The sequence below is a fragment of the Limosilactobacillus agrestimuris genome, assembly GCF_943193105.1.
GTDB lineage: Bacteria > Bacillota > Bacilli > Lactobacillales > Lactobacillaceae > Limosilactobacillus > Limosilactobacillus agrestimuris.
This window is the reverse complement of record NZ_CALPCW010000002.1, coordinates 1-57,671: the sequence shown is the minus strand read 5'-3', so window position 1 is coordinate 57,671 and position 57,671 is coordinate 1. Positions and strand designations below refer to the sequence as shown.

At 41.7% G+C, this 57,671-nt stretch carries 51 protein-coding genes, 1 rRNA gene, 1 pseudogene, 1 riboswitch and 1 other annotated feature (1 of these 55 running past the window's edge); of the genes and pseudogenes, 46 read left to right on the top strand and 7 right to left on the bottom strand.

What is annotated here, in order from left to right:
- From NFR46_RS01970 to NFR46_RS01920, 11 genes are all read left to right on the top strand, one after another.
- On the top strand, positions 1-2,099 hold the 3' portion of the coding sequence (locus NFR46_RS01970) for a mucin-binding protein (RefSeq protein ID WP_251574263.1). It extends 481 nt beyond the left edge of the window; the window shows 2,099 of its 2,580 coding nt (coding positions 482-2,580); the start codon falls outside the window, past its left edge; the stop codon is at positions 2,097-2,099.
- Positions 2,100-2,526: 427 nt separating this feature from the next.
- The gene (locus tag NFR46_RS01965; RefSeq protein ID WP_251574495.1) at positions 2,527-3,225 is read left to right on the top strand and encodes a hypothetical protein; all 699 of its coding nucleotides are present in this window, start codon (positions 2,527-2,529) and stop codon (positions 3,223-3,225) included.
- On the top strand, positions 3,111-4,547 hold the full coding sequence (locus NFR46_RS01960) for a Rib/alpha-like domain-containing protein (RefSeq protein WP_251574261.1): 1,437 nt from the start codon (positions 3,111-3,113) through the stop codon (positions 4,545-4,547). Before NFR46_RS01965 ends, NFR46_RS01960 begins: the two co-directional genes overlap by 115 nt.
- Positions 4,523-5,077 carry an LPXTG cell wall anchor domain-containing protein gene (locus NFR46_RS01955; protein ID WP_338146919.1) on the top strand — a complete coding sequence of 185 codons (555 nt, stop codon included), beginning with the start codon at positions 4,523-4,525 and terminating at the stop codon, positions 5,075-5,077. The genes NFR46_RS01960 and NFR46_RS01955 overlap by 25 nt, the downstream gene beginning before the upstream one ends.
- A 458-nt stretch (positions 5,078-5,535) precedes the next feature.
- Positions 5,536-6,006, top strand: a complete 471-nt coding sequence (locus NFR46_RS01950; protein ID WP_251574257.1) for a mucin-binding protein — start codon at positions 5,536-5,538, stop codon at positions 6,004-6,006.
- Between the two features lie 298 nt (positions 6,007-6,304).
- Positions 6,305-7,612, top strand: a complete 1,308-nt coding sequence (gene serS / locus NFR46_RS01945) for a serine--tRNA ligase (protein WP_251574255.1) — start codon at positions 6,305-6,307, stop codon at positions 7,610-7,612.
- Positions 7,613-7,890: 278 nt separating this feature from the next.
- On the top strand, positions 7,891-9,354 hold the full coding sequence (locus NFR46_RS01940; RefSeq protein ID WP_251574252.1) for an ABC transporter substrate-binding protein/permease: 1,464 nt from the start codon (positions 7,891-7,893) through the stop codon (positions 9,352-9,354).
- 1 nt (position 9,355) lies between these two features.
- A complete protein-coding gene (locus tag NFR46_RS01935) occupies positions 9,356-10,099 on the top strand; it encodes an amino acid ABC transporter ATP-binding protein (protein WP_251574250.1) in 744 nt (247 codons plus the stop codon).
- 363 nt (positions 10,100-10,462) lie between these two features.
- Entirely contained in the window at positions 10,463-11,812 is a 1,350-nt protein-coding gene (locus tag NFR46_RS01930; protein ID WP_251574248.1) for an amino acid permease, read from the top strand.
- A 659-nt stretch (positions 11,813-12,471) separates the two neighbouring features.
- On the top strand, positions 12,472-13,584 hold the full coding sequence (locus NFR46_RS01925) for a PTS sugar transporter subunit IIC (protein ID WP_251574246.1): 1,113 nt from the start codon (positions 12,472-12,474) through the stop codon (positions 13,582-13,584).
- 114 nt (positions 13,585-13,698) lie between these two features.
- Positions 13,699-14,706 carry a hypothetical protein gene (locus NFR46_RS01920; protein ID WP_251574244.1) on the top strand — a complete coding sequence of 336 codons (1,008 nt, stop codon included), beginning with the start codon at positions 13,699-13,701 and terminating at the stop codon, positions 14,704-14,706.
- A gap of 47 nt (positions 14,707-14,753) precedes the next feature.
- Here NFR46_RS01920 and NFR46_RS01915 read toward each other — a convergent pair whose 3' ends face one another.
- On the bottom strand, positions 14,754-15,737 hold the full coding sequence (locus tag NFR46_RS01915; RefSeq protein ID WP_251574243.1) for an aldo/keto reductase: 984 nt from the start codon (positions 15,735-15,737) through the stop codon (positions 14,754-14,756).
- Positions 15,738-16,150: 413 nt separating this feature from the next.
- On the opposite strand from NFR46_RS01915, the gene rsmG reads away from it, so the two are divergent.
- The 13 genes from rsmG to NFR46_RS01850 all read left to right on the top strand — a co-directional run bounded on the left by rsmG (position 16,151) and on the right by NFR46_RS01850 (position 28,447).
- A complete protein-coding gene (rsmG, locus tag NFR46_RS01910) occupies positions 16,151-16,876 on the top strand; it encodes a 16S rRNA (guanine(527)-N(7))-methyltransferase RsmG (RefSeq protein ID WP_251574241.1) in 726 nt (241 codons plus the stop codon).
- A gap of 16 nt (positions 16,877-16,892) precedes the next feature.
- Positions 16,893-17,879, top strand: a complete 987-nt coding sequence (locus tag NFR46_RS01905; protein ID WP_251574240.1) for a nucleoid occlusion protein — start codon at positions 16,893-16,895, stop codon at positions 17,877-17,879.
- 11 nt (positions 17,880-17,890) lie between these two features.
- Positions 17,891-18,661, top strand: coding sequence for a ParA family protein (locus NFR46_RS01900; RefSeq protein ID WP_251574239.1), 771 nt, complete (start codon positions 17,891-17,893; stop codon positions 18,659-18,661).
- The gene (locus NFR46_RS01895) at positions 18,648-19,535 is read left to right on the top strand and encodes a ParB/RepB/Spo0J family partition protein (RefSeq protein WP_251574238.1); all 888 of its coding nucleotides are present in this window, start codon (positions 18,648-18,650) and stop codon (positions 19,533-19,535) included. Before NFR46_RS01900 ends, NFR46_RS01895 begins: the two co-directional genes overlap by 14 nt.
- Positions 19,536-19,550: 15 nt before the next feature.
- On the top strand, positions 19,551-19,751 hold the full coding sequence (locus tag NFR46_RS01890) for a DUF951 domain-containing protein (protein ID WP_251574237.1): 201 nt from the start codon (positions 19,551-19,553) through the stop codon (positions 19,749-19,751).
- Positions 19,752-19,791: 40 nt separating this feature from the next.
- A complete protein-coding gene (gene ychF, locus NFR46_RS01885) occupies positions 19,792-20,889 on the top strand; it encodes a redox-regulated ATPase YchF (RefSeq protein WP_251574236.1) in 1,098 nt (365 codons plus the stop codon).
- Positions 20,890-21,213: 324 nt separating this feature from the next.
- Positions 21,214-21,981 (top strand): DUF1129 domain-containing protein, encoded by a 768-nt coding sequence (locus NFR46_RS01880; protein ID WP_251574235.1) that lies wholly within the window; start codon positions 21,214-21,216, stop codon positions 21,979-21,981.
- Between the two features lie 259 nt (positions 21,982-22,240).
- Positions 22,241-23,383 (top strand): IMP dehydrogenase, encoded by a 1,143-nt coding sequence (gene guaB, locus NFR46_RS01875; protein WP_191684828.1) that lies wholly within the window; start codon positions 22,241-22,243, stop codon positions 23,381-23,383.
- Positions 23,384-23,872: 489 nt separating this feature from the next.
- Entirely contained in the window at positions 23,873-24,895 is a 1,023-nt protein-coding gene (locus tag NFR46_RS01870) for an LCP family protein (protein WP_251574233.1), read from the top strand.
- A 301-nt stretch (positions 24,896-25,196) separates the two neighbouring features.
- Positions 25,197-25,886 carry a response regulator transcription factor CroR gene (gene croR, locus NFR46_RS01865; RefSeq protein WP_191684830.1) on the top strand — a complete coding sequence of 230 codons (690 nt, stop codon included), beginning with the start codon at positions 25,197-25,199 and terminating at the stop codon, positions 25,884-25,886.
- A 27-nt stretch (positions 25,887-25,913) separates the two neighbouring features.
- Positions 25,914-27,056, top strand: a complete 1,143-nt coding sequence (locus NFR46_RS01860) for a sensor histidine kinase (protein WP_251574232.1) — start codon at positions 25,914-25,916, stop codon at positions 27,054-27,056.
- 134 nt (positions 27,057-27,190) lie between these two features.
- Positions 27,191-28,072: an AzlC family ABC transporter permease gene (locus NFR46_RS01855; protein WP_251574230.1), complete on the top strand. Its 882-nt coding sequence runs from the start codon at positions 27,191-27,193 to the stop codon at positions 28,070-28,072.
- Positions 28,073-28,087: 15 nt separating this feature from the next.
- Positions 28,088-28,447, top strand: coding sequence for an AzlD domain-containing protein (locus NFR46_RS01850; protein WP_251574228.1), 360 nt, complete (start codon positions 28,088-28,090; stop codon positions 28,445-28,447).
- A 48-nt stretch (positions 28,448-28,495) separates the two neighbouring features.
- Here NFR46_RS01850 and pyrE read toward each other — a convergent pair whose 3' ends face one another.
- Together pyrE and NFR46_RS01840 are read right to left on the bottom strand one after the other, a co-directional pair.
- Positions 28,496-29,146, bottom strand: a complete 651-nt coding sequence (gene pyrE / locus NFR46_RS01845) for an orotate phosphoribosyltransferase (protein WP_251574226.1) — start codon at positions 29,144-29,146, stop codon at positions 28,496-28,498.
- Positions 29,147-29,381: 235 nt separating this feature from the next.
- Positions 29,382-30,437, bottom strand: a complete 1,056-nt coding sequence (locus tag NFR46_RS01840) for an AI-2E family transporter (protein ID WP_251574225.1) — start codon at positions 30,435-30,437, stop codon at positions 29,382-29,384.
- 137 nt (positions 30,438-30,574) lie between these two features.
- Between NFR46_RS01840 and NFR46_RS01835 the strand changes: the two genes are divergently transcribed.
- From NFR46_RS01835 to purB, 4 genes are all read left to right on the top strand, one after another.
- Positions 30,575-31,753: an SAM-dependent methyltransferase gene (locus NFR46_RS01835; RefSeq protein WP_251574223.1), complete on the top strand. Its 1,179-nt coding sequence runs from the start codon at positions 30,575-30,577 to the stop codon at positions 31,751-31,753.
- A 288-nt stretch (positions 31,754-32,041) separates the two neighbouring features.
- Positions 32,042-32,527: a 5-(carboxyamino)imidazole ribonucleotide mutase gene (gene purE / locus NFR46_RS01830; RefSeq protein WP_251574221.1), complete on the top strand. Its 486-nt coding sequence runs from the start codon at positions 32,042-32,044 to the stop codon at positions 32,525-32,527.
- A 1-nt stretch (position 32,528) separates the two neighbouring features.
- A complete protein-coding gene (gene purK / locus NFR46_RS01825) occupies positions 32,529-33,644 on the top strand; it encodes a 5-(carboxyamino)imidazole ribonucleotide synthase (RefSeq protein ID WP_251574472.1) in 1,116 nt (371 codons plus the stop codon).
- A gap of 57 nt (positions 33,645-33,701) precedes the next feature.
- The gene (gene purB / locus NFR46_RS01820; RefSeq protein ID WP_251574219.1) at positions 33,702-34,997 is read left to right on the top strand and encodes an adenylosuccinate lyase; all 1,296 of its coding nucleotides are present in this window, start codon (positions 33,702-33,704) and stop codon (positions 34,995-34,997) included.
- A gap of 51 nt (positions 34,998-35,048) precedes the next feature.
- Here purB and NFR46_RS01815 read toward each other — a convergent pair whose 3' ends face one another.
- Positions 35,049-35,801 (bottom strand): NADPH-dependent oxidoreductase, encoded by a 753-nt coding sequence (locus tag NFR46_RS01815; protein WP_251574218.1) that lies wholly within the window; start codon positions 35,799-35,801, stop codon positions 35,049-35,051.
- A gap of 69 nt (positions 35,802-35,870) precedes the next feature.
- Between NFR46_RS01815 and NFR46_RS01810 the strand changes: the two genes are divergently transcribed.
- Positions 35,871-36,617, top strand: coding sequence for an alpha/beta hydrolase (locus NFR46_RS01810; protein WP_251574217.1), 747 nt, complete (start codon positions 35,871-35,873; stop codon positions 36,615-36,617).
- A gap of 35 nt (positions 36,618-36,652) precedes the next feature.
- On the opposite strand, the gene NFR46_RS01805 is transcribed toward NFR46_RS01810, so the two are convergent.
- Genes NFR46_RS01805 through NFR46_RS01795 form a run of 3 tightly spaced genes read right to left on the bottom strand, consistent with a single transcriptional unit; the run spans position 36,653 to position 40,065 of the window.
- Positions 36,653-37,894 (bottom strand): homoserine dehydrogenase, encoded by a 1,242-nt coding sequence (locus tag NFR46_RS01805; RefSeq protein WP_251574216.1) that lies wholly within the window; start codon positions 37,892-37,894, stop codon positions 36,653-36,655.
- 18 nt (positions 37,895-37,912) lie between these two features.
- Positions 37,913-39,202, bottom strand: a complete 1,290-nt coding sequence (locus NFR46_RS01800; RefSeq protein WP_251574215.1) for an O-acetylhomoserine aminocarboxypropyltransferase/cysteine synthase family protein — start codon at positions 39,200-39,202, stop codon at positions 37,913-37,915.
- Complete coding sequence (locus NFR46_RS01795; RefSeq protein ID WP_251574214.1) at positions 39,199-40,065, bottom strand: homoserine O-acetyltransferase/O-succinyltransferase family protein; 867 nt, start codon at positions 40,063-40,065, stop codon at positions 39,199-39,201. The genes NFR46_RS01800 and NFR46_RS01795 overlap by 4 nt, the downstream gene beginning before the upstream one ends.
- 749 nt (positions 40,066-40,814) lie before the next feature.
- Between NFR46_RS01795 and purC the strand changes: the two genes are divergently transcribed.
- The 17 genes and pseudogenes from purC to NFR46_RS01710 all read left to right on the top strand — a co-directional run.
- Positions 40,815-41,534 (top strand): phosphoribosylaminoimidazolesuccinocarboxamide synthase, encoded by a 720-nt coding sequence (gene purC / locus NFR46_RS01790; protein ID WP_251574213.1) that lies wholly within the window; start codon positions 40,815-40,817, stop codon positions 41,532-41,534.
- Entirely contained in the window at positions 41,535-41,783 is a 249-nt protein-coding gene (purS, locus tag NFR46_RS01785; RefSeq protein WP_251574211.1) for a phosphoribosylformylglycinamidine synthase subunit PurS, read from the top strand.
- Positions 41,784-42,464: a phosphoribosylformylglycinamidine synthase subunit PurQ gene (purQ, locus tag NFR46_RS01780; RefSeq protein WP_251574209.1), complete on the top strand. Its 681-nt coding sequence runs from the start codon at positions 41,784-41,786 to the stop codon at positions 42,462-42,464.
- Positions 42,465-42,467: 3 nt separating this feature from the next.
- Positions 42,468-44,696 carry a phosphoribosylformylglycinamidine synthase subunit PurL gene (gene purL / locus NFR46_RS01775; RefSeq protein WP_251574207.1) on the top strand — a complete coding sequence of 743 codons (2,229 nt, stop codon included), beginning with the start codon at positions 42,468-42,470 and terminating at the stop codon, positions 44,694-44,696.
- Positions 44,672-46,135 (top strand): amidophosphoribosyltransferase, encoded by a 1,464-nt coding sequence (gene purF, locus NFR46_RS01770; RefSeq protein ID WP_251574206.1) that lies wholly within the window; start codon positions 44,672-44,674, stop codon positions 46,133-46,135. Before purL ends, purF begins: the two co-directional genes overlap by 25 nt.
- A complete protein-coding gene (gene purM / locus NFR46_RS01765) occupies positions 46,132-47,169 on the top strand; it encodes a phosphoribosylformylglycinamidine cyclo-ligase (RefSeq protein ID WP_251574204.1) in 1,038 nt (345 codons plus the stop codon). The genes purF and purM overlap by 4 nt, the downstream gene beginning before the upstream one ends.
- A gap of 8 nt (positions 47,170-47,177) precedes the next feature.
- Positions 47,178-47,756 (top strand): phosphoribosylglycinamide formyltransferase, encoded by a 579-nt coding sequence (gene purN / locus NFR46_RS01760; RefSeq protein ID WP_251574203.1) that lies wholly within the window; start codon positions 47,178-47,180, stop codon positions 47,754-47,756.
- Positions 47,757-47,759: 3 nt separating this feature from the next.
- Positions 47,760-49,298, top strand: coding sequence for a bifunctional phosphoribosylaminoimidazolecarboxamide formyltransferase/IMP cyclohydrolase (gene purH / locus NFR46_RS01755; RefSeq protein WP_251574202.1), 1,539 nt, complete (start codon positions 47,760-47,762; stop codon positions 49,296-49,298).
- Positions 49,299-49,450: 152 nt separating this feature from the next.
- The gene (purD, locus tag NFR46_RS01750) at positions 49,451-50,707 is read left to right on the top strand and encodes a phosphoribosylamine--glycine ligase (RefSeq protein ID WP_251574201.1); all 1,257 of its coding nucleotides are present in this window, start codon (positions 49,451-49,453) and stop codon (positions 50,705-50,707) included.
- Positions 50,708-50,838: 131 nt separating this feature from the next.
- A pseudogene (locus tag NFR46_RS01745) lies at positions 50,839-51,506 on the top strand (DUF554 domain-containing protein).
- 125 nt (positions 51,507-51,631) lie between these two features.
- Complete coding sequence (locus tag NFR46_RS01740) at positions 51,632-52,318, top strand: 2,3-diphosphoglycerate-dependent phosphoglycerate mutase (RefSeq protein WP_251574200.1); 687 nt, start codon at positions 51,632-51,634, stop codon at positions 52,316-52,318.
- Positions 52,319-52,688: 370 nt separating this feature from the next.
- Complete coding sequence (locus NFR46_RS01735) at positions 52,689-53,114, top strand: hypothetical protein (RefSeq protein ID WP_251574199.1); 426 nt, start codon at positions 52,689-52,691, stop codon at positions 53,112-53,114.
- 180 nt (positions 53,115-53,294) lie between these two features.
- Positions 53,295-53,388, top strand: a riboswitch (THF riboswitch).
- A gap of 58 nt (positions 53,389-53,446) precedes the next feature.
- A complete protein-coding gene (locus tag NFR46_RS01730) occupies positions 53,447-54,004 on the top strand; it encodes a folate family ECF transporter S component (RefSeq protein WP_251574198.1) in 558 nt (185 codons plus the stop codon).
- Positions 54,005-54,150: 146 nt separating this feature from the next.
- Positions 54,151-55,152 (top strand): hypothetical protein, encoded by a 1,002-nt coding sequence (locus NFR46_RS01725; RefSeq protein WP_251574197.1) that lies wholly within the window; start codon positions 54,151-54,153, stop codon positions 55,150-55,152.
- A gap of 97 nt (positions 55,153-55,249) precedes the next feature.
- Positions 55,250-55,450 (top strand) — a binding site (T-box leader).
- Between the two features lie 54 nt (positions 55,451-55,504).
- On the top strand, positions 55,505-56,758 hold the full coding sequence (gene tyrS / locus NFR46_RS01720; protein ID WP_251574196.1) for a tyrosine--tRNA ligase: 1,254 nt from the start codon (positions 55,505-55,507) through the stop codon (positions 56,756-56,758).
- A 125-nt stretch (positions 56,759-56,883) separates the two neighbouring features.
- Positions 56,884-57,042 carry a hypothetical protein gene (locus NFR46_RS01715; protein WP_251574195.1) on the top strand — a complete coding sequence of 53 codons (159 nt, stop codon included), beginning with the start codon at positions 56,884-56,886 and terminating at the stop codon, positions 57,040-57,042.
- Positions 57,043-57,297: 255 nt separating this feature from the next.
- Positions 57,298-57,671: ribosomal RNA gene (locus NFR46_RS01710) — 16S ribosomal RNA — on the top strand; the annotation flags it as partial.

Genomic DNA, 57,671 nt, shown 5'->3' with positions numbered 1-57,671 from the left:
CGATTGAAACTCCAGATGGGCAAACGATTACTCCACAGCGTCAGCAATTCGCAGTAAAAACTAATGGGACGGTACCAACTGAAGCAGATGTAGCCAATCTTTCTTTTAACAGCATTTCATTACCATCGTTTGAGGGATACACACCTGAAGTTTCAACTTTAACCGTTGGACTACCATTAGCTACCATTTCAGATGAAAATGGTCAACTGGTTTTGAACTTCCCAAAGATTCAAGCAGATTACCAAGATTACTCCTATACAGTTACTTATAAGAAAAATGCAGCTGCTCCAATTACTGATCAGGCGGAACAAGAATTCGATATTCAGTTCCCAATTAATGCTGGTAATATTCAAATTAACGACCAAAATGCCTATTATTACAAGGATGCATACCAGAATACTGAATCAAGTGATAACGGACGAACTTGGACTCCTGTTTCCTATGAAGCTACTTCGTTAAGTGATGCTTTACAAGGTAACGATTACACAAATGCACAAACAGGGTTGCGTAATCAAACCTTGCCAAAATTTAATGGGTATATTCCATTCCTTTCTGCCGTTATGGTGACTGGTAGTAACAATGATGAAGCTACTGCTTTACTTAATCAGCTAACAGCAGCCATTAAGCGGAATCCATATGAAGTTCCGGCTTATACGCTTAACAGTCCTTTACTAGTTACTTTTCGTGTTTCGTACATGACTGAGACTTGGCAGCAACTCGATGTTCGTTTTTCTGGTCAACCAGGAGACAATAATTACTATTACAAGACAAACAATAAACAAGAGATTATTCAAGATGTTAACGGAAACAGCTGGAAGAAAGTATCTTATGGCGCAACGTCGCTAGCTGATGCCCTTCAAGGTACGTACACGAATGCAGAAACGGGCTATGGCAACCAAAACTTGCCAAACCATTCTGGATATACCCCATATCTTTCATTTGTGGTGGTAGCAAATGATCCTACTTATGAAGCTGAAGCGGCTGCTTTACTTAATGAATTAACAGCAGCCATTAAGCAGAATCCATATGAAATTCCTGCGTACACACTAACAGTACCATTGAATGTTACGTTTAATGTAGGCTATAAGAAAAACTCAACACCAGTAACACCTGTTCAAGATACAACTGTTAGTTATGTTTTTTATGATGAAACTGACAATAAGATCGTTGCAGGGGGTTCTTCTGTGACCGGCCAACCGGGAACAACTCAAAGCGTTGTATTAACTATTCCTACAGGCTACAAATTAGCTGCTGGACAGACGCTACCAACTAGGGTTGTAATGCCAAATGCTGATGAGACGATTACTATTTACCTTGTACATGAAATGAAGACGGTAACGCCAGGTGAACCAGGAATTACTCCTGAAAGCCCAGCTTACAAAGATTTGTTCCATACGGTAACACGAACGATTATTGTTAATAATCCAGTAAATGGTCAAGCGAAAACGACAACACAAACAGTTGTTTTTGGTCGAACTGGTACTTATGATGAAGTTGCAAAGAAGTTTACAAGCTTTGGTGACTGGAAGGTTTACATTAATAATGCGTTGACTAACGAAACTACTGGTGTGTGGGCCAAATATGATGCTCCTGAATTCAACGGTTATACTCCAAGTCAAGCTAAAGTTAATAGCGAGGATGTCACTGCTGAAACTCCTGATCAAACTGTAATAATTAATTACACCAAGACTAGTAATGGGGATAAGGGAAATACTCCAAATGGTGGTGATCAGGGTAAAACTAACCCAAGTGATCACAACAACAATACTAACCCAGGTAACAATGGTAACCATGATAACAATAACAACGGCAACGGTACTAATGGTGACAATAACCAACCTGCCGATAACGGTAACCACAATGGTAACCATGATAACAATAACAACGGTATCAACAATGGCAACCAAAACGGCAATGGTAACAATGGCTTGAACACTAATGCTACTAATAATGGCAAAGGTGAAAATGGTCAAAATAACAAGCAAGCATTACCACAAACTGGTAATAACACTGAGAATAATGCGGCAATTGCTGGATTAGGATTAGTTAGCTTGATGGCAATGCTTGGGTTGGGCGGCTTGAAAAAGAAGAATAATTAATAATCTTCCTCCCAATAATTAAGTAATGAATTGAAGACACCTAACAATAGGGCTGCTTGATGAGTAATCATCGAGCGGCTCTTTTTGTGTTTATAAAGGTGAATAAGGGGTGCATTAAGAAATAAAATAGGGTTCTCTTTATACAATTATTATCCATGATCAATTAGTCATATTAATTAATATTTTTATTAGCTCAAGCTGTACTATGTCAACACGATTTAGATATGCGAGTGATTATGAGGAGCTTGTTGACTGACAAAGCAGTATATTTAAACCAAAAAGGTAAGAGTAATTAGGGAAGTAAAATTATGTTATCGAGTAATAATTGGAAAGAACAAATTCGAAAACAAGAGCCGAAGAAACAACGGTTTACACTTAAAAAAAGTTAACGGTCGGCGTTGCTTCGGTCTTGATTGGGTTCACTTTTATGGGAATAGAAGCATCAGCGAACACGACAACGGGAACGGTCAGCAAAGCAGCTGAACAACCTACGGACACATCTCAAGCAGATTCCGCTTCGATCCAGACTGTGTCTAATCAGGCTGTTTCATTATCTTCATCTGCCAACTCTTCATCAGCTGTATCATTGACAAGTGACGCTGACGATCAGGCAGATGACGACGGTGAATATTTCTCCACCACGACCTTCAGTCCTACGGTTACCAACGTTCACAAAACGAGTGATAGTTATGTTCCAGATATTAATAAGAGTGGATTTACAACCATTGTTACCGGACTTTTTGATTTTAATACTGGTAATTATCGTAACAGTACCACTTATAAATTAAATGCTGATGGAACTGAGTTTGTAAATACGACTGATTCGTCTGATAGTTTTCCTGCCAGTACGATTAAGTACAGTTGGGTGGATGGTTATACACCCAATACTAATTTTGGCACGGATACGGCCACAACGCCGGCGTATTTAGCTGATGGTAGTATTAATCCAGCTGAAACGAGGGATGGTGAGCTATACGGGCAACGTGTAACATTCTCTAAGTACCGGATAAAATGGATGGTCACGGACTTGATTATTGCGCAAAAGTTTGGGGATGCCTATCCGGTGGGGTATATAGGACTAATGTTTACTTCAATTTTTATGGGGCCCAAGCGAACCAGCCGCTAAATTTTAAACAAAACAGTGATATTTCTAACTTAACACAGGCCCAATACCGTCAATTAGTGGATGTGACCGATCTTGGGGCGAATGGTTGGAACGGGCAAGATGTTGACGCCCAAACACCACAAGTGGCGGCATATACTCCCGGTAATGACGATCGAAAAACCTTCACGATGGTCTGGGCACCAAATGGTCAGCCTACCACTGCTACGATCGCCGATGGTGTAAAAGGGACTGTGCGAATTAACTTCAACGATGGGACTTACCTGGATGTTCCCGTAACGATTAATGTTACGAAGGCAATGGTAGAAGAGTACGTCCCCAATTATGCGAATACAATTGTCCTTGCTAATGATCCAGTTAACACGGGTGAGCCAAGTTTTACTGAAAATGGTAATAAGGTAACTGCTCTAGCTGGAACTAAATTTGCCTTCAGTAATGGTCAACCTTCGATTACTGATAAAAATGGCAAGAACCCAGTAACTGTAACTTACCCAGATGGTTCACATGACACCGCAACTGCTAAGGTCTTTGTAAACAAGACAGTTGATCCAATGAATCCTGAATACAAGGACATGTTTAAGACGGTTACCCGTGATATTGTTACTACACCTGTTTCTGGTCAACAAATAACTGATACTCAAAACTTAGACTTTGGTAGATCAATGACAATTTACGGTAACGGTCAAGCTTCTACTTATGGCAAGTGGAAAGCTGGTAAGTTAGGTGCTAACGGCAAGAGCTTTGCTACCGAAGGCAGTTTTACTGAATTTGCTTTAAAGGATATCCCTCAAGCTGACGGCTACACTTCTTACTACAAGATTGGTAATGATGGTCAAAAGGTAATTGCAACAGCTGTTTCATCTGCTTCTGCATTAGATCAGGATGGTAATCCAGTTAACGGTACGACCGTTTACGTTGGCTACGATGAAAATGACATACCAATTCCTACGCCAACTGAAGGTAAAGTAGTAATTAGCTATGCAGACAAGAACAACCCTAGTCACATTCTTGGAACCACTTCAGTAGGCGGAATTAATGGTAGTGAAGTAAATGTTTCATCAGTGATCAAGAACAATGTTCCTGCGAACTGGAAGATTGAGCCTGCTTATACTATTCCAACTAACTCAATCGTTCCTGACACAATTAACGTTCCGCTTATTCACGAAACCAAGACGATTACACCAACTGATCATGATGATGCAGATATGTTCAAGACGGTTACCCGGACGATTGAGGTAAATAATCCAGGTGGAACGGTTAACACGACAACCCAAAAGTTAACTTCAACCGGGCCAAGACGATTGATGAAGTTACTAATAAAGTAATTTCCTATGGCAACTGGACATTGGCAACCGGTTCTGCTAAGGATTGGGATCAATTCGTTATTCCCCAACTTGATGGCTTTACCTCATATGTTGATGGCAGCGCTGCTAAGGAAGTTGCCAAAGAGGACGTAACTGTTGAAGTAACTTACAAGAACTCGGGCAATCATGGCGATAATACAAAACCGGATAATGTTCCTAACCCAAGTGATCACAATAACCCTAACTTTGAGAATAATAATCACGGAAATAATCATCCTAATAAACGCAATAATGATAGTAACAGTGTCAGCAACGACATTGACCAAAATGGTAACAGGAGTCTAAATACTAATCCGACGGTTAAGAGTAATCGTAGTAATGGGGTGAGTGCTAAGATTACTTATAATGACCATGGTGAAAATGGCCAAAAGAACAAACGAGCGTTACCACAAACTGGTAATAATAAGGATGATGCAGCAATTGCCGGATTAGGCTTAGCAAGTTTATTAGCAATGCTTGGCCTGGGAGACTTGAAAAAGCGCCGCAATTAATGCTTTTCCTTTAAACAATAAAATGAAGAAGAATTAGACCATAAGTTGTTCTCTCAAATATACATAGACGCCAATCGTTTGTCGAGTTGGCGTTTATTGTTATTCCACATCGTGTTGTTAAATGTTGCCAACTTTGCTTATTGTGAGCTAAAGATTCATCGAATGATAAATTAAGTGATTTCAGGTGTAGAAGGGCTTTGAGGAGCATGACAAACCGAATGGAATCGCCAATTAACGGTTACTGAAAGAATGGTAAAAGAGGACATCTGATCCGGCTAGGAAGTTTGAAGTTAATGTTTCAAAAAAAGAAAAGGCAGGTATTGCTTATATTTCGATAATTGAATTTTGACATATACCATCTAAAGGAATAAAATTATCTTCTAGATAAGATGTTTATAGTAAAGGATATAAAAATCATTAACATCTGATAAATAATGATAAAGTGAGGCTAGGTGGCAATGGTTACTGCAGAAGAACAAACCCTATCTAATGATTTGGTTGCTGAAACAACGCGGACGATTATTTTGATAAATGTAGACGGCAGTCGTCAAATAATTAAACAAACCGTACGCTTTCAGCGAACTAAGGTACCGACCGAAAATGGTAAAGTAACCTATAGTGGTTGGGCTGTTCAGCCAGATTCACCTAAGGAATGGGCGGAATATGAAGTACCTGAAATTGAAGAATGTGCTCCGGACCGCACCTACTTACCAAATGAGGAAGTTAATGCATGGACGCCCGATTCTACAATTATGATTGTCTATCATAAGTTCGATAATGAACGTCTTGATGATCGGTATGTAAAAATTTCCTCGCGTCCGGTAACACCGGTATCAGAGCCGGAGTCAGCTGAAGGTAAAGTTATTCACGGCCTCGGCTTACGAATTGCTGGTTTGAAGTCATTATTTGGTTTACGCCGGGCAAATTAAACTAAAATTTATTAAAATATCGATTGCTAAATAAAGCCAAATGTAATATGATAATGGCGAATATAAAACACGATTGCATTTCAAGTAGATCATTTAGAGAAGCAGCGGTTGGTGAAAGTTGTTGATCGAAACTCCGGTGCAGATAAATGTGGGTGGGTAATGCCGCACGGCTGATGACCGTTATTCATCACGAGGGTGACATGTTATATGTCAAACTTGGGTGGTACCGCGGAACTAAGAGCCATTTCGTCCCAAAATATTTTGAGGATGGAATGGCTCTTTTTTTTAGGAGGATAACATGTTAGATATTAAGAAGATTCGTCAAGAACCTGATTTTTATAAGGAAAAGTTAGCTACTCGTGGCGTAAAACCCGAAGAAATTGATGAAGTGATTGCATTGGATAAGAAGCGTCGAGAATTACTTCAACAGACGGAAACTATGAAGGCGCAACGTAATGCAGCTTCCAAGAAGATTGGAGAAGCTAAGCGTAACGGTGAACCGGCTGATGCCGCTATTAAGGAAACGCGTGAACTCGGTGACAAGATTAAGGAATTGGATGCCGAAGTTGAGGCAAATGACGCAGATCTTCATAATAAGATGGCACATCTTCCGAACGTACCGCATGATGGGGTACCAGTTAGCTTAACTGAAGATGGTGCAGTTGAATTACGCAAAGTCGGCAAGATTCGTGACTTTGATTTTGCGCCTAAGCATCACTGGGATATTGGTGAACAACTCGGCATTTTGGACTTTGATCGAGCAGCTAAGGTTTCTGGTGCGCGTTTTGTCTACTACTTAGGTTTAGGTGCCCAACTCGAACGGGCCGTTTATAACTTCATGCTTGACGAACACATGAAGGAAGGATACACCGAAGTATTGCCACCATACATCGTTAATGCTGCGTCAATGTACGGTACTGGTCAATTCCCAAAGTTTAAAGAGGGTGTTTACCAAGTTAATGGAGAAGATATGACATTGATTCCAACGGCCGAAGTTCCATTGACCAACTATTATCGTGGCGAAGTAATTCCTGCCGAAGAACTTCCAGTTTATGTTACAGCATTGACGCCATCCTTCCGTTCAGAAGCCGGTGCCGCTGGTCGTGACACTCGTGGATTGATTCGGATGCACCAATTTAACAAGGTGGAAATGGTTAAGTACACGAAGCCAGAAGATTCATGGGATGAATTGGAAAAGATGACTGCCAATGCTGAAAACATCTTGAAGAAGATTGGTTTGCCATACCATGTCATCACTTTGACTACTAGTGACATGAGTTTCACTGCTTCTGAAACCCATGACCTTGAACTTTGGATGCCTGCTCAAAACAAGTATCGTGAAGTATCAAGTTGTTCAAACTGTTTGGATTTCCAAGCACGACGGATGCACACTCAATACCGTGACGAAAACGGCAAGTTGCAATACGTTCACACCTTAAACGGTTCTGGTCTTGCAGTTGGACGGACCGTTGCCGCAATTTTGGAAAACTACCAAAACGAAGACGGCTCCGTAACGATTCCAGAAGTCCTTGTTCCTTACATGCACGGGGTAACAAAGATTACCAAGGAAAATGCGGTACCTTTCCGGAATAAAGTAAATAAGTAATATTAGTTCGTTAGTCGACTAACCTTGCAAAAGTGAGGTTAGCCGACTTTTTTGTTGTCAAAATAAAAATGATGATTTGATGATAAGAAGAATAATGACCATAATGAGCGCTTAATTTAAATAATTAAATACATTGACTCACCTTCTTTTTAATCTGTTTAAACCGCTAACATCTTGGATAAATACGGAACTAACTTAATTCTATTCACTTATTAATTTGCTAATGATAAGGTATTGGCAACGTTAAAATTTGATTAGAAAAAAGGGAGTCGGTATAGATGCAAAGTAAGCATTGGAGAAAAATAATTACTGCCTGTATTACAGTTCTGGGAATTGTAATTGGATGGCAACTTCTGGAACCTAAGCAGGTCTCTGCCAATGAGCCTACTTACACCTTTGCGACGAATAACACCTTTGAACCTTTCGAAATCCAAGACAGTAAGGGTGGTTATTCTGGTAAGAATCCTGGGATTGAAATTGAAATTTTGAAGAAGATTGCTAAGCATGAACACTTCAAATACGAACTGAAGCCGATGACTTTTAACGGGGATTTACAAGCGCTTGAATCTGGTCAGGTCGATGCTGTGATGGCCGGAATGAGTGTGACTGATGAACGGAAAGCTAAGTATGACTTCTCAACGCCATACTATACTGATGGGGTTGTCATGGCGGTTGCTAAGGACAGTAACATCAAGTCAATGAAGCAGTTACGCGGGAAGACAGTTTCTGCTAAGTCAGGAACTAGTGCGGCATTGTACCTGAAGAAGAACCAAAAGAAGTATGGTTATAAGATCCGTTACTTTGATTCTTCCAATACCATGTGGAACGATGTAAAGAATGGTGGGACGGCTGCCACCTTTGATGATGGCCCAGTTTTGGAATATGGGATCAAGACTGGTGTGCCACTTAAGATTGTTACTAAGAAGCCAATTGATGCCCAACCGGTCGCTGTTGGTTTCCAAAAGGGCAAGAACCTTGCTTTACAAAAGAAAGTTAATGATGGGATTAAGTGGTTAAAGGATACCGGTCAACTGGATAAGATTATTGCAAAGTACACCAAGGGTAACGGTGCAACAAAGACTACCGCAGCCGATCACACAATTTTAGGGTTATTAAAGACAAACCGGGACGCATTGCTCCGTGGTTTATGGATGACGATTGAACTAACGGTTGTCGGGATTATCTTTGCGATGATCTTTGGGGTAATCCTTGGTGTCCTAGGAATTGTTGAAAATAAGTTTGCAAACGCAATCTCAAGTACCTTGATTTATATTTTCCGGGGAATCCCAATGATTGTTTTGGCCTTCTTTATTTACATGGGTGTTCCTAACGTCATTGGTCATAAGGTCCCGCTTTTCCTTGCTGGAATTTTAACTTTAACTCTCGATGAAGGAGCCTACATCGGTGCCATCGTTAAGGGGGGCTTTGAATCTGTAAGTCAGGGGCAATGGGAAGCAGCTCGTAGTTTAGGTCTTCCTTACAGTAAAGCCTTGATTAAGGTGATTGCTCCACAAGGATTTAAATTGATGGTTCCGTCACTAGTTAACCAATTCATCATCACCTTGAAGGATACTTCAATTCTTTCCGCAATTGGGGTGATGGAATTGACCCAGACCGGGACAGTGATCATTTCGCAAAACATGGAAGGGTTCAGGATGTGGACAATCATTGCGGTAATCTACATTATCATTATTACCCTGTTGACATGGTTATCGAACTACGTACAGAAGAGGATGGCTTAAGATGGATAAAAATTATAAAGTTCAAGTTAAGGACCTGCACAAGAGTTATGGCAATAACGAAGTGTTAAAGGGAATTAACCTCAATGTTAAACCAAGTGAAGTGGTCTGCATGATTGGGCCATCTGGTTCAGGAAAGAGTACCTTTTTACGGTGCATTAATAAGTTAGAAGAACCGAATAGTGGGCATGTCTACGTTGATGGTTATGATATTGCCGATCCAAAGGTGGATATTAATAGGGTTCGCCAAAACATTGGAATGGTTTTTCAACACTTTAACCTTTTTCCAAACATGAACGTTTTACAAAATATTACATTGGCTCCAGTAGAACTAGGGATGATGAGTAAGGAGGAGGCTGAAAAAGCGGCGATGCACTACCTTGAACTTGTCGGTCTCGAGGATAAGGCAGATGCTAACCCAACGAAGCTCTCTGGTGGGCAACAGCAGCGGGTGGCGATTGCCCGGGCACTAGCGATGAAGCCGGACGTGATGTTATTTGATGAACCAACAAGTGCCCTGGATCCGGAAATGGTTGGGGATGTACTGGAAGTTATGAAACGGTTGGCTCAGGAGGGGATGACGATGATTGTCGTTACCCACGAAATGGGCTTTGCTAAACAGGTTGCTGATCGGATCGTCTTCTTCCATGATGGCGATATCCGTGAGCAAGGAACACCGGACCAAATATTTGAACATCCGCAACATCCGGATACACAGAACTTCCTGCAAAAAGTGCTAAATGTTTAGTGTTACTTTGAAATAGTAAGTTGTTTCCCGGTGCGAAGGGGATGGCGAGACTTTCAAAAACCGAAAGATTGAATAAAAATTCAGAAAAAGGTTTGACATTAGCGCTAAAATCATTATAATTATGAGTAATCTTTAATGTTAGTAGACAGAGATCCCGATAGTAGCTGAAATTTGGGACTAGCATAATGGCATGTACGTTTGAAATGGGTGGTTCCTTTATCAACTGAGAGGTAGTTCATTAAGTTGGACTATAAAGATGGGTGGAACCGCGTTAAAAGGACGTCCCTGGTGTAATGACCAGGAACGCCCTTTCTTTTTTGAAAGCGATATATGCAAAAGATCTTTAATTTAAGGAGGCAGATTATGGACGAACAGCAACAACAAAAGCTCAAACGCTCGTTAAAGAGCCGACATGTAACGATGATTGCCATCGGGGGTGCGATCGGGACCGGACTTTTTCTTGGTTCGGGGAAAGCGATCCAGCAAGCCGGCCCAGCGATTATTCTTTCGTACCTAATCGTCGGTATCTTTTGCTTCTTTATGATGCGTGCGTTAGGGGAATTAATTCTTGCTGATACTTCTAAACACTCATTCATTGATTCTGTTAAGGAATACCTTGGTGGTCGGATGGAATTTGTGGCTGGCTGGATGTACTGGGCCTGCTGGCTGACGTTAGCAATGGCTGACTTGACTGCTACCGGGATTTACTTAAAGTACTGGTTCCCAAGCCTACCACAGTGGGTTGGACCACTGGTGATTGTGGTGCTCCTGATGCTGGTCAACATGGTTAACGTTGGACTATTCGGTGAACTGGAAAGTTGGTTTTCGATGATTAAGGTGATTGCGATCTTGGTATTGATCGCAGTCGGTGCGGTAATGCTCTTAATGCATAGCCATATTGAAAACCGAACTGTTGAGTTAAGTAACTTGATTAATCATGGTGGCTTCTTCCCAACCGGTCCCATGGGATTCTTAATGTCCTTCCAAATGGTTGTCTTTGCCTTTGTGGGGATTGAAATGGTTGGTTTGACTGCGGGTGAAACAAAGAACCCGCAAAAGGATATTCCGAAGGCAATCAATACCTTGCCAGTCCGGATTGGTTTGTTCTACATCGGTTCAATGATTGCGATGATGGTAATTTACCCATGGACCCAGATTAAAACAACTTCTAGTCCATTTGTTCAGGTATTTGCTGCAATTGGGATCCCTGGTGCTGCCGGGATTATCAACTTTGTGGTATTGACAGCGGCAATGTCCGCAACGAATAGTGCGATCTTTAGTACTAGTCGGTCACTCTATTCCCTTTCGCGGAGTGGAAACGCCCCAAAGCGGTTTGGTGAATTAAGTGCGAAGGCCGTTCCTAACAGGGCATTGACGTTCTCATCGGTTATCCTTTTTATTACCGTTATTTTGAACTACATTATGCCGGCCGGAATCTTCGATGTAATCGCCGGAATTTCCACGATTACCTTTATCTTCACGTGGATTATTATCTTATTTGCCCACATTAAGTACCGGCAAAAGAATCCAAAAGGGGTTAGCTACTTCAAGATGCCAGGATACCCAATCACTAGTTGGTTGACGATTATCTTCTTCTTAGCAGTTCTTGTTATCTTGCTCTTTATTGATTCTACCCGGATTCCACTAATCCTTTCCGTTATTATCTTCGCTGCTCTTGCGTGGGGATATGGATTGAAGAAGAATAGGGAATAAGCAAAAAATCTCAGGAATTTTTCCTGAGATTTTTTATGATCCTGAAAGGTGAAAAATGAATTTTTATTTAAGATTACTAAGACAAATAACGCGTAAATGTCCGGTTTGTGAAATCGCTTAGAAAGCTGATGTGGCGCGGTTAATTTGACCTTTCAAGTAGCCGATCATATACTAAAGGTGTGAAGGGATATTGAGTGATTTCCAATGAACATCTTCTCATAATAAACTACTTTGAAGTATGTTGATATTAATCTGTAATAAGTTAACAAAGATACACCCCACTCCACATGAAAACAATTTAGTTTCCTTGAAAAGCATGTTTTAAGCTAATTACTTAATTAGACCATGTCTACAGAGCCCTTACGATAATAATCTCAGTTTAGTTCTCCCATTGAAGAACTGCAGAATACAATCTAACGGATCTTGATACAAAATACATTACCCAATTATCCCTTCCGCGGAAGCACGGAGACTTGAAATAAGTCTCCGCCTTTTATTTTTAAAAAGTTTGGTGGCGCTTTCCGATATACTAATAAATGATTCAATATAATAATTAAAAACAAATTATAAAACGATTAGAAAAAGATTGATCTTTAGTGATGCCTTCCGTAAAATAACAATCAATCATTATGAATAAAAAATCATTTAAGGAGGCGTTAATGATGGAAAGTCGAGTTAATACGACCAGTGAAGCACAAGCGACTTATGCTAACTCATCACGAGTTAAAGAGGTGGCTTACCGAATTTTTGCGGCGGTGGCCAATGCTATTTTAGTTGTTCTTGGTGGCGGATTATTAGTACAAACCGTGGGTAACTTGACGGGAATTCACGTTCTGACATTAGTCGGAGCAGAAGCCCAGGTCCTCTTAGCGCCTACGATCGGGGTTGCAGTAGCGTCTCAGATGAATACTAATACCCTGGTTACCTTTGCCGCAATGATTTCTTCAACCGTGGGTGCTAATGCAGTTCACTTCACATCGACTACAGTTAATGGAGCAACTGCTACTGGGCAAGCAGCGGTATCTGCTGTTGGCTCCCCGGTCTTTACAACTGGACAACCAGTTTCTGCAGTCTTAGCGGCAGTAGTTGCGGTATTGGTTGGTAAGTATTTAACGGGGAAGACACCGTTAGACATGGTACTGGTACCATTTGGTGCATTAGCAGTTGGAATCGGCTTTGGCTTGATGGTAGCTGCAGTTGTTACTCCCGCTTTATTGGCAGTTTCAGCTTATATTACTAAAACAATGCAAGTTTCTCCAGTTCTTGGTTCGGTCGTAATTTCGGTTGTTTGGGCCTTGTTCCTGATGACACCAGCATCATCCGCGGCGTTAGCAGTTGCGTTAACACTTGATCCGGTTTCATCTGCGGCTGCTTTGATCGGAACAACGGCACAATTCGTGGCCTTTACTGCAATGTCTTGGCGACAAAATGATCTTGGTGCAAATATTGCCCAAGGCTTGGTCACACCCAAAGTGCAATTCCCTAACTTACTGATTAATCCCTACCTACTTGTACCATCGGTTGTTTCTGCGGCGGTCTGCGCGCCGCTTGCTACCGTGATCTTCGGTTTCCGCTCAACGTACACTCTTGGTGGCCTTGGCTTGAATTCACTAATCGCACCAATTGCGTACCTTTCACGAGGATGGGCACAGTTTGGTACCTATATGGCACTTGGTGTTGTTGCCCCAGCGGTTCTTTCAGTGATGGTTTACCTCTTTATGAAACGTGTCGGCTTGATCGGTGATCGGCAATTGCACCTTGAGCTTGTTTAAGCTAAAATTCTGCTTTTAATGAAATGCTCTATAAAAATGATCTCGTTTTAATGAGAGACCTAAAATAATGGTAGAATATACTGGAGTGTAGAAATCACCGGGAGGTTAATCGCTGTGAATAATAACGGTTCAGATAGTGGTAACAAGAACGTTAAGAAAAAGATTTCATTTGATATTAATAGTGCTAAGGCAGCGGGGGATGCCAGTACTGAAAGTTCTTCAGCAACTATGCCAGTCTTTTCAATTAAAAAGAAGCACGCTGATTCTGCAAAGACGGCTGAAAAATCAGGTGCTATTCGTCATGAACCAACAAGTGATCGACCAGTCTTTGAAATTCATGGCGATACTAAGTCGCAGGCATCTGCTCAATCTGAGGTACCAGTGTCAGATTCAACGAAGCCAAAAATTACGGTCCAAAGTATAATTCCGCCTACTTCTGAGAGTAATGCACCGGAATCGCAAGAAAGTGATGGGGAATCAGAAGTTGTTGGTGGAACTCCAAGCTTATCTGAAGAAAGTATCGAAGCTTCACTTGAGCCGTCAATTTCTGTTGCAACGGAAATGTCCGAGAGTTTGGATCCACAGGCGAATGCTGAGAGTGTGGAAGGTTCAGTAGACTACATGACGTCACTGAATATTGAGCTCGAGAAACTCCAACGAGAGCTAGATGCTAGTTCGATTTCTTTGACACCGGAAAGTGAATCTGCAACTGTAACTAATGAAGGGCAATCGTTGACTCGTGAAGCATACAGAGGTTCATTAGATGAAACAGTGAATGAACAATCCGAAACGAGTATTACGGAATCATTGGAACAATCACAACCAACTGCTCCACGACCACCGCGCCCACAAAAGGACGAAAAGGTTGAACCAATTTTTGCGGAACCCGAAAAGGATGAAACCGCGAAAAGGCAACCAAAAGTAGAGTGGAATGGCCCGCAGGTTCAGCGAGAGGAACAGCCTAAACCAAAAACTGAACCACATCGTTCTGTACATGCTCACACAGAGACGCGCCATTCTTCAAGGATAAGTAGTCGAGCCCACCGAAAACCGGAGAAACAATCCGGGGTCCTCGGAAAGAGCTTCCTAGCAATGCTTGGCTTGGGAAATAAGGATGAATAAATAAAAGCAGCAATGAAAAACTTTCGTTGCTGCTTTTTTGATTTAATTTAATCAGGATCCTTTAATGACTTACCACTCTTGGTGTTCTTAAAGTGGTTAAAGGCTAATTCGATCGTTTGGTATTCGTCATCAGTTAATATGATGTCCATTGCCTTAGCATTAGCAATTACTTGCTTTGCCTTCTTGGCACCAGGAATTACAACAGAAATTAATGGGTTCTTGAGGTACCAAGCGAGGATTGTTTGTGCAACAGTAGCGTGGTGGGCATCAGCAATTTCACGAACCCGATCAACGGCATCGAGGATTTTACCATACCGTGGTTCCTTGAAGTCAGCAATTTGACTCCGAATATCATCCTCTGTGAAACTAACATCCTTGACATACTTACCAGTTAATAATCCTGAAGCGAGTGGGAAATAAGGGACGAAGCTGATTTGGTTGTCATGAAGGTAATCTAACATTCCTTCTGTCAGGTGGTCCTGGTGAAGGAGACTAAATTCATCTTCAACAACATCGACATAACCATCCGCGTTAGCTTCTTTAATCTGTTCAAGGCTAAAGTTAGAAATCCCAATTGCCCGAATCTTTCCTTCTTCCCGGAGTTTTTGTAGGGCTCCAACTGCTTCAGCCTTCGGAGTATCGTGATCTGGGAAGTGGATATAGTAAATATCAATGTAATCAGTGCCCAACCGTTCCAAACTCTTGTTAACTTGGTCAGTTAAGAATTTTGGATTGTTATTAATGACTTCTTCTCCAGTGGAAAAATCATGGGCTCCTTTAGTGGCAATCACGATCTTATAACGATCGTAGTCTTTAATTGCTTGACCGACCAACTCTTCTGAATGACCCAGACCGTAAACATAGGCTGTATCAAGAAGGCTGATTCCGTTATCAAGAGCGGCCTTAACTAATTTAATTCCATCTTCGTCTTTGAGACCTGGGAAGAGGTTGTAACCACCAACCGCGTTTGTCCCTAGTCCGAGTGGGTTTACGACAACATCTGACCGACCAATTTTAACAGATTCTACCATTATATAAGCCCCTTTCGGTTTGCTTGAAAGCGAATACATACAACTGTAATTATTATATCGTGAAATGGTAGGAATGGCGACTCGGTAGGAAGTTGATTGCATCAATTTAATAAAAATTATAGAATGATGATCCTTGGCAGGGGCGAGGGACTAGCAGTGATTGGCTAGTCTCTTTCTTTAGTTTAAAGGAAAAGAGCTAGACAACGTAGCCGAAATGAGTTCGCCCTAACTTTCCTCGAGCTAACGACCTCCACCTCCGACGATAAACTCGTCGTTCAGTGGAGAAATCGTTAGCTACCGGAAAGTTTTAACGGGCTTACTCTCTCCTTTAAAACCTCTTGAAAAACGTTGAGGATTAAGTTACAGTAGTAAAAGACGTGAAACAAAATTGTTTCACGAAAGGAGAAGCTAAAATGAATCCAGAACAATTTCGGCAAGCGCTGGCGGATCACGAAATAAACCTTAGTGATTCACAAATGAAGCAGTTTGCTGATTATTACGACTTGTTAGTCGCAACCAACGAGCATGTTAACTTAACACGAATTACTGAAAAAAATGAAGTTTACCTTAAGCACTTCTTTGATTCCATTAGCGGGGCTTTTGCGGAACCAAAGTTGATGACTGACGAATTAACACTTTGCGATATTGGTGCCGGGGCAGGTTTTCCATCAATTCCTTTGAAGATTGCCTTTCCCAAATTAAAGATCACAATTGTTGATTCCCTAAATAAGCGGATTACTTTTTTACAAGAGCTAGTTGTTAAGCTAGGATTGACGGACGTTACCCTTGTTCATGACCGGGCGGAAACGTTTAGTGATAAGAAGAGTGACCATCGTGAACAATATGATGCTGTGACGGCGCGGGCTGTGGCACGATTATCGGTTCTCAGTGAGTTATGTTTGCCAGCAGTAAAGGTTGGCGGCGAATTTATTTCTTACAAAGCTAGTGCTGCCACTGAAGAAATTCAACAGGGTGGCGCTGCAATTAAGAAACTTGGCGGAAAAATCCGGAAAACGGTAAAACTTGAATTGCCAGGAACTGATGAGGAGCGAAATATTATTGTGATCGATAAGGTTGCGTCAACACCAAAGAAGTTCCCGCGGCGTCCAGGGTTACCAAACAAGAAACCAATTCAATAAAAGTGAGGGAGAGAAAATGGCTTTTTCATTATTCGGTATCGGTAAAGATCATTCTGGCGATACAAAGAATAAGGTTGTTGAAATAAAGGTTGATCAAATCATTCCCAACCGTTATCAGCCACGGAAGGTGTTTGATCAAGATGGTATCCGTGAACTAGCACAAACGATTGATGAACACGGCTTATTGCAACCAATCGTTGTCCGTGAATATGAGTCAGCAAAGTACGAAATTATTGCTGGTGAGCGTCGTTGCCGGGCTGTGAAATTATTGAACTGGGAAACGGTTCCGGCAATTATTGAGAAGATGAGCGATAAGGAAACTGCATCCTTAGCTTTGATTGAAAACCTTCAACGTTCCCAATTGAGTTCGATTGAAGAAGCCCAAGCTTATCGTCAATTAATGGACTTAAACCACTTGACCCAATCTGCCCTGGCGAAGGGAATGGGGAAGAGCCAATCATTTGTTGCAAATAAGTTGCGGTTACTAAAATTAATTAAACCAGTTCAAACTGCAATTCTTGATCACCGGATTTCAGAACGGCATGGTCGGGCAATGTTAGACTTGGACGAAAAACAACAACGCGAAATGTTAATGCGGGTTGTTAATGAACGGTTAACCGTTCGTCAAACTGAAGACGAGGTTGCTAAAGCTCTTGGACGTCCACTACCATCTGAATTAGCTAAGCAACGGGCTGAAAAGAAGCGTCAAGAACTTGCCGAACTTGAAGGATTACCGACTGAAAAACCGGAAATTGAGGAAGGCAAAGAGCAGGTAGAAAACTCAAATCAAGAGAAACCCAAGAAAAAAGCAAAGACGAGTAAACGGCGGAAAAAGGCAAGTGCAAGCAAGCCATCAACTAAGGTCAGTGATGCTCGCTTAGCTTTGAACACCATTAAGAAGTCAATCAAACTGGCTACTGATAACGGATTTACCATTACGACTCATGAAAAGGATAATGATGATACCTACCAATTAGTCATTGAAATTCCGAAGAAGCAGTAGGAGGGAGAAAAATGGGTTATGTTATTGCGTTAGCTAACCAAAAAGGTGGCGTTGGTAAGACCACGACAAGTGTGAACTTAGGAGCCTGTCTAGCGGATGCTGGTAAAAAAGTTCTCTTGATTGACTTGGACCCTCAGGGAAACGCAACAAGTGGTTTGGGAGTCGACAAAAAAGACATCGAAGAAAGCGTCTATGATGTTTTAATCAATGATGTTGACTTGAAAGATGTAATTATGAAGTCAAGTCATGAGGGCTTAGATATTGTTCCAACGACAATTGCTCTTTCTGGTGCAGAAGTTGAATTAACAAACTTAATGGCCCGGGAGACCCGGTTAAAGGATGCCTTTGGGGATGTTCGGGATGAATACGATTATATCCTGATTGACTGTCCCCCTTCGCTTGGCCTACTGACGATTAATGCCTTCACTGCTTGTGACTCAATCTTGATTCCAGTTCAGAGTGAATACTATGCCCTTGAAGGGTTAAGTCAGTTGTTGAATACCATTAAGCTGGTTCGGAAGCACTTCAACTCTGAACTGAAGATTGAAGGAGTCTTATTGACAATGTACGATAAGCGGACAAACTTGGGTCAACAAGTTAATGCGGAAGTGAAAAAGTACTTTGGTGATCAGGTTTATGAAACGATTATTCCACGCAACGTTCGTCTATCTGAAGCACCAAGTCATGGACAAGCAATTGTTGATTACGATAAGCGATCAACGGGGGCGAAAGTTTACCAACAATTAGCAAAGGAAGTGTTAGCACGCCATGGCGAAAAATAAGCAAAGCGGATTAGGACGTGGAATTGAAGCGCTCTTTGAAGAGAATGATTTAAACGAGATTAATGATAATGAAACCGTTCAAGATGTTAAGTTATCATTAATCCGGCCGAACCCATATCAACCACGGCGGACGTTTGACCAAAAAGCACTCCGGGAACTGGCCTCATCAATTCAGGAGTCAGGAGTGTTCCAACCGATTATCCTTCGCCAGCCGGATCCGAAGCTAAAGCGTTATGAACTGATCGCTGGTGAACGGCGGTTCCGAGCATCAAAACTAGCCAATCAAGCAACCATTCCAGCGATTATCCGGCAAATGAGCGACGAAAAGATGATGGAAGTCGCTGTCTTGGAAAACCTTCAGCGGGAAGATTTGACCCCGTTAGAAGAGGCCCAAGCATACCAAACACTAATGGATAAGCTTTCATTAACTCAGGCACAGGTTGCTGAGCGGCTTGGAAAGAGCCGGCCATACATCGCTAACTATTTACGGTTGTTAGGTTTGCCAAATGAAATTAAGGAATTAGTTTCTGCCGGGAAGCTTTCAATGGGGCAGGCACGGACATTATTAGGTTTGAAAGATCGTAAGCAATTAGTTAAACTTGCTAAGCAGGCGGTCAAAAAGAACATGACTGTCCGTCAACTTGAAGAATTAGTTGCGCAGATGAACGGAACTGCTGAAAAGAAGCGGACTAAGCGTCGCCAACGTAAGCCGGCTTATGTTCGTGATGCTGAGTCACAATTACAGAGTAAGTTTGGGACGAAGGTTGCGGTTGCGCCGAGTCGGAAGAAGAACGCGGGTAAAATTGAAATTCCGTATAGTTCTGCCGACGACTTTAACCGAATTTTAGAAATTTTGAATATTTCATTAGATTAAGGAGGATAATCACTGATGGCAGCATATGATAAGGGCGATATTGTAATGATGAAGAAGCAACATCCGTGTGGTACCAATCGGTGGTTAATCACACGTGTCGGTGCGGACATTAAGATCCAATGTACCGGTTGTGGTCACATCGTAATGATGACGCGGCAAAAGTTTGATAAGGGCTTTAAGAAGGTCCTCGAAAAAGCTACAGATTCTGAAGATTAATTACTAAAAATATTAAATTAAAAAGGAAAGTGAACAACTTATGTCATTAACTGCAGGGATTGTTGGGTTACCAAACGTTGGTAAGTCAACCTTATTTAACGCGATTACTAAAGCTGGGGCTGAAATGGCCAACTACCCATTCGCAACGATTGATCCGAATGTGGGGATGGTTGAAGTTCCTGACAGTCGTCTTCAACGAATTGATGAAATCATTCCAGCAAAGAAAATTGTCCCAACAACATTTGAATTTACTGATATTGCCGGAATCGTAAAGGGTGCCAGCAAGGGTGAAGGACTTGGAAACAAGTTCTTGGAAAACATTCGCCAAACTGATGCGATTGTTCACGTTGTGCGGGCCTTTGATGATAATGACATCACAAGTGTTACCGGGAAAGTTGATCCAATTGAAGATATTGACACCATTAACCTGGAATTAGTAATGGCCGACTTGGATGCTGTTAACAAGCGCCTAGCTAAGGTTCAACGTGCTGCTAAGGGTCACGATAAGGATGCGTTGGCTGAATTAGACGTTTTGAACAAGATTAAGCCAGTTCTGGAAGATGGTAAGAGTGTTCGGTCAATTGACTTTAACGATGACGAAAAGAAGATTGTTAAGGGGCTCTTCTTGCTTACCAGTAAGCCAGTTCTTTATGTTGCCAACATCTCTGAAGATGATATGGCTGATCCTGATGCTAACAAGTACATGGACCAAATTAAGGAACATGTTAAGGATGATGGTGAAGTAATCGGTGTTGCTGCAGCTGCCGAAGAACAAATCGCCGAAATGGATGAAGTAGATAAGGCTGACTTCCTTGAAATGGAAGGGGTTAAGGAACCAGGATTAAACCGTTTGATCCGTGCTGCTTACAAGCTCTTGGGTCTTGAAACCTTCTTTACTGCTGGTGGTCCTGAAACTCGTGCCTGGACATTTAAGAAGGGCACTAAGGCACCACAAGCAGCCGGAATTATTCACTCTGACTTTGAACGTGGTTTCATTCGTGCCGAAGTAATGAGCTTTGATGATCTTGACAAGTTAGGTTCCGAAGCTGCCGTTAAGGAAGCCGGTAAGCTCCGCCTTGAAGGTAAAGATTACGTCATGCAAGACGGCGACATTGTAGAATTTAGGTTTAATGTTTAATTAGAGTGCGAGCCAGCAGAGGACTTGCGGTTGGCGAACGATGGTTTCTGGCGAAGGCGTAACTTGTTTACGTCTAGCCAGAAATGCGTTAGCTCTAGCAAGTCCCTGGCGAGCAGATCTTGACTATGTTGCATTAGGAAATGATAAAGCGCAGTAGATGAGTGGTTTCTGTCGCCAACAAGTTGGTAGCCAGAAGCCTACTCATCCTTGCGTGGGTTCACAGAGGAAATTGATGAATCAATTTCTGGCTCACTCCAACGTTTCGACTGTGTTGCATTAATACTGCCTAATACCACATCACCACAATAAGAGAGGAGTTTCATCGTGAGCGAAAATCAACCACGAAATGCTCAAGCTGGTCAGCGACAAAAGGAGCATTTAAAAGAAGACCGGCGTGAAGCAGGAAATGAAATTAGTAAGCATAATTTAACGAGGAAAAATGAAGAATTCGTTTTCCAATTAAATAAGCAACTTGAACGTCAAGGAGTTGCTAAGGAAAAGCGTCCTGAAATTATTAAGGATACGATTACTCAACTTAAAGAAGGACAAAAGACTGGTAAAACTGCTAAAGCATTATTCGGGACACCAACTGAATATGTTAAGAATTTAAGGGATCCAAAGAAGAATAAGCAAGCTAACCACATGACAAAGCAATCAATTAAGTTACTTTCGATTGATAATATGCTGATCTTCTTTAGTATCTTTACCTTTATGTTTGGTATTATGTTCTGGATTTCTCCAGCCGCAATGAAGATGGCGCATTATGGGAGTAGTGGTCTCTTGGCAATTATCCTGGTTGCTGTTTCTGGTGGATTGCTGTTTGGCTATGTTGCTTCACAATTGCAGCCGGTCAAGAAAAACGGTAAGTGGGTTCAAGCTAAGCCACTCTGGTTCCGGATCTTAACCGTTGCCTTCGGGTTAGTGGTTTGGTTAGCTGTTTATATGGCATCTAGTTTACTGCCAAATGCCATCAACCCTCGTTTAAATGCTTGGGCATACATTATCCTTGGGGTAATTGCCTTTGTCGGTGATCTTGTCTTTCGACGGAAATACCACATTACTGGTTCATTTTATGGCAATCGGCGTAAGTAATTTGAAAGCTCGCGATTTAATCGCGAGCTTTTTTGTTTAGGGAGAAGCCGGATATTTTAAATAAAACAAATGATAACATTAAATAATCACCGAACTTTTTACAAAAAATCCGTTTATTTAGTGGTTAATGTTCGATAATGTTCCTAAATTGCGAAAAAAAGTCACTGAATTTAGGAATATTTTAAATATTTTATTGATTTTTCGAATGATAACTAGTAAAGTATACCTAATCTAAATTCGAAAAGGAGTGTCTAGTCACATGTCAAATTGGGATACTAAGTTTGTCAAGAAGGGTTTAACGTTCGATGATGTCCTTCTGATTCCTGCAGAAAGTCACGTTTTACCAAATGAGGTTGACCTTAGTACAAAGTTAGCAGATAACATTAAGTTAAATATTCCGATTATTAGTGCCGGAATGGATACTGTTACTGAAGGAGCAATGGCAATTGCGATGGCATTACAGGGTGGACTTGGGGTTGTTCATAAGAACATGTCTATCCAAGCTCAAGCAGGGGAAGTTGCTAACGTTAAGAGCGTGGTTGTTCCTGCAAGTGCAACTAAGGCTGCGGTCGATGACCAACACCGTTTACTTTGTGCCGCTGCTGTAGGTGTGACTAGTGATACATTTGAACGGGCCCAAGCATTATTGGACGCTGGTGCAGATGCAATCGTAATTGACACTGCCCACGGTCATTCTGCTGGTGTTTTACGGAAGATTAAGGAAATCCGCGATCACTTCCCAGATGTAACCTTAATTGCTGGAAACGTTGCTACAGCATCAGCTACAAAGGCTCTTTACGATGCTGGGGTTGATGTTGTTAAGGTTGGTATTGGGCCTGGTTCCATTTGTACTACTCGGGTTGTTGCTGGTGTCGGTGTTCCCCAAATTACTGCCATTTATGATGCCGCTCAAGTAGCCCGCGAATATGGTAAGCCAATCATTGCTGATGGGGGAATTAAGTACTCCGGTGATGTTGTTAAGGCTCTTGCAGCTGGTGGAAATGCCGTTATGCTTGGTGGAATGTTATCTGGTACTACTGAAGCACCTGGTGATGTTTACGAAGATAACGGAAAGAAGTACAAGGCTTACCGTGGAATGGGTTCTGTTGGTGCAATGGCTCAAGCTCATGGTTCTTCAGACCGTTATTTCCAAGGTGGCGTTAACGAAGCTAACAAGTTGGTTCCAGAAGGAATTGAAGCTCGTGTCCCATACAAGGGTGACGTTGCAGATGTCCTCTTCCAAATTGATGGTGGTCTTCGTTCAGGAATGGGCTATGTTGGTGCTCCTGATATCCCAACCATGATTGAAAATGCCCAATTTGTTCAAATTACCAACGCTGGTCTTCGTGAATCTCACCCACACGATGTTCAAATTACCAAGGCAGCTCCAAATTATAAGTAAAGTATGACATTGCTAGCTGGAAAGTGTAATGGAATATTTTCTCAGCTTAAATAATCGTTTAAACCAAAAAGAAGTGGTTAGTGCTTTTGTACTAACTACTTCTTTTTATTGGATTGGACTTTAGTGAAAAGGTGAGTCCTGGTATCCTTGACCTAAACCTGTGATACCAGAAAATACTGCTAAACAGATCATAATAATTCCTGCTATCAGTAAGAGGATAAAGCCAACTTTTTGATATCCTTTCAACACGTACCAGTAATTTTTTTTGGGGGGGTAATGAATAGTAAGATAAACCCAATAATTGCAACAATATCAAGTAGTAATTTCATTTGAAATTCCTCTCCTTTACTACTAGGTAGTTCTTATTATGCACAATTCTGAAACCGATTTCAACATTGCAATTTACGGATAATATATGCTTATGTATAAAGATCGTGTTAGAATCAATTTATAATTTAAAAAATTAATAATTAAGTTGGGGAGAAAAGTATGGATAGTCAATCAGATAATGAATTTCCGTTAACTCGTGCTGAGTATCAACGGCAAATCCATAATGGCAATAACCGAGGTAATGGTAATGGACCGCGGCGTCACTGGGGTAAAAAAGCTTTTTGGATCCTTATCCTTGTGCTCCTAGTTATCGCCATAATTTTTGGTAGCCTTGCCTGGTTTAATGCAAAACAGACGAGTGACCAGATGTTTACTTCATCAGGAGCAAATAAGGAGCGGAATGCCCAAAAGGTTCTTGCTCAAAAACGGCCGGTTTCGATCCTCTTATTAGGGACTGATACTGGTGATCTTGGGCGAACTTATAAGGGCCGGACGGATACGATCATGGTAATGACAATCAATCCACAGACCAAGAAAACCACTTTAATGAGTATTCCGCGAGATATGAAGGTAAACTTGCCGGATTACGCTGAAGAATCACCAGCAAAGATTAATGCAGCGTATGCGTATGGTGGTACTAAGGAAACGATCAACACTGTCCAGAAGTATTTCAATATCCCAATTGATTTTTATGCCTTAGTAAATATGGCGGGGATGAAACAAGCAATTAACCAAGTGGGCGGAGTAACAGTTACTTCACCGCTGACCTTTACCTATGAAGGGTATTCATTTACCAAGGGCGTTCCTGAACACATGAACGGGACAAAGGCATTGAAATTCTGCCGAATGCGGTACGATGATCCACAAGGGGATTATGGACGTCAACAACGGCAAAAGATGGTAATTATGGCGCTATTAAAGAAGTCCGCATCTTATAAGACGGTTCTTAACCAAAAATTCTTGAAGACAATTTCAAAGAATGCCCAAACTGATCTAACTTTTAACGATATGATGACCCTTGCAAAGTCTTACCGAAAAGCAACGAAAAATATTCAGCAGGGCCACGTTCAAGGGACCGATGATGATTCTGATGGTCAATCCTTCCAAGATGTTTCCTATAATGAACGTCAACGGGTATCAAATATATTGCGAAAGAATCTTGGCCTTGATTCCGGAGAATAGATTTTAATAATTAATGATGAAGAGGCTGGAAAAACGGTTTGTTTTTCAGCCTTTATTTATTATTAATAGCTTTCGAACTTATAGAGTCTAACGCAGCGGGGCAAGCCTATTTGGCTACGAACGATGAATGATGATTCCATTATCATTCATTGTTCTAGGTTAGCCAACCAGGCTCTCGAGAAGGCTAATTTCCAGCTTCTCATTATAAGTTTCTTTAAACTATTCTGGGAAATAGCACCGTTAAAATCGGGAAACGCTTATAATAGTAAGTTAGTAAGAAAAATTTCAAGGGGTGGATAAAATGAAGATATTGGTAGTCGATGACGATAAAGAAATCGTTCAATTGTTAGAAATTTATATTCGCAACGAAGGCTACGAGCCAATTACTGCATATGACGGTAAAGAAGCCTTGACAAAGTTGAATACTAACCCTGATATTGGGTTAATAATTCTTGATTTAATGATGCCCGAAATGGATGGAATGCAAGTAATCAAGCAGGTACGGAAGGATTCGGATATTCCAATCCTGGTTCTTTCTGCGAAGACTGCAGATATGGATAAGATCCAAGGGTTAATTAGTGGGGCCGATGATTACGTTACGAAGCCATTTAACCCACTTGAAGTGATGGCACGGGTGAAGTCACTTTTGCGGCGGAGTCAGGGTGAAGTAACGAATGATACTCCAGATATTTTAAATGTTGGTCCGCTGACAATTAATAAGGACTCCCACGAAGTAAAGACGATTAAGGGTGATACTATCCAATTGACCGCCCTAGAATTTGGGATCCTTTATCTCCTAGCCAGTCACCCTAACCGTGTGTTTTCTGCGGATGACATTTTTGAACGGGTATGGCAACAGGAAAGTGTCGTTTCCGCAAAGACGGTAATGGTTCACGTTAGTCACCTCCGGGATAAGATTGAAGAAGCAACTAATGGTGAGAAGGTTATCCAAACCGTTTGGGGTGTTGGTTACAAGGTTGAGAACCACTAGAACTTGTGAGGTCACGGAGGAGACACATTGAAGTTAACGGGACGGGAGAAAAGTTCATTAATTCTGGAAGGGGTTATTACGGTAATCCTACTGATTTTATTGAATATGGCGATTATCATAATTACTCAAGATATTATTCAGAGTAATCCAGGAATTAATAACGGAATCTTTATGATTAAGCAATCAATGCGGATTGGCCCAATGCAGACCCAAATCTGGAGCTACCAGCGGATTTTGATTGCAATTTTGATTGTAATTGATGTCTGGGTGGTTTGGTGGCGATTGCGCCGGCGGTATCATTTATACCAGATGAACCATATTATTCGGGAATTACATTATATTGCTCAAGGACACCTCGACCACCGAATTCCTTTTCGGTTAAAGGGAAGCGAACAACACGTGATCACTAGTGTTAATGCCTTAGTTGATAGCGCTGTTCAGTCGATGGACGACGAACGGAAGATTGAAAAGTCTAAGGACGAGCTCATTACAAATGTTAGTCATGATCTGCGAACGCCATTAACGAGTATTATTGGGTATTTGGGATTGATTGAGGACAAGCAATACCGAAGTGAAGAGGATATTCTTAAGTACACCCATATTGCTTACGAGAAAGCCAAGCAAATGAAGAACCTGGTCGAGGATCTCTTTGAATACACCAAGGTTCAACAGCACGGGAGCCCGGTTAATATTATGAAGATCGATCTTAACCAGCTCCTAGAACAACTAACAGCGAGTTTTGAGCTAGAAGCCCAACATAAGGGGATTGAGATCACATCATCTGTTGAACCTAATCCCCTGATGATCGAAGCTGATCCCGAGAAACTTGGTCGAGTATTTAGTAACCTGGTCGCAAATGCCTTGAAATATGGTAATGGTGCTAGCTACATTAGGATCGCTGCTCGTCAAGAAAGGGATCGGGTTGTGGTGAAAGTTAGTAACGATGGGACACCGATTCCGGCTAAGTCAATTGATCACCTGTTTGAGCGATTCTATCGTGCTGAGGGTTCACGCTCTCGGGCAACGGGTGGTACAGGATTAGGCTTGGCAATCGTGAAAAGTATTGTTGACCTTCACCATGGGGATGTTCGAGCAACGTCAAATGCTGATGAAACAAGCTTTATCGTTACTCTGCCACTAAAGCAGGAACAACCTGAAAAAAAGAATTAATAGCAAAAACATCAGGACTTATGAATTGAATCCTGATGTTTTTATATTCAGTTGATTTTGAATGTGTTAAACTGAAGAATGGTTATATTGGCTCACTATAGAGTTAATTAGCACATTTTATTGGAGGAAATTCTGTGGCTAAAGCGCAACAAATTAATCCCGAAAAAGCACGTTGGCTAGAAGTTTTAGGCATTGCAATGCCACTTTGTTTGAGTTATATCCCGATTGGATTGGCTTGTGGTATTTTATTGCATGCTGCGGGTTTTAACTTTATTATGACGTTAATCGTCTCGATCGTTGTTTTTTCTGGTGGTGCCCAGTTTATTCTGGCGTCCCTGTTAACGATTCACGCGCCGCTAACTTCGATCTTCGTAACCCTGTTCTTTCTAGAATTGCGGTATGCTTTACTCGGATCAAGTCTTTCAAAATATATCAAATCCGAATCGCAGCACTTCATTTGGTTGTTTGCTGTGTCAATGAATGACGAGAACTATGCCGTTAACTATTTAAAATTTGCAACTGATAAGAAATGGAAACCTAAGGATGCATTGCTAGTTGAACATTACTCATTGATTTCTTGGTCGGTTTCTAACATGGTTGGAGGACTAATTGGAAGTGCAATTTCAATTAATCTTGAAGTCGTTGATTTTGCTTTGACTGCGCTCTTTATTTACATGATTGTTATGCAGATGCGTAGTCACCTCACGCTTATTATTTGCTTACTTTCAGCGGTTCTAGCCGTCTTCTTCATGGTAATCACGCACAGCATTATTGGTGTTGTGATTGCTACGTTAATCGCTTCGTTTATTGGGTTCTTGATTGAAAATACGGTACGGAAGTATTCAAAGAAGCCAAGCGAGAATTGGTTTCTTTCAAAGCTTTTCCGTCCACGGGCAACCCGAATTACGGTTGAGGATCAGGAAGCAGAAGAGCAACACCTTCTTGAAGAAAAAGCAGAAGAAGCAAAGAAACGGTCGACTGATTCACAGTCACCTGAATCAAGTCAGCATGATTAATGGGAGACTAGTAGTATGGAGTTTATAGTATCTCAAATCGGTAGTAACCAAATTCTTTACCACATCGTTGTGGTTATTTTTGCGGCATTTGCGGCATTTATTCCACGGTACTTTCCAATTCACTTCTTCTCCTCGCGGAGGATTCCCGAATGGTTTAATGAGTGGATGAAATATGTGCCAATTAGCCTATTTACAGCTTTAGTAATAAAAAACATCTTTATCACCACTAAGGGTTATCATTTTGTTCCCTATGATCACCCAGACCAAATTATCGCTGCAGTGATTGTAATGGTAATTGCCTACTTTACCCGTTCAATGTCAATTTCAGTTATTGGAGGCTTGATCGGTGTTTGGCTCTTAAATATGGTGCTTTAAAATAGTAAAGAGGACTGACGATATTATCGTCAGTCCTCTTTACTATTTTTACATTGCTAACAGTTCGTGTTGGTTACTCCATTTCATCGGATCTTCCCGCCATTCTTGAAGTGACTTCAGGTGGTCGTTACTAATAAGGCCGTTTACCTTTGCAAGATTTACCAAGGTACTGTAGTTCGTTACCGAGTAGTATTGGAGACCGTTAGCCATGAAGTTTTGTTCAGCGGCTTGGAGCTGGTAAGTAAAGATGGAAACTACCCCAATGACCTCTGCACCTTCGTTTTCGATCGCGTGAACAGCATTCAAAACGCTACCGCCAGTTGAAATTAGGTCATCAATAACGACAACTTTTTCTCCTGGTTGAAGAATTCCTTCTACTTGTTTTCCTTCGCCATGATCCTTTGGCTTAGTCCGAACATAAACCATTGGAAGTCCCATTTGTTGGGCAACACCAGTGGCATGAGGAATCCCAGCCGTTGCTGTTCCAGCGATTACATCGACGTCACCAAAATGCAGCTTGATTTGTTCTTCCATCCCGTTAACGATTGCCTGGCGGACATCGGGGAAGGAGATTGTAAGACGGTTATCGGTATAAATTGGTGACTTCATCCCACTAGCCCAGGTAAATGGCTTTTCTGGGCTAAGGGTAACTGCATTAATGTCTAATAAGGCTTGAGCAACACGTTGTGAATATGTCATTAGTATTTCCTCCTAGGTGAATCAAAAACTATTCAAAAATACCTAGTTGAAATAATTGACGCCGGGTCCCCTGTTGCCCATTACATAAAAAGAAAACCTTTCTAGTAATGGACTAGAAAGGTAGATCGATACTTATTGCGTTCAATTAAATCCTTCCTAGCCTCTCTGGACTAAGTTAAAGGTATTTCGTTGCTCATAATGATAGACGACTAACTATGGAATGTCAAGACTGAAATTAATTTTTAACTTCTCCTTGGTGGTGATGTTTGAGAGAAATTGATTTTTTCTTGATTTGTTTAACACCGAGAATATCCAAGAGAAAGGTGAAAATTGGGACCCCAACAATTAATCCCCACGTGCCAAAGAAATGTTCCGCAACTAGTAACACGATAAAGGTGTAGAAGATTGGTAACTCGGTCTTACTGGACATAAACTTGGGGTTTAAGACATATGCTTCTAAAGCGTGAATTACACAAATCATAATGATGATGTAGATAACATCCCGAATTCCGCCAACGGAATAAGCAACCATTGAAAGGGGAATTAATGAAATAATTACCCCGGCGACTGGTACTAAACTAAAAATGAAGACCATTAAAGCGAGGGCGAAGATTTGGGGCATGTGCATGAACAAAAGACAGATCGTTGTAATTACTGTGTTGCAGAGGGCAATGAAGAATTGGGCCTCCAAGACCACCCCAAAAGTATTCACAAATTTCTTGCCGAAGTAATCAATGTCACTGAAAAACCAGCCGAAGTCGCTATCAAGAAATGTTCGGGTAAATTCATTCATCTGGTTTAGTTCAAGACTATAGAAGAAACTAAGGATAAATGACATTAAGAAGGTAACCGTCATTGAGCCGATACTAGTTAGAGTGCTTACGGCGATGGTAACTCCATGCTTTGCTTGCGACATGATTGTTTTCCAACTGACATAGTGATTAACGTAGTGCATGATTTCAGTTCCTTGACGTGAACTATAAAATTTGACCACGGAATTAACCATTTTAATAACCTGGTTAACTAAAACCGGGAGGTAGCGGGTGACGCCAATATAAATTGCCGCAATTAAAACAATATACGTAACGATTACGGTAAGGGTTGTCGATAACTTAGGGATATGGTGTTGGACCCACCGAACCCAGCTAACGACGATAAATGTTAGGATAAACGTAAAAAGAATTAAGTTCATCAGCGATCGAAGAAGCCATAGTACGAAAATGATTAGGGCTAGAACCACGAAGCGACGTAACTTAACGTTGGCAATGAAACGGTGCCAAGCATCAGTCATTATATTTCCTCCTCTGCTTTATGCTGTAGTTACCCCCATCTTAGCAAATAATCAATGGCCTGAACATTATTATCACTGTATTTTGCCTGGGAGTGTTATAATGATCACATACTTTTTTGAAAGAGGGATTCGTAGAAATGTTAGAAAAGACGTTCTATAAGTCACTGTTAAGCCACTCATTCAACATTCCGGTTAAGGTTGTTTACTGGGATGGCAAGAGTGCAGTTTATGGTGAAGGTGAACCAGAAGTAACAATTACCTTCAAGGAAAAGATTCCTATTCGTGATGTTACAAAGAACGCCTCCATTGCCCTTGGGGAAGCATATATGGACGGCAAGATTGAAATTGACGGTAGTATTCAAAAGCTAATTACTGCAGCCTATGAAAGTGCTGGTAGTTTCATGCGCAGTTCCAAGTTCCGAAAGTTCTTACCAAAGCAAGGGCATTCTGAAAAGGAAAGTGAAAGTGACGTTCAAAGTCACTATGATGTTGGAAACGACTTTTACAAGTTGTGGCTTGATGATACTTTGACCTATTCCTGTGCTTACTTTGATCACGGTAATCGTGATGATTTGACTAAGGCCCAGATCGATAAGGTCCACCATATTTTGAAGAAGCTTGATCCAAAGCCAGGTAAGACCTTATTAGATATTGGTTGTGGTTGGGGAACATTAATGCTCACTGCAGCTAAGGAATATGGCTTACGGGTCACCGGGGTAACCTTGAGTGAAGAGCAATTCAACCTTGTCCAAAAGCGGATTAAGGATGAAGGGTTAGAAAACGTTGCGGAAGTTCTTCTTGTTGACTATCGTGAACTTGGAGACCGCAAGTGGGACTACATTACTTCAGTAGGGATGTTCGAACACGTTGGTAAGGAAAACCTTGGTCTTTACTTTAAGGATGTTTACAAGTACCTTGCTAGTGATGGTGTTGCCTTGATTCACGGGATTACCCGTCAACAGGGTGGAGCCTTCAACGGTTGGATCAATAAGTACATCTTCCCAGGTGGTTATATTCCGGGACTTGGTGAAATGGTTGGTCATATCGTTGAAAACAACATGCAAATTTCAGATATGGAAATGCTTCGTCGTCATTACCAACGGACTTTGGAAATCTGGGACATGAACTTCAATGCCCACCGTTCCCAAATTGAAGATATGATGGGCGATCGTTTCACCCGGATGTGGGATCTTTACCTTCAAGCCTGTGCCGCTTCATTTGAATCCGGTAATATTGATGTTATTCAATACCTTATTACCAAAGGCCCATCCGGCACCAACCTCCCTATGACAAGGGATTATGTGTATGAAAAATAGAGTGTGAGCAGGCAAAGAAGGCCTGTAAGACAACAAATTTCTCCCGACTGGATGCTAAAAGCATCTGGGAGGGAGTTTGTTGTCTATAGGGGCTTCCTTGCGAACACGTTTAGACTCGGTTGCAGTACCTGAGCAAACAAAAAATCAGGAAATTGCAGATTTCCTGATTTTTTATTCCCCCTTGATAAACGAACATTATCAAAAATAATAATCAATTAAGTTCGTAAAAATATTGTAATCATGAAGATGTTTTGTTATCCTTAAAGCAGTTTTTAAGGAGGTTGACCTATGAGTGTGATCAGTGTTGTGATGGGTAGTAAGTCTGATTGGCCAACAGTTAAGACTGGCTGTGAGATTCTTGAACAATTTGGTGTCGATTATGATAGGAACGTCATTTCTGCTCACCGAATGCCAAGCGAAATGTTCGCGTTTGCGCAAAATGCGGTCAAAAATGGAACTAAGGTAATCATTGCTTGTGCAGGAGGAGCAGCTCATTTACCAGGGATGATTGCTGCTAATACACCTCTACCAGTGATTGGAATTCCTGGGCAAACCAAATCATTAGGTGGGATGGATTCGCTTTTATCAATTGTTCAAATGCCTGCTGGAATTCCGGTAGCTACTCAGGCGATTGGTGTTGCCGGGGCAAAGAATGCTGCCTTATTGGCTCTCCAGATTCTCGGAATTAGCGATCCCAAAATTCAGCAACAGGTTCTTGATTACCGGAAGAAAATGCATGATCAATCAGTAGAAAGCGGTGCTAACCTTGACTAATATGATCCAACAGGGCCAAATAATTGGGATTGTTGGTGGTGGTCAACTTGGGCAAATGCTAGCGCTAGATGCTAAGTATACGGGGATGAAGGTAATTGTTCTTGATCCAACTCCTGGATGTCCAGCTGGTCAGGTTGCTGATGACCAAATTATTGCTGAATATGATGATGTCAAAGCAATTGAAGAACTTGCTCAACGCGTTGATGTCTTAACCTATGAATTTGAAAATGTAGATTTAACTGCGTTACGTGACGTTGCTAATCGAGTTTATATTCCACAGGGGACTAATTTACTATCAATCACTAAGAACCGCCTCCGTGAAAAGACATTTTTGCGTAATGCTGGTTTGAATACGGCGCCATTTATGGCAGTAAAGGACCGGACTGAATTGGAACAAGCGGTTAAGGTAATTGGCTACCCAGCGGTTCTTAAAACCTGCGAAGGTGGGTATGATGGTCACGGACAAGAAGTCCTTCATAGTGATGCTGATCTTACAAAGTGTGAGGGAATCCTTTCGACCGGGAATGCCATTTTAGAAGGTTGGGTACCGTTCAAATTAGAATGTTCAGTAATGGTTGGTCGAAATGAAGATGGCGAAGTTACTGTTTTCCCAGTTTCAGAAAATATTCATCATGATGAAATCCTCCACATTAGTATCGTCCCGGCAAGAATTTTACCTGACTTACAAGAAAAGGCAAAGAAAATGGTAGTAAAGGTTGCCCACGCGATTAACTTACGGGGGATCCTTGGAGTGGAAATGTTCGTTGATGAAAATGGTGAAATTTATATTAATGAATTAGCACCACGACCACATAATTCTGGTCATTACTCGATTGAAGCTTGTGATTTTTCCCAATTTGCGATTCATAACCGGGCGATCTGCAATTGGCCGTTACCGAAAATTAAATTGCTCCATTCTGTAGTAATGGTGAATGTCCTTGGTCAACATGTTGATGGGGTACGGAAGCTAATCGCCAAAAAAGCAGGTTGGCATTTTCATGACTACGGTAAGGCCGAGGCACGTTATAACCGTAAAATGGGGCACATTACAATTTTGACTGATGATATTGAAAAGACGTTAACCGAAATAAATGATACCCATATTTGGGATAAATAATTTTCAAAACATGGTATATTGTTATCTAGAGAAATAATTAGAGAGGAACTTTAACTAATGATTGACCGTTATACTAGTCCAGAAATGGCGAAGATTTGGAGCTTGGAGACTCAATACCAATGCTGGTTGGAAGTTGAAATTGCAGCTGATGAGGCTTGGAGTAAGCTTGGTCATATTCCAGCTGAAGACGTTGAGAAAATTCGGAAGAATGCTAAATTCTCTGTTGAGGGGATTGCTGAAATCGAAGCAGTGACCCACCACGATGTCATTGCTTTTACCCGTGACGTTTCCAAGTCACTTGGACCTGAACGAAAGTGGGTTCACTACGGCATGACCAGTACTGATGTTGTAGATACTGCTCAAGGACTTCGCTTAAAGAAGGCTAATGATATTATTCGTCAAGATATTGATAACTTCATGGCTGTCTTGAAAAAGTTAGCCGAGAAGTATAAGTACACCGTTTGCATGGGACGGACACACGGGGTCCATGCTGAACCAACTACATTTGGTTTAAAGGCTGCCCGTTGGTATTCCGAAATGAAACGGAACAAGGAACGGTTTGAACACGCTGCTCGGGGCGTTGAAGCCGGAAAAATTTCGGGTGCCGTGGGAACATTTGCCGAAATTGATCCCTTCGTTGAAAAATATGTTTGCGAACGACTAGGATTACGAGCTCAGGAGATTTCAACCCAAGTTCTTCCTCGTGACCTTCATGCAGAATATATCTCTGCTATTGCCTTGATGGGGACAAGTCTAGAGAATATGGCCACCGAAATTCGTTCACTACAACGAACTGAAATTCATGAAGTTGAAGAACACTTTGCCAAGGGCCAAAAGGGTTCATCTGCAATGCCACACAAGCGTAATCCAATTGGCTCTGAAAATATTACTGGTTGTGCACGGGTCCTGCGGGGGAACGTTGTTACAGCAATGGAAGACGTTACTTTATGGCATGAACGGGATATTTCTCATTCCAGTGCAGAACGGATGATTTTACCTGATTCTACGTCATTAATTGACTACATGCTTCGTCGTTTTGGTCGAATCCTGGATAACCTGGATGTCTTCCCAGAAACGATGAAGAAAAACATGGATAAGACCCTTGGTTTAATCTACAGTGGTCGAGTTCTCCTGAAATTAGTTAATAGTGGAATGACCCGTGAAGCGGCTTATGACTTGATTCAACCATACACCGCTAAGTGTTGGGCAGAACAAGTACCATTCCGGCCATTACTTGAGGCAGATCCAACGATTCAAAAGCAACTTTCAAAAGAAGATCTTGATGATGCCTTTGATTACCACTGGCACCTCCGTCATGTAGACGATATCTTTAAGCGGGTTGGCTTGGATTAATGAAAAAGTTCCAGATATTCAACTTTTTGAATGTCTGGAACTTTTTTAGTGTTATTCTAATGCCAATCCTTGATCGTGCAAAGTTTGCAGGAGCTTGTCACGGCTAGTTTCATGATTATTTAACTTTGGACCATTAACCTGGTTGGTAAATGAATCGATTCGTTTATTGGCGTCTCGTAAATCATAGTACGTGGTTACTGTTTGGTCATAATTTTTAAGGTCGTCAATTGAAAAGTCACGTGGATAATCATTATCGAAAGTGATTTGATTAAGTGGCAACCGTGGCTTTAATTGTGGCTCTTGATCTGGGATTCCGACTTGTAAACCAAGGATAGGGAAGGTCATTTTTGGTAGACCGAGTACCTGAATTAGTTTTTCAGGATCATTCTTAATTGAACCCAGGACAACACCACCAAGTCCCATACTTTCGGCAGCTGTTAGGGCGCTTTGCAAAGCTAAAATTGTGTCTTCTGCGGCCTGCATAAAGATGTCAGTTGTGTGCAAGCGACCATCATCATTACCGAGTTGGTGACGGATTTGCTGGTTCCGGTATAAATCAGCGATGAAGATAAAGAGCTCCCCTTCGGCACCAACGTAAGATTGCTTGGAAATTTTCCGAATTGCGGCCCTTTTTTCTGGATCAGTAATATGCAGGATACTAAACTGCTGAAGGAACATACTGGTTGAAGTATGACGAGCCGCTTGGTAAAGGGTCGTTATTTGTTCAGTGGTTAGTGACTGATCCTTGAACTGGCGAATTGAACGGTGATTGACTTGTTGGTCTGTAGTGAAATTATGAATCATTTCGAGACACCTCCTATCCCCATTATAGTAAAATGACAAGGGAGAAACAAAATTGAAGGAGCGGGTAAAATGAATGTAACTGTAAAACGTGATGGTCTCACTCTTTGTGGTGTCTTAGAGGGGACGGAAAGCCTTCAGAATAAGCAGGTAGCAATTTTAATGCATGGTTTCCAAGGTAATCGGGGCTATGAAGCAGGAAACTTACTTTATGACCTATCACATAAACTAAACGAAGCTGGAATCCCGACGCTTCGGTTTGACTTTGGTGGCTGTGGAAAGGGTGACGGTGCCTTTACCGATATGACCGTATATAGTGAAATCAATGATGGAATGAAGATTATTGATTTTGCGCTCTCTCAAATCAAGGCGCAGCAGATTTACTTAATCGGTCACTCTCAAGGTGGGGTAGTGGCTTCAATGCTGTCTGCCTATTACCGTGACATTATTACTAAAGAAGTCTTGATGGCTCCTGCAGCGACCCTCAAAGATGATGCATTAAAAGGAGTTTGTCAGGGGACAAAGTACGATCCTAATCACATCCCATTAATGATCGATGTTCATGGAATTGCTGTAAGTGGAGAATATTTCCGGACAGCCCAATTACTGCCGATTTATGAAACTGCCCAGCATTTTGCGGGTCCTGCACTGGTAGTTCATGGGCTGGAAGATACGGTTGTTTCGCCAGAAGCAGCTAAGAAATACAACATTATTTTGTCGAACAGTGAATTACACTTGGTTGAGGGTGAAGGACACTGCCTTAATGGTGAGCACGAACCAGAAATTTTACAACTAGTGGCGAATTACCTCCAAAAATAAAGTGTGACTGGCACTACGCCAGTCACACTTTATTTTTATAATTTCACCGTCCCATAAACCGGTAAATAATTGACTGCAAAATCATTACCGATTGTTTCAAGGAGTGAATTAAGCTTTTTATGGGAAATTACTGGTGTGAGACCACTCCAGTAATGGTTATTACTAGTTTCTATTTGCCAGTCGATTGTATCAACCGGTCGAGTTGACCGGTCATAGACGGTAATTAGGTATGATTGTGGAGCATTAGTTAATGTACAGGGATTAAGCTCACTGTGGTAGTTATTAAATGCGTTTCCACAGTCATAGTCCAAAATATCATTTGCGGCAGCCGCAAGGTCACTCAGAATGCTATTAGCAGTCGGTTTAGCACCAGCACCGGGTCCGGTATAAACACTTGAACCGAGAGCGTTACTTTCGATTGCGACAGCATTTTGAACACCATTAACTTGAGCAAGTTGGTCATTATTATCAACCAGTGAGGGACCAACGAAAGTATAGAGGCGGTTGGAGAGTCGTTTAGCAATTGCAAGGAGCTTAATTGTGTAGCCGAATTGTTTGGCGCTTGCTAACTGGGCACTAGTTAATTGGTCGATCCCACGAACGTTGAGGTTTGTTGGGTCGAGTGCTTTTCCAAAGGCAAACTGACTGAGAATACTCAGCTTATTAGCGGCATCAATTCCCTTAACATCGTTTACGGGATTAGCCTCCGCATACCCCTTTTGTTGGGCATTCATTAAGGCTTTGTCATAACTCAGATTATCACTGACCATTGCTGAAAGAATATAGTTAGCAGTTCCGTTAATGATTCCAGAGACCTGGGTAATTTGGTCGGTGACAAGGCTACTGCTGAGGACGCGAAGGATCGGAATTCCCCCGGCAACACTTGCCTCGTAGAGAAAGTCAACGTGACGACTTTTGGCAAGTTGTGCTAGCTTTGGACCGTCGATTGCGAGGAGATCCTTATTAGCGGTGATAACGGACTTATGGTTATAGATTGCTTGGACGATTGCTTGGCGAGCACGATTAATGGTTCCCATAGTTTCGACGATTATTTGGATTTCCGGATCATTCAGGACCTCATCAATCTGGTCAGTCAAGATTGTTTCATCGGGAAGGGAAACTTTCCGTGGTTTATTTAAGTGGGCCACCGCGACTCGCTTTAAGATAAAGTGAACGTTTGTGGTTTGCTCAATTTTTGCCGCATGTTCCTGGAGCAATTTAACGACTCCACCACCAACGGTCCCGAGACCAAGAAGGCCAATTTTAATCGTTCGCATATGAGAACCCTCCTTTACTTAAATTTTTGCTAAAGCCTGATCGAGGTCCGCGATCAAATCATCAGCGTTTTCGATTCCGACAGAAACCCGGATCAGATCGGGAGTAACACCAGCAGCATTTAATTCTTCTGGGCTTAATTGAGCGTGGGTAGTTGATGCCGGGTGAATAATAAGTGACTTAGCATCAGCAACATTTGCTAAGAGGGAGAAAAGCTTTAAATTACTGATGAGTTCCTTTCCGGCTTCTTCACCACCCTTAAGTCCGAGGGTAAAGATTGAGCCAACACCATTCGGGAAGTACTTATCAGCTAGCGGCTTATATGGGCTATCTGCTAATTCAGGATAATTAATCCATGCAACTTTTGGATGATTATTAAGAAAGTTAACGATCTTTCGGGTGTTGGCAACGTGCCGCTCAACCCGAAGTGATAATGATTCAAGGCCTTGAAGGAGTAAGAATGAGTTAAATGGACTAATAGTTGCTCCAAGATCCCGAGCGGATTCGGCACGAACCTTCGTTGTAAATGCGGCTGGTGCAAGGTCGGCAAACACTAAACCATCGTATTGGTCATTTGGTGTAGTAAAACCAGGATAGCGACCACTAGCTTTGTAATCGAACTTACCATTTTCTACAATTACACCACCCATTGTTGTTCCGTGACCCCCGATGAACTTAGTAGCAGAATGAACTACAACGTCAGCGCCTAGGTCTAGTGGCTTAACAAGGTATGGAGTACCAAAGGTGTTATCCACAATAAAGAGGATCCCGTGATCGTGAGCAATTTTGGCGATCTTCTTAAAATCGACCAGGTTAATACCAGGGTTACCGATACTTTCAACGTAAAGGGCTTTAGTGTGTTCGTTGATTGCCTTAGCGAAGTTTTCTGGATCGTCTGGATCAACGAAACGGGTCTTGATCCCTAATTTAGGAAGAGTAACGGAGAATAAGTCATAAGTACCACCGTAAATGGTGCTTGCGGAGACGATTTCGTCCCCCTGTTGGGCAATATTTAAGATCGCAGCGGTAATTGCGGCTGAACCAGTAGCGAGGGTAATTGCGGCAGTACCGTGTTCCAAAGCTGCTACCCGCTTGTCCACGACATCGGTAGTTGGGTTGGTTAACCGGGTGTAGATGTTACCGGGTTCCTTTAATGAGAAACGGTCAGCTGCTTGCTTGGCATCCTTGAAAACATAAGAAGTGGTTTGGTAAATTGGGACAGCTCGGGCACCAGTCTCATCAACGATTTGGCCAGCGTGAACTTGGAGGGTTTCAAAATGATATTTTGGGGTTTGTTCTTGTTTACTCATACTAATGTACCTACTTTCTGTTGTGTAAATGTGTTTAACCAATTTTGATAAATTTGAATACTTGATTGTTGCCATGAATAGTTAACTTTGCCGGTCTCAACGTTAGCAAAGTAGTTATGCGGTTCCTGAATTGGGAGCCGCTTTTTTAGATCCCGGTAGTATTCCTTAGCTAACGTATCCGCTTCGTACTCCGGATGGCCGGTGATGTACGTCCGGTGATTTGAAGGTGAGTAATAAATTAGCGGACCAATCTGCTTATTAGTAGCGATAACTTCTAGATCATCAGGGAGGTTATCGGGATCAACAATCGGTGTAGAGTGACGCGATTGAGGAATCTTAATGGCGTGAAAATTATGTGAAAGGCGATTGTGCTCATTGATACTTGTTGCTTGGTAGATGCCGAAAAGCTTTTGCGGTAATTGTTGTTTATTAAGCTGATAGTCGTTATAGAGACCACCAAGTGCTGCCCAGCATTCAAGTAACGATTGCTTGGTATGCCGCTTAGCCCAGTCACAGATTGTTCGGAATTCTTCCCAATAATCAACTTGGTGGAAGTTAAGTTGTTCAACCGGAGCACCAGTGATGATTAAGCCGTCAAATGATGAACTTTCAATATCGGCCAAGCTTGCGTATGCTTTAGTGATTGCAGAATAAGAAATATTTTTGAAATGGTGGGTTGCGGGATACAAGAATGTAATTTCAATATCTTGCTCCAAATTGTTAAAACTTTCTAAGAATTGTCGTTCGGTCACTTCCTTAGTTGGCATGAGGTTAACTACTAAAACAGATATTGGATCGTTAAGGTAATGATTTTGCCAGCGACCATCACTGAGTAAAAAGCCGTTTTTCGCGTTTGCTGTCATGGTGGAGTCTCCTTTCTAGAAGAGGTGGGGGGTGGAAAACGTGCTTCGTCCGAGCTTCCTAGGACTAACGACCTCCGACTCCGACGGCAAGACGCCGTTCGTCGGAGAAATCGTTAGCCTTCCGGAAGCTCTTTGGGACGATAGCACTCTAAACAAAAAACGCCTTCGCCCCGTAATTCATATAGAACTATGGGACGAAAGCTTTCGTGGTACCACCCTGAGTTTGTTGCTACTTCGCAATAACAACCTCGTTAAGTACTCATTTAGACATGAATACTCCGCAATATAACGGTTGCTATCCGTCTAACTTAGCTGGGATGACCAAAGTTAGATGACTCAGAGCTCATCTTCATACTGTTCCCGAATATCCCTTTTCACCAATAAGAACTCTCTGCAAAACGGTAGGGTACTACTCTTCTCTTCAAAGTCTAATCAAAATTTAATTGTTTATTAGTTTAATCTTAATTTAGTGGAAGTCAATAATAATTCGTAAAAATAAAAAAAGATTAGTTGAGGAGGGATTAATCAGTAGTTGAAAGCTGGGCTAGTTTAATTTTATTAAGATCACGCCTACGGAAAATGAACGTCCAACTAAAACACGAACATTATGATAAAAAATATAAATAAAGTTAACGGATTTGGTTGACAATCTTTTAAGGAGGAGGGTATATTAATGACAGATTCGACGAATGAAATCTTAAATAATATGTTTAATGTTCGTCTTTTATGCAAAGGAGCGGTAACTAGAGATGGAAAAGTTACTTTATACCGGAAAAGCAAAGCAAATGTGGCAAACGACAGAACCTGATGTTTTACGAGTTGTCTACCTGGACCAAGCGACAGCGCTTAACGGAAAGAAGAAAGAACGTTTTGCGGGTAAAGGAAAAGCCGCAAATGCTATTTCAAGTTTAGTATTCCAATACTTAATTAAAAATGGAATTGAAACTCACTTTATTAAGAAACTTTCTGATAATGAAGACTTAGTTAAGAAGTGTGAAATGTTCCCGCTAGAATTTGTTACTCGGAATGTAGTGGCAGGACACTTTGCCAGCCGGTACGGGTTAACTGAGGGTAAAAAACTTCCTGAACCAGTAGAAGAAACGTTTTACAAGAGTGATCAACTTGATGACCCATTCATCAATGAATCAGCAAGTATTGCCTTAGGAGTTGCTAGTCATGATGAACTCGATAAGATGTGGAGTATCTGTCGGAGAGTTAATGGCCTACTGACACCGCTGTTTGAAAAGGCGGGGATGCAACTAGTTGACTTCAAACTAGAATTTGGTCGCTTGAGTAATGGTGACATTGTATTAGCCGACGAATTTTCTCCAGATAATTGTCGCTTATGGGATATTAAGACCGAGCAGCATATGGACAAGGACGTTTACCGCCGCAAACTTGCTGACTTAACTCAAACCTATGATCAGGTATTAGTGCGTTTACAGAAAGTCATCATGGAGGATAAGTAAATGACAAAAGTACGGATTTTCGTTACCTATAAGCAATCAGTGTTTGATCCTCAAGGTGAAACCATTAAAGATGCTATTCACACTCTTGGCCACGATGACGTTAAGGACGTTCAAGTTGGTAAATTCTTTGATGTTAATGTTGATGGCTCTGGGAACACTGTTGAAAAAACGATCAAGGAAATTGCGGATCAATTATTGGTTAACTTCAATATGGAAACCTACACATACCAAGTGATGGAGGAAGAATAAATGAAGATTGCGGTGGTTGTTTTTCCTGGTTCGAACTGTGATGTTGATCTCTACGAAGCATTGCACTCAGTATGTCATGCAGATGTTGAATATGTTTCGCATCGTGAAAAGACCTTGGCAGGATTTGATGCGGTAATGCTCCCGGGCGGATTCTCCTATGGTGACTATTTACGGGCTGGTGCAATTGCTCGTTTTACTAATATCATGCCAGCAGTAATTAAGATGGCAGAGGAAGGAAAACCTGTTTTTGGAACTTGCAATGGTTTTCAAATTTTAACCGAAGTTGGTCTCCTTCCGGGAGCGTTAAAACGGAATGATAGCCAGAAGTTTATCTGCAAAACAGTTCCATTAGAAGTAGTTAACAACCAGACGATGTTTACCCAGCGATATCAAGAACACGAGCGGATTGACTTACCAATTGCTCATGCAGATGGAAGCTATTTTGCGGATCAGAAAACCCTAGACCGACTTGAGAAAAATCACCAAGTTGTCTTTCGGTATGCTGAAGAAAATCCTAATGGTAGTTTACGTAACATTGCGGGAATTACTAATGAACGGGGAAACGTTTTAGGGATGATGCCTCATCCAGAACGAGCAGTTGAAGCAATCCTTGGTAATACGGATGGCCTTCGCCTATTTAAGTCACTATTAACAACTAGTAAGGCAAAAGTGGAGGAATAAGTTATGAAACAGGCAATGACTCCTGAAGAGATCAAAAAACAAAAACCGTACCTTGATTGGAGTTTAAGCGAAGACGAATATAACTACATTAGCGAAAAGCTTCTTGGTCGCTTGCCAAACTATACTGAAACAGGACTATTTGCTGCAATGTGGAGTGAACATTGTTCTTATAAGAAATCGAAGCCTGTTTTACGGCTCTTTCCAAATAAAAACTCACGGGTTCTTCAAGGACCTGGTGAAGGAGCAGGGGTTGTTGATATTGATGATGGTCAAGCTGTCGTGTTTAAAGCAGAAAGTCATAACCACCCGACGACGGTCGAACCTTACCAGGGGGCCGCAACTGGAGTAGGCGGGATCCTCCGTGACATCTTTAGTATGGGCGCCCGACCGGTGGCTTCTCTAGACTCGCTTCATTTTGGGGAGCTAACTGATCCTAAAACAAAGATGAAGGTTAACGATACCGTTCGGGGAATCGGTGACTACGGTAACTGTATGGGGATTCCGACAATTGCTGGTGAAACAACCTTTGACCCGTGTTATCAAGGTAACGTTCTGTGTAACGCAATGAGTGTTGGCCTGATGGACCAGAAGGATATCCAAAAGGGGAAGGCCGCTGGGATCGGTAACGCCGTAATGTACGTTGGCGCTAAGACAGGGCGAGATGGAATTCACGGGGCGACCTTTGCTTCAGCTGACTTTAGTGACGAACATGCTACGCAACGTTCCGCTGTTCAAGTTGGGGATCCATTTATGGAAAAGCTCCTTCTCGAAGCCTGCCTGGAAGTGATTACCCAGCATCCCGATTGGCTGGTTGGGATTCAGGATATGGGAGCTGCGGGAATCGTTTCTTCTAGTGCGGAAATGGCTGCTGAAGGGAAGAGTGGGATGGAACTCAATCTTGACCTCGTTCCACAACGGGAACCGAACATGTCCGCATACGAAATTATGTTGAGCGAGTCTCAAGAACGGATGCTCCTGTGCGTAAATAAGGGTTATGAAGAAGATATTAAGGAGATCTTCAGTTTTTACGATTTAGAAGCAGTGACGATTGGCCGAATTACGTCAGGAAACGATTATGTCCTTTACCATGACGGACAAGAAGTCTGCAATATCCCGGTTTCTAGTTTGACCGATGATGTTTTGGAAGAGACGAGTACTGAAAAGAAACCTGAACGGATTACGAAAGCAGAAAAACAACCAGCGTGGTTTCCTGAAATCACTGATGCTGAGCAGGTTTTACGTGACTTACTCCAGCAATCAACAATCGCTGATAAGAGCGTCTTTTACCGCCAATATGATTCGCAAGTCCGGACAAGTACTGTTATGGGTCCCGGGAGTGATGCTGGGGTTTTGCGAATTCGTGGTACTCGGAAGGGCCTTTCAATGACAACGGATGGGAATGGGCGTTTTGTCTACCTCAGCCCTCAAATTGGTGGTCAAATAGCCCTTGTGGAAGCTGCTGCTAATATCATCACCAGTGGTGCGGAACCTTTAGCGATTACCGACTGTTTAAATTATGGTGATCCCAATGACCCTGAAATCTTCTGGGAACTTCACCAGTCGGTTAAGGGGATGGCTGAAGCTTGCCGAGTGTTTGATACTCCGGTTATTTCCGGGAATGTTTCCTTATATAACGAAAATAACGGTAAGGCAATCCACCCGACGCCAATGGTCGGCATGGTCGGTCTAGTTAAAAATATCGACCGGGTCATCCCGATGGCTGCCCAAACTGCTGGTGACCAAGTCTACCTCATTGGGAAGACCGGCAATGACTTTGCTGGTTCTGAATTGCAGAAAATGTTGACCGGTGAGATTAATGGGAACCTTAATTCACTAGACTTGGACCATATCCATAACTATATGAACCGGCTTTTGGGTGAAATGCAGGCTGGTAATGTCGCAAGTGCCCATGATCTTAGTGAGGGAGGGCTTGGAGTTAGTCTTGCCGAGGCTCTCTTTAAGACTGACTTAGGGATGGATCTTAACCTCCGCCACTTATCATCAGCTCAACTATTTAGTGAAACACCAGGACGATTTGTAGTTACTGTCCCGTCTGAGAAGGTCACAGAATTTGAAGAAGCTATGAGTGATGATGCTACATTTATCGGCAAGGTTACTAATTCTCATTGGCTTGAAGTCCATCTTACTGATGCTGAAATTAACCAAAATGTTACCGAATTACAAAAATTATGGGAGGAGGCTATTTCGTGCCAACTGAAATCAAAGGATTAAATGAAGAGTGTGGTGTTTTTGGCATCTTTGGTGTCCCCAACGCGAGCCAATTAACCTATTACGGACTTCATACTCTCCAACATCGTGGTCAAGAAGGGGCTGGAATCGTCTCAACTGATGGACAGGACCTTTACCAACACCGCGATCGTGGGCTTTTGGCAAAAGTGTTTGATAACCCGAACGAGCTAAAACGATTGGTCGGGGATGCAGCGATTGGTCACGTTCGCTATGGTACTAGCGGTCACAATTCAATTGCTAACGTTCAACCATTTCTTTTTCACTTTCATGATGGTGACGTTGCGTTAGCCCACAATGGCAATTTAACCAACGCGGTAACTTTACGGCGGCAGTTAGAGGACGAGGGAGCAGTATTCCAGTCTGATTCTGACACTGAAATCCTGATCCACCTTGTTCGAAAATACATTAACGAAGGCTTTATTCCCGCCCTAAAGAAAAGTTTGAATATCGTTCATGGTGGCTTTGCCTTTCTTCTATTACAAAAGGAACGTTTGGTTGCGGCACTTGATCCAAACGGCATTCGTCCCTTATGTATCGGTCGACTGAAGAGTGGTGCATATGTTGTTGCTAGTGAGACTTGTGCCCTGGATATTGTGAATGCCAGATTTGTTTGTGATGTTCAACCGGGGGAATTAATCGTGATTGATCGTGGTGGCCTACACATTGACCATTACATAACTAAAACTAAGTTGGCAGTTTGCTCGATGGAATACATCTACTTTGCTCGACCAGACTCGATTATTCATGGGGTAACAGTTCACAACGCTCGAAAACAAATGGGGCGGTTACTGGCTAAACAGTACCCAATTGATGCTGACATGGTAATTGGTGTTCCTAATTCTTCATTATCGGCGGCTTCGGGGTATGCCGAAGAGTCAGGATTACCGTATGAGATGGGGCTAATCAAGAGTCAATATGTTGCCCGAACATTTATCCAGCCAACCCAAGCTTTACGTGAACAAGGGGTCCACCTTAAATTATCTGCTGTTTGGGGAGTTGTTGCTGGTAAGCGAGTAATCGTGGTTGACGATTCACTAGTCCGGGGGACGACATCAAAACAGATTGTGAAGATGCTCCGTGAGGCTGGTGCTAAGGAAGTTCACATGTTGATCGCTTCTCCACCATTTAAATTTCCTTGTTTTTATGGGATTGATATTTCGACGCGTTCGGAATTGATGGCTGCACACTATTCGATTTCTGAGATGCGGGATCTAATTGGTGCCGACTCACTTTATTTTCTGAGTGTGGAAAATCTAATTAAGGCAATTAATATTCCAGATGCGGGGGATGCGCCATATGGTGGCTTAACGGTAGCGTATTTTAACGGAGATTATCCGACGCCACTTTATGATTATGAAGATGGCTACTTGAAGTCGTTAAGTGAACAAGAAAAACGGGCACGAAAGGAACAAATGTCATGAATCGTTATCAAGAGGCTGGCGTTGACGTTAACGCTGGATATGAATTGGTTAGGCAAATTAAAACAGCGGTAAAATCAACTGCTCGCCCTGGTGTCGTGGGTGATCTCGGAAGCTTTGGTGGAATGTTTGATCTCGGAAAATTACCTACAAAGCACCCAGTCTTAGTTTCTGGAACGGATGGTGTCGGAACAAAGTTATTAATTGCCCAAAAAATGGGGAAACACGACACGATTGGAATTGATGTTGTTGCCATGTGTGTCAATGACGTCTTGGCTCAGGGTGCGGAGCCACTATTTTTCCTTGATTATATTGCCACTGGCCATAACGAACCGAAAAAGATGGCTGAGATTGTTAGCGGGGTTGCGGCTGGCTGTCGTGATGCCGGGGCAGCCCTAATTGGTGGTGAAACCGCAGAAATGCCGGATATGTATTCTAAAGAAGAATATGACTTGGCGGGAACCGTTGTCGGGGTTGCAGAAAAAGATGATCTTTTAACGGCTTCTCAACCACAGGCAGGGGATGTTCTTGTGGGCTTACCGTCTAGTGGCCTCCATTCCAATGGCTTTAGTCTTGTTCGTCAGATCTTATTTAAGGACCACCAAGTTCGACTTAACGATCGTCCTACGGAACTTAAAGGTGAAGCGATTGGCAAAGCAATTCTTAAGCCAACCCGGATTTATGTTCGCCAAGTCCTTCCCCTGGTTCAGCAAAAATTCGTAAGCGGCATTAGCCACATTACGGGTGGGGGATTAATTGAAAATGTTCCCCGGATGATTGGTGATGAACTTCAAGCGGTAATTGATTATAGTTCCTGGCCAACTCCACAGATTTTTAACTATTTAAAAGAACTAGGGAAATTACCATTAGCTGATTGTTTACAGACATTTAACATGGGGATTGGCTTAGTCTTGGCGGTTAGTCCAAAAAATGTTGAAAAAGTACAGGCAGGATTGAAAGCTGTGGATGAGCTAAACTACGTGATTGGAAAGTTGCGTCGACGTCCAGATAATGGGGAAAAGGTTGAAATTAGGTGAAGTTAAAGATGAAAATTGCCATTTTGGTGTCCGGAAACGGGACAAACTTTGAAGTGTTAGCGAAGCATTTCAAAACTGGGGACATTCCAGGCCAACTAACGCTTTTGTTTTGTAACCACCCGGATGCACCAGTGATGGAGCGGGCTAAACGATTAGGGATTCCTGCTAAAAGTTTTACGGTCAAATCCTGTGGTGGAAAAGAAGAATATGAAAAACGCCTTTTACAGTTGCTGCAAAAAGAGCAAATCGACTTTATTATCCTTGCAGGCTACCTACGGGTTGTTGGACCGACAATTCTTGAGCGCTATGAACGCCGGATTGTAAACCTCCACCCTGCTTGGTTGCCTGAGTATCCGGGGTTACATTCGATTGAGCGAGCCTTTAATGATCGTAAAAAGCAAACGGGAGTAACTGTTCACTACATTGATTCCGGTTTAGATACTGGACCGATTATCGCCCAGCGTCGCGTGCCAATCTTGGCTACTGATACCATTGATAGTTTGGAAGCCCGGATTCATGAGACAGAACACCAATTATACCCTGAAGCAGTGAAACAAGTTTTGACAGAATTAGAAAAGGAGAATTGATTCATGAAGCGTGCATTAGTAAGTGTTTCTGACAAGACAAACCTGGTCCCCTTTGTAAAGGGGCTTGAAGATAGCGGCTTTGAGATTGTTTCTACTGGTGGAACAAAGAAGGTCCTCGACGATGCGGGAATCCATACTATTAGTATTGAAGATGTTACTCATTTTCCGGAAATTCTTGATGGTCGGGTAAAGACATTAAACCCTTACGTCCATGGTGGCTTATTAGCACGGCGAGAACTTCCTGAGCACTTAGCAACCCTAAAGAAACTGAACATTACACCGATTGACCTTGTTTGTGTGAACCTCTACCCGTTCAAAGAAACAGTTGAAAAACCAAATGTTAAGCTTACGGATGCAATTGAAAATATTGATATTGGTGGTCCAAGCATGCTCCGTTCAGCTGCCAAAAATTACCGTGATGTTACGGTTGTGGTTGACCAATCTGATTATGATCAGGTACTAAGTGAGATTCAGAAAAATGGAACAACTGATTTAGAAACGCGGGCAAAATTAGCTGCCAAGGCTTTTCACCATACTGCCGCTTATGACGCGTTGATTTCTCAATACTTAACTAAGCAAAACGGCCTTGAAGATCCTGAAAAACTGACTTTAACTTGGAACCTAAAAGAAACGATGCGCTATGGTGAAAATAGCCACCAAAAAGCTTGGTTATACCAAGATGCAATCCCTAAGGTCTTTTCTGTTTTGTCTGCTACCCAGCTTCATGGTAAAAAACTTTCCTACAATAATATTAAGGATGTTGATGAAGCACTCCGGTGTATTCGCGAGTTTGATGAACCAACGGTCATTGCAATGAAACACATGAACCCTTGCGGAATTGGCCGTGGTGAAACGCTTGAACAAGCTTGGGACCGGGCTTATGCTGCCGATACCGTTTCGATCTTTGGGGGAGTAATTGCCCTTAACCGAAAAGTTGACTTGGCAACGGCACAAAAAATGCACAAGATTTTTCTTGAAATTGTGATTGCTCCTGGATTTGATGATGACGCTTATGAACTTTTAGCTAAAAAGAAGAACATTCGTCTGCTAAGCCTTGATTTTAGTAAGAAGGATGAACCAACGAAACATGAGGTCGTTTCCGTAATGGGTGGGATGTTGATGCAAGAGCAAGATGTTCTTGAGGAAGATTATCATGACTGGAAATGCGTTACCGAGGTTCAACCAACTGATGAACAGCTGAAGAACTTAATGTTTGCATGGAAGACAGTTAAGCACGCTAAGTCTAATGCGATTGTTGTGGCAAATGATGAACGGACTCTTGGGGTTGGTGAAGGACAACCTAACCGGATTGACTCCTTGAAGATTGCCGTAAAGCATGCGGGAAATGATATTGATGAACGAACCGTCATGGCTTCCGATGCCTTCTTCCCATTTGGAGACTGTGTTGAATATGCCGGTCAACATGGCATCAAAGCTGTTGTCCAACCCGGTGGCTCCATTCGTGACCAAGAATCCATCGACATGGCCAATAGATACGGCATCACCATGGTCCTAACAGGAGTAAGACATTTCAGGCATTAGAGTGTGAGCCAGCAGAGGACTTGCGGAAGGCGAGCGATTTCTCCTGACGAAGGCGTCTTGCGCCTAGGAAGGAGTTTGCTAGTCCTAGCAAGTCCCTGGCGAGCATATTTTGACACAGTAGCCGAGAACACTAGATAAAATAGGAGGACAGGATGACGGATGAAGTTAACTTACTAGTAATTGGCCAAGGAGGTCGCGAATTTGCGATTGCCAAAAAACTAAAGGAAAGTGATGATGTAGCTCACGTTTACTGTGCTCCAGGCAACGTTGGAATGCCTAGTGTGGGGGTTGAAACGGTAAATATTTCTGAGAACGATTTTGCAAGTTTAATCAAGTTTGCCCAAGAACATAATGTTAGATGGACGTTTGTGGGTCCTGAAGAATGCTTAGTTGACGGGATTGTGGATGAATTTCACGCGGCTGGATTAAAAATTTTTGGCCCTGATGCCCGGGCAGCCCAATTAGAAGGTTCTAAAGAATATGCACTAAACTTCATGAATAATTATGGGGTACCCACTGCCGACTATGTTTCTTATCGTGACCAGACAGCCCTTCTTAATAATGTCGATCAATTTGGTTACCCAGTAGTTATTAAAGAAAACGGCCTTGCTGGGGGAAAGGGTGTTGTGATTGCAAAAGATCACGACGAAGCGGTTCAAACGATTAAAGAAATGTTTGCGTCTGGACAGGCACGAATAGTCCTTGAAGAATACTTAAGCGGTCCTGAATATTCAATGTTTATTGTTATTAGTAATGGTCATTACCGAATTCTTCCAATAGCCCAAGATCATAAGCGTGCTTATGATGATGATCGGGGGCCAAATACAGGGGGAATGGGTGCGTACAGTCCACTACCGCAATTATCAGTGAGCGATCGGCAACGAATGATCGATGAAGTAGTTGAACCAACCATTAAAGGATTAGTAAATGGCGGATATCATTATCATGGGGCCCTTTATATCGGTTTAATCCTTACTAAGGATGGTCCAAAAGTGATTGAGTACAATGTTCGTCTAGGTGATCCCGAAACACAAGTAATCTTGCCGCGACTAGAGACAGCTCTTTACCAATTAGTGGATGCCGCGATTGATGATCGACCACTTCCAGAAATTAAAGAAAGTTCAGCAGCTAGTTTTGGTGTTGTACTAGCTTCGCAGGGATATCCGCAGAAACCACTACATGGGCAAAAGGTCACTTTGCCCCTAAATAGTGCAGGAATTGAAATCGATTATGCTAATGTCGCAGGGACGCTTACTGATTTACATGGCGCTGGCGGTCGACTACTGATGATCCTTGCCCAAGGTTCAACTCTCCAGGAAGCTCATGACCGAGTTTATAACTACTTAGAGGAGATACCTCTTGCTGGATGCTTTTACCGCCATGATATTGGTGCAAAAGCTGGGGTGTAACACGGGTTGACACGCCGTAAATAAGAGTGTTTAATTACTACTACATCAGAGGATCGTGTAAAAATAAACGACACGGTTGGATAAGATGAGTCTTATTCAACCGTGTCGCTTTTTGCTAGGAGGAAGAAAATATGATCGGAACAATTGCGAATACGTGTGCAATTTTAGTTGGGACGACAATTGGTTGTGTACTAAAGGGAGGTCTTAAGAAACGCTATCAAGATGCATTATTTGTGGCGATGGGATTAGCGGCTTTAGGGATCGGTTTAGAAAATGCAATTAATAATATGCCTAAAAGTCATTACCCGGTGCTTTTTATCGTCAGTTTAGCTATTGGTGCTGTATTAGGAAATTGGTGGCAAATCGATGCGCGCTTTAACCGACTCATTACTAGTTTTGGTGGTTATTCACAAACAGGTGAAGGGATTGCAACCGGAATCCTCCTTTACTGTATTGGTGCGTTATCAATTGTTGGCCCTGTGATGGCGGCGGTAAAGGGAGACTATACAATGTTATTCACGAATGCGACCCTCGACTTTGTTAGCTCAATGGTGTTTGGAGCAAGCTTTGGTTGGGGGATGCTTGTTTGTGCTCCGGTATTATTCTGTTGGCAGAGGATGATCTATGTTGTCGCAAAATACCTCTCTGCCAGTTTCTTTAGTAGTGCATTAGTAACGGAGATTTCCATTGTCGGTGGCTTTTTGATTGCGACTACAGGAATTTCGTTATTAAAACGTTAAATCTCCTTCCGTCCTTACTAGTTCCGGTCTGTTTATTCATTGGCTTGATGTTATTTTAGTTTTGCTCGCGCTTAATTTCACAAGAACGGGATTTCCCCTATTGGAATTTTGTGGTGTTTGGATTAAAATGATTAAGTAATGCTGTATAGTATAGCGATTTTAAGAAGAAAGAGGTCATTAGAACATGGCAAAACTAGTTTTAATTCGTCACGGCCAAAGTGAATGGAACTTATCTAACCAATTCACTGGTTGGGTTGATGTTGACTTAAGTGAAAAGGGTGTTGAACAAGCTAAGAATGCTGGTAAGGCCCTTAAGGAACATGGAATTGAATTTGACTATGCATACACTTCAGTATTGAAGCGTGCGATCAAGACTTTGCACTACGCTCTTGAAGAATGTGACCAACTTTGGATTCCAGAAACCAAGACTTGGCGTTTGAACGAACGTCACTATGGTGCACTCCAAGGTCACAATAAGAAGAAGGCTGCTGAAAAGTATGGTGACGAACAAGTTCACATTTGGCGTCGTTCATACGATGTTTTACCTCCATTGCTGAGTGCCGATGACGAAGGTTCTGCTGCTAAGGACCGTCGTTACGCTAACTTAGACCCACGTGCTATTCCTGGTGGTGAAAACTTGAAGGTTACCTTGGAACGGGTTATTCCTTTGTGGCAAGATGAAATTGCTCCAAAGCTTCTTGATGGTAAGAACGTTATCATCGCTGCCCACGGTAACTCTCTTCGTGCTTTGAGCAAGTACATCGAAAATATTTCTGACGAAGATATCATGAACCTCGAAATGGCTACTGGTCAACCAGTTGTTTATGACTTCGATGAAAAGCTTAATGTTTTGAGCAAGGAAAAATACTAAAAAATAGTAAAGAGACTGGAAATTATCCAGTCTCTTTACTATTTTTTAGGATAATACTGCAATAACTCAGTAGCTGGCTGGCAGTTCAAACGCTGATAAATCAGCATTTGACCAACCTAGCCATCCTTGCGGAGGTGGGACTACGAACTAGTCAAGCTAGTTCTGTCCCACTCTCTTTTTGTATATTATGCCAAGTAAATAATTGACGGATTCTAGGATAATATGAAGAAAATGTCATTATAATAATCGCATAGAAAAATATTAATTATTAATTTTGGAGATTTAAATTAGTAAGGCTTATTGCTTGTATAACTTAAACATTAAAAATATAATAATAAGTGTAAAGAATATATCTCAGGAGGTTATTATTATGGCTGATTATGCAAAACGTCAATTAAAAGCATTAGATCGGATTGCTAAGAAGATTGCAGATGCTGAGGGTCACTTAACACGAATTGAAGATAGTGTTGATAACGAAAAGCACCACACTGCTCAACATGAAACAATCAAGGACATTAAGTCGATTCTTAAGCATGCTCAAAAGGTTGACAAGTATGACGACAAGCTTGAGCGAGTTGCTGGTGAGGGTCGTAAGGATCCTGCTGAAAACCACTACATCTACATGGAAGATGAAGAGCCTGTTATCAAGGACTTAAAGAAAGGCTTTGAAGAACTCGAAAAGCAACTTGACGACTTAGACGAAAGCAAGGGTGGCAAGATTAAGGCCTTCCGTGCTGAACACGGCTACCTCGAAAAGGCTCAGAAGATTCTAAAGAACGCAGGTAAGTTAGACTAAAATTATTTGGCATAATTGAACATTTATCCAGTCGAGGTTAGTTTGAAATGGGCTAGCCCCGATTTTTTAAACAGAAAAAATACGAACTATTTTGCCTTAAATACTTGCTCATCAATTATTTATCCATATATTTAATCTGATTTCATTGAATAATATCCGGAAACGGAGTATATTATGGCTGTTGGGGTAGGAATTACCGAGTTATTGTCCAGCGGAACGGAATGTGAACGTTGGAAGGAGGCTCTTGCCGCTTGATAATTCCGCATTCACCACAAAGACACTTGTCAATGTGTTCCCTAACGAAATAAATTTTATATAGGGAGTGGATTGAGATGTCCTCAATTTTATCTTTTGCTGGACCACGTTTTACTACTAAGCGGCTTACACTTGCCGGGATGCTGATTGCTCTTGAGGTGATTTTGGAGAAAATTTCCATTGGTAACCCGATGATCCTAAAGTTTGGCTTTGGCTTTATTGCTACCGCATTGATCGGTTATTATCTTGGACCATGGATTGGTGGTTGGGCGATGGTAGTTAATGATATTATCAGTAATACCATTCTTAATTCAGGAACAGCCTTTTTCCCTGGCTTTACACTTTCGGCCTTCGCTTCTGGAGTACTTGCCGGGATGTTCCTGTATAACCAGAAAATTACGTGGCAACGGGCGTTAGTATATGAATTCTTTCAAATCTTGATTACTAACGTTGTTTTTACGACTCTTTGGATTTATATTATGAGTCTAAATTCCGGAAGTACCGGAAGAACATTTTGGGCCCTTTTGCTTATTCGCTTACCCAAAGAAGTTATTACTTGGCCGTTAGAAGGAATTATTGTTTTCTTTATCCTTAGGCGACTGAGTCAAATTTATAGTAGTACAAAGATGAGTTAACGAAGAAAATGGCCTTTAGTGTTTGAAGATTCGAATGCTAAGGGCCTTTATGAATTTTTTATGAAAAAAGCGACTTGAAAATTGAGCTTTGTTCTTTTTATGTTATGATGAAAAATATATTCTGAAATAATTGGAGAGAGTATTAAATGAAGAAACGTTATCATTTGTCCTTAAAGCAGTTTATTCATGACTTGAAGGGACTGGTTAAGCCACATTACCAAGCGTCAATGTGGCCACTCGGCGGAGTAATGATTATTTTCCTTGCGTTATCATTTATCGTTGGTTACTTTGCCCAGGGAATTTTGAGTTCAATGGGAATGGCCATGATGATGATTATGTATGGGATGGCATCACCTGCAGCAATTGGGTTGGCATTGCTTGAATTGCTGATTGCAATCATTATTCTAATTGCATTGTCATTCTTCTATTCATTCTTTACTACCGCTGCACAATTTAATTATCAAGATAAGGTTCGTCATCCTGAACAAATTGTGAGTGCTGGTTCAGTATGGATGCATTACAAGCACTTGCGGAAGAATCAATTATGGCGAATCATCCTTTATACAGGTTTGTTTGTATTCCTCTGGAGCCTACCATTAGATATTATCGGTGGCCTTGTTGCTAAGAACCAAGCCTTAGTAATTGTTTGCCGGATTTTAAATGATATTGTGATGGCATGGAAAGGGATTGAGTATTCACAGGCAAACTTCCTTTACCGTGATCGTCAACCACAATTTCTTGGTCAATCAATGCGTTATGCCCTAACTGCTAGTCGACGGTTTATGGGTGGCCGGAAGTGGAACTACTTGTTAATTATGCTTGTAGTTATTTTCATCCCAATGGTTATCTGGGAAGTAATCTTCGGTGCTTTAGCTTACTGGGGAATCTACACTGCAACGTACCCATTAGTATATGTTGGATTATTATTGATGATCCTTGGCTTTGCAGCTTACTTGCCAGTAATTTTCGCCAGTGGTGCTCTTTACTATGAAGAAGCAAAGAAGACTGCTAATCTTGATGAAGACTTTGCCGGAACATTCAAACCAGTTGCTGAATTAACTGGGGAAGCTTATGTTCATGAAGTCTACACACCAAAGAAGACGAAAAAAGATAAGGCTAAGCAAAATAAACAGAAACAAGAAAAGTAAATAATTATTAAATTAGAGGCTGATGGAAAAACACTTTTCCACCGGCCTCTTTTAGCTTGACAAAGGGTTACTTATCTCGGTACAATAACGGCAACAAATAAAGGCATTGAGGTAATTTAGTAGTCGACTAATCAGTCATCTAGAGATCAGGTGGTTGCTGGAAACCTGACAAGGTTAGCTGACGAATTACACTTACTGAGCTTTTCAATTATGAACGGATCGTCTCGTTATCGACTAGAGAGGTAATTACTTAAAGTAGTTACAATTCAAGGTGGTAACGCGGTAAATCGTCCCTGACTTCGTTATGAAGTTGGGGATTTTTTTAATCCATTATATTAGGAGGCAGATATTAATGAACATTATTGATGAACTCGAATGGCGTGGTGCGATTAACCAAACCACTGATAAGGAAGCACTAAAGGAATTAACTGAAAATAAAAACATCGGCTTATACTGTGGAACAGATCCAACAGGGGACAGTCTCCATATTGGTCACTTGATCCCATTTATGATTTTGAAACGGTTCCAACTTGCTGGACATCACCCGGTAATTATTATCGGTGGTGGGACTGGTGCAATTGGTGATCCATCTGGCCGGAAGACTGAACGGACTCTTCAAACTGAATCTCAATTGGAACATAATAAGAAGGCATTGACCGAACAGATGAAGAAACTCTTCGGCACTGAAAACTTCACTATTGTTGATAACTATACTTGGTTAAAGAACTTTACCATGATTGACTTCTTACGTGACTTTGGGAAGCTCTTTAATGTTAATACCATGTTAAATAAGGAAGTTGTTGCTAGTCGACTTGCTTCAGGAATTTCCTTTACTGAGTTTACCTATCAAATTCTTCAAGCGGTTGATTTTCTGCACCTTTACCAAAATAATAATGTTCAACTTGAAATTGGTGGTTCCGATCAATGGGGAAACATTACTGCTGGGATCGATTTAATTCATAAGGTAGAAGGACCAGATGCAAAGGTATATGGCTTGACGATTCCGTTGATGCTTAAGGCTGACGGGACAAAGTTTGGTAAGACTGCTGGTGGTGCTATTTGGCTTGATCCAAAGAAGACTTCACCATACGAGTTCTACCAATTCTGGATTAATCAAGATGACCGTGATGTTGTTAAATACCTTAAATACTTCACCTTCTTATCTAAAGATGAAATTGATGAGTTGGCAGAAAAGGTTAAGAAGGAGCCGTGGAAGCGTGAAGCTCAACGTCGCTTAGCTGAAGAAGTTACTAAGTTTGTTCATGGTGAAGAAGGGTTAGCTGAAGCACAACGGATTACAAAAGCATTGTTCTCTGGGGATGTTGCTGACTTAACCACTGAGGAGATTGAACAAGCCTTTAGCAATGTTCCTTCTGTAGAGGTAACTAATGAAAAGAAGAATATCATTCTCTGGTTAGTTGACGATACAAAGATTGAACCATCACGTCGTCAGGCACGTCAGGATGTCGAGAATGGTGCAATTCATATTAACGGTGAAAAAGTAACAGATGTAGATGCGGAAATTGATCCTAACAGTCACTTTGATGGGAAGTTCGTAATTGTTCGCCGTGGTAAGAAGCGCTACTTCCTGGTTCGTGTAAAATAATTTTAAAATTAAATTGTTCTGTTTGTGAGTGCTCATGTCATGGATTTGACGAGCACTTTTCATTTTACACTATTATTTGTTAACTATTTAGTGGAAATTATCATAATTGTTCGGCAATGTTGATAATGTATGAAAAATATTTCATATTTATTGTTGACGAAAAGAAAAAAAGAATGTATAGTATAGTTCCTGTTGAGGGAGCAAAGAAATTTGCAATTGTTCAGTCAAACATTTTTATTTCAAGAAAAGTGTTGACTCTTTCTCAATGGGATGGTATATTATAAAAGCTGCTTATTTGAACAACTATTTTTAATTGATTGAAATTAATTAAAAATAGTTGTTGACCTTAAAGTGAGCGTGTGATATAATAATAAATGTTGTTTAGCTCCTTAGCTAAACAAGGTAGACCTTTGAAAACTGAACAAAGTTTCGACGAATCAAATGTGTAGGGTCTTCAATCATTATGATTTGAAGCAAAAACATTTGCGAAGTCAATTCGCTTAATTAATTTGAATTAGAGCTATTCAAGTTCTTATATTTTATATGAGAGTTTGATCCTGGCTCAGGATGAACGCCGGCGGTGTGCCTAATACATGCAAGTCGAGCGCACTGGCCCAACTGATATGACGTGCTTGCACTGATTTGACGTTGGATTCCCAGTGAGCGGCGGACGGGTGAGTAACACGTGGGCAACCTGCCCTGAAGCGGGGGATAACATCTGGAAACAGGTGCTAATACCGCATAACAACGAAAACCACATGGTTTTCGTTTCAAAGATGGTTTCGGCTATCACTTCAGGATGGGCCCGCGGTGCATTAGCTAGTTGGTAAGGTAATGGCTTACCAAGGCGATGATGCATAGCCGAGTTGAGAGACTGATCGGCCACAATGGAACTGAGACACGGTCCATACTC

Excerpts from the sequence above, each read along its gene's own strand:
- NFR46_RS01965 (WP_251574495.1), top strand. The coding sequence starts at position 2,527 with ATGGGAATAGAAGCATCAGCGAACACGACAACGGGAACGGTCAGCAAA.
- NFR46_RS01960 (WP_251574261.1), top strand. The coding sequence starts at position 3,111 with ATGGATGGTCACGGACTTGATTATTGCGCAAAAGTTTGGGGATGCCTA.
- NFR46_RS01950 (WP_251574257.1), top strand. The coding sequence starts at position 5,536 with ATGGTTACTGCAGAAGAACAAACCCTATCTAATGATTTGGTTGCTGAA.
- serS (WP_251574255.1), top strand. The coding sequence starts at position 6,305 with ATGTTAGATATTAAGAAGATTCGTCAAGAACCTGATTTTTATAAGGAA.
- NFR46_RS01940 (WP_251574252.1), top strand. The coding sequence starts at position 7,891 with ATGCAAAGTAAGCATTGGAGAAAAATAATTACTGCCTGTATTACAGTT.
- NFR46_RS01935 (WP_251574250.1), top strand. The coding sequence starts at position 9,356 with ATGGATAAAAATTATAAAGTTCAAGTTAAGGACCTGCACAAGAGTTAT.
- NFR46_RS01930 (WP_251574248.1), top strand. The coding sequence starts at position 10,463 with ATGGACGAACAGCAACAACAAAAGCTCAAACGCTCGTTAAAGAGCCGA.
- NFR46_RS01925 (WP_251574246.1), top strand. The coding sequence starts at position 12,472 with ATGATGGAAAGTCGAGTTAATACGACCAGTGAAGCACAAGCGACTTAT.
- NFR46_RS01915 (WP_251574243.1), bottom strand. The coding sequence starts at position 15,737 with ATGGTAGAATCTGTTAAAATTGGTCGGTCAGATGTTGTCGTAAACCCA.
- rsmG (WP_251574241.1), top strand. The coding sequence starts at position 16,151 with ATGAATCCAGAACAATTTCGGCAAGCGCTGGCGGATCACGAAATAAAC.
- NFR46_RS01905 (WP_251574240.1), top strand. The coding sequence starts at position 16,893 with ATGGCTTTTTCATTATTCGGTATCGGTAAAGATCATTCTGGCGATACA.
- NFR46_RS01900 (WP_251574239.1), top strand. The coding sequence starts at position 17,891 with ATGGGTTATGTTATTGCGTTAGCTAACCAAAAAGGTGGCGTTGGTAAG.
- NFR46_RS01895 (WP_251574238.1), top strand. The coding sequence starts at position 18,648 with ATGGCGAAAAATAAGCAAAGCGGATTAGGACGTGGAATTGAAGCGCTC.
- NFR46_RS01890 (WP_251574237.1), top strand. The coding sequence starts at position 19,551 with ATGGCAGCATATGATAAGGGCGATATTGTAATGATGAAGAAGCAACAT.
- ychF (WP_251574236.1), top strand. The coding sequence starts at position 19,792 with ATGTCATTAACTGCAGGGATTGTTGGGTTACCAAACGTTGGTAAGTCA.
- guaB (WP_191684828.1), top strand. The coding sequence starts at position 22,241 with ATGTCAAATTGGGATACTAAGTTTGTCAAGAAGGGTTTAACGTTCGAT.
- NFR46_RS01870 (WP_251574233.1), top strand. The coding sequence starts at position 23,873 with ATGGATAGTCAATCAGATAATGAATTTCCGTTAACTCGTGCTGAGTAT.
- croR (WP_191684830.1), top strand. The coding sequence starts at position 25,197 with ATGAAGATATTGGTAGTCGATGACGATAAAGAAATCGTTCAATTGTTA.
- NFR46_RS01850 (WP_251574228.1), top strand. The coding sequence starts at position 28,088 with ATGGAGTTTATAGTATCTCAAATCGGTAGTAACCAAATTCTTTACCAC.
- pyrE (WP_251574226.1), bottom strand. The coding sequence starts at position 29,146 with ATGACATATTCACAACGTGTTGCTCAAGCCTTATTAGACATTAATGCA.
- NFR46_RS01840 (WP_251574225.1), bottom strand. The coding sequence starts at position 30,437 with ATGACTGATGCTTGGCACCGTTTCATTGCCAACGTTAAGTTACGTCGC.
- NFR46_RS01835 (WP_251574223.1), top strand. The coding sequence starts at position 30,575 with ATGTTAGAAAAGACGTTCTATAAGTCACTGTTAAGCCACTCATTCAAC.
- purE (WP_251574221.1), top strand. The coding sequence starts at position 32,042 with ATGAGTGTGATCAGTGTTGTGATGGGTAGTAAGTCTGATTGGCCAACA.
- purK (WP_251574472.1), top strand. The coding sequence starts at position 32,529 with ATGATCCAACAGGGCCAAATAATTGGGATTGTTGGTGGTGGTCAACTT.
- purB (WP_251574219.1), top strand. The coding sequence starts at position 33,702 with ATGATTGACCGTTATACTAGTCCAGAAATGGCGAAGATTTGGAGCTTG.
- NFR46_RS01815 (WP_251574218.1), bottom strand. The coding sequence starts at position 35,801 with ATGATTCATAATTTCACTACAGACCAACAAGTCAATCACCGTTCAATT.
- NFR46_RS01810 (WP_251574217.1), top strand. The coding sequence starts at position 35,871 with ATGAATGTAACTGTAAAACGTGATGGTCTCACTCTTTGTGGTGTCTTA.
- NFR46_RS01805 (WP_251574216.1), bottom strand. The coding sequence starts at position 37,894 with ATGCGAACGATTAAAATTGGCCTTCTTGGTCTCGGGACCGTTGGTGGT.
- NFR46_RS01800 (WP_251574215.1), bottom strand. The coding sequence starts at position 39,202 with ATGAGTAAACAAGAACAAACCCCAAAATATCATTTTGAAACCCTCCAA.
- NFR46_RS01795 (WP_251574214.1), bottom strand. The coding sequence starts at position 40,065 with ATGACAGCAAACGCGAAAAACGGCTTTTTACTCAGTGATGGTCGCTGG.
- purC (WP_251574213.1), top strand. The coding sequence starts at position 40,815 with ATGGAAAAGTTACTTTATACCGGAAAAGCAAAGCAAATGTGGCAAACG.
- purS (WP_251574211.1), top strand. The coding sequence starts at position 41,535 with ATGACAAAAGTACGGATTTTCGTTACCTATAAGCAATCAGTGTTTGAT.
- purQ (WP_251574209.1), top strand. The coding sequence starts at position 41,784 with ATGAAGATTGCGGTGGTTGTTTTTCCTGGTTCGAACTGTGATGTTGAT.
- purL (WP_251574207.1), top strand. The coding sequence starts at position 42,468 with ATGAAACAGGCAATGACTCCTGAAGAGATCAAAAAACAAAAACCGTAC.
- purM (WP_251574204.1), top strand. The coding sequence starts at position 46,132 with ATGAATCGTTATCAAGAGGCTGGCGTTGACGTTAACGCTGGATATGAA.
- purN (WP_251574203.1), top strand. The coding sequence starts at position 47,178 with ATGAAAATTGCCATTTTGGTGTCCGGAAACGGGACAAACTTTGAAGTG.
- purH (WP_251574202.1), top strand. The coding sequence starts at position 47,760 with ATGAAGCGTGCATTAGTAAGTGTTTCTGACAAGACAAACCTGGTCCCC.
- purD (WP_251574201.1), top strand. The coding sequence starts at position 49,451 with ATGACGGATGAAGTTAACTTACTAGTAATTGGCCAAGGAGGTCGCGAA.
- NFR46_RS01740 (WP_251574200.1), top strand. The coding sequence starts at position 51,632 with ATGGCAAAACTAGTTTTAATTCGTCACGGCCAAAGTGAATGGAACTTA.
- NFR46_RS01735 (WP_251574199.1), top strand. The coding sequence starts at position 52,689 with ATGGCTGATTATGCAAAACGTCAATTAAAAGCATTAGATCGGATTGCT.
- NFR46_RS01730 (WP_251574198.1), top strand. The coding sequence starts at position 53,447 with ATGTCCTCAATTTTATCTTTTGCTGGACCACGTTTTACTACTAAGCGG.
- NFR46_RS01725 (WP_251574197.1), top strand. The coding sequence starts at position 54,151 with ATGAAGAAACGTTATCATTTGTCCTTAAAGCAGTTTATTCATGACTTG.
- tyrS (WP_251574196.1), top strand. The coding sequence starts at position 55,505 with ATGAACATTATTGATGAACTCGAATGGCGTGGTGCGATTAACCAAACC.
- NFR46_RS01715 (WP_251574195.1), top strand. The coding sequence starts at position 56,884 with ATGTATGAAAAATATTTCATATTTATTGTTGACGAAAAGAAAAAAAGA.